The following is a 56,556-nucleotide window of genomic DNA, read 5'->3' on the forward strand; positions in this document are numbered from 1 at the left end:
GGCCCACACGAGGAGGGACAGCACGCCGAGGCGCAGCACGGTGCCGGCCCGGCCCTCGGGGAGCCGGGTGGTCGGGAGTCGCATCAGGGGTCCTGCCTCACGAGGTGTGCGGTCGCGAAGGCCGCGAAGGGGACGAAGCCAGCCCTGGCCCAGGCCCGCTGGACGTTGACGTTGCCGGCCTGGGTGGAGATCACGATCCGCGGGACGTCCAGGTCGGAGGCAAGCCGGGCCACCCCGGCGAGCAGGCGGGCGTAGTGGCCGCGGCCCTGGTGGGCGCTGGCGATGCCGGCCAGGAGGATGTCGAGATCGCCGTCGACCGCGCAGGTCGCGACGCCGATCGGCTCCCGGCCCTCGTGCAGCGACACGACCAGGTCGGGGCTCGAGGAACGGCTGTGCTCGGCCCACTCGCGGTAGCCGGCGAGGGCGAGGTCGGCCGGGAACAGCGGGTTCGCGGAGTAGTGGCTCGGGTAGTCGGCGAAGGTGTCGAGCACCAGCGCGTCGAGCTGTGCGGCGTCGAGCGCACCGGTCCGGCAGGCCTCGCCGGGGTCGGCGTACCGCTCGACGAGCGCGGCCGTCGGGACCTCCCAGTAGACGAGGTTGTCCGCGGGGATCACGCGCCGCCCCTGTGCCGCCAGCGTGGCCGCCACCGCCGCCTCGCGGGCCGGCCACCGGGTCACGACGACCTCGGCCCCGCAGCCGTCGAGGACGTCCGCGACCTGGTGCTGCCACCCGGGGGTGGCGTCGGTGCCGGCGACCGTAAGCCGCCCCACGGGCAGGCCGAAGCGGCGCGACTCCAGCGGGCTGTCCCGGTAGTGCACGCCCGGGGTCGAGAGCTCGGCGACGCTCATGCGGCGGGGAAGGACGTGGTCGCCTCGAGGACGCGGTCGATCTCGACCTCGCCCAGGCCCGGGTGCAGCGGCAGCCGCACCAGGCGTGCGGCCACGTCGGCCGAGACCCGGCAGGCCTCCGGCGTACGACCGAACCGGCGCCCGGCGGGCGAGCTGTCGAGCGGCTGGTAGTGGAAGGCCGCCACCACGTCGCGCTGGGCGAGGTGGTCGATCAGGCCGGCCTGGTGCTGCGGCGAGGGCATCAGGAGGTAGAACATGTGCGCCGGGTGGTCGGCCTCGTCGGGCACGTGCATGAGGCTCGCGCCCACCTCCTTGGCCCACGACTGCAGGCCGGAGTCGTAGGAGTCCCACACCTTCGTCCGGGCGCGCTGGATCTCCTCGAACCGGTCGAGCTGGGCCATCAGCAGCGCAGCGAGCAGGTCGCTCGGCAGGTACGACGAGCCCTGGTCGACCCAGGTGTACTTGTCGACCTGGCCCCGCAGGAACGCCGAGCGGTTCGTGCCCTTCTCCCGCAGGATCTCCGCGCGGGCCATGTGCTCGTCGGAGCCGACGAGCAGGGCGCCGCCCTCGCCGGAGGTGATGTTCTTCGTGTCGTGGAACGACTGGGTCCCGAAGTCGCCGAAGGTGCCGAGCATCCGGCCCTTCCACGACGCGCCGAGCCCGTGCGCGTTGTCCTCGATCAGCACGATCCCGCGCGGACCGAGGAGGGCGGCGAGCTCGTCGGGCTGCGCACCGACGCCCGCGTAGTGCACGACGCACACCGCCTTGGTGCGCTCGGTGATCGCGGCCTCGACGGCGGCGAGGTCGACGTTGAGGGTGTCGGGTCGCACGTCGACGAAGACCGGCACCGCCCCGCGGCTGACGATGGCGGTGGCGGCCGACGGGAAGGTGAACGACGGGCAGATGACCTCGTCGCCGGGCCCCACGTCCGAGAGGATCTGGGCCATCTCGAGCGCATGGGTGCACGACGTGGTGAGCAGCACGTGCTCGCACTCGTGGCGCTGCGCGATCCATGCGGTCGCACGCGAGGTGAAGTCGCCGTCGCCGTGCCAGACCGAGGAGTCGAGCGCCTGCGCGAGGTAGGAGTGCTCGAGGCCGGCGAGGTAGGGCTCGGAGAAGCGGATCGTCATGTTGTCCCCCAGGTGGATCGCGGTCGTGGTCCTGTGTCTCACCCGGAGGTGGACGAGCGTTCGGCGACGGCGCGCGCGATCGCGTCCGCCGCGGCGCCACCCGGGTCGTAGGTGCCACCGCGCTCGATCCGGACGAGGTAGTTCGGCTGGTGCATCGAACGGAAGTGCAGGCGGCCGAGATACTCCCCCACGATGCCGATCGACAGCATCGTCACCCCGCTGAAGATCGCCATCAGGCACACGAGGCTGGTGAAGCCCGGCACGGTGATCTGGCCGGTGAAGTACATCACCAGCACGACGAGCAGCGCACCCAGCCCCACCAGGGCGGTGAGGATGCCCATCCAGAACACCCCCCGCAGCGGTGCGGTGCCGTAGCCGGTCACCATGTTCCAGGTGTGGCGCGCCAGGCCGCGCAGGGTGTAGCCGGAGGTCCCCACCTCGCGCGCGTCCATGCGGACGGGCACCCCGACGACGCCGGTGGTCGTCCACGACAGCACCACGTCGATCGAGACGAACGGGTCGACGCTCGCGGCGAAGGCCTCGCGCAGCTCGGTGCGGAACGCGCGGAAGGCGCCCGTCGTCTGGGCGTTGGGCACACCCGACATCGAGAGGGCCGTCTTGACGCTGCGCGAGGCGAAGGAGCGCAGGACGCCGTGCTCCTCCACGTCGGCGACGCCGTAGACGAGGTCGACGAGCGGGTCGGCCAGCGGCGCCAGCAGCGCGGCCACCTGGTCGGGCCGGTGCTGGAGGTCGTCGTCCATGGTGACGGTGATCGGGTGCTGGGCGCGCGTGAGGCCGGCGAGCAGGGCGTTGTGCTGGCCGTAGTTGCGCCGCAGGAGCACCGCACGGGTCCGTCCGGGGTCCTCGGTCTCGAGGTGGTGCGCGACGGCGTACGTGTCGTCGGGTGGGCCGTCGACGACGAGGATGATCTCGTAGTCCTCGCAGCTGCGCGGCAGCTCCTCGCGGAGCCCGTGCACGAGCGCGGGAAGGGTCGCTCCGGAGCGGTAGCAGGGAATGACGACCGAGACCTTCACCGGACGAGTATCCCCGTTCTCGTCCGGTTCACCACATTCGACCGTCCGTCCCGGGCGAGCCCCGCCCCTGGCCGGACGGCGATCGGGCCGTCGTCAGACGGCGCAGTCGTCGGGGCCGCACACCTCGCCGGCGTCGCCGGTCGCGAGCACCTCGATCGTCGGGTGCGACTCCGACCAGGCGCGCTCCAGGACCTGGGTGAACACCTCGGTGGGCTGGGCGCCGGAGACGCCGTACTTCTGGTCGACCACGAAGAACGGCACGCCGGTGGCGCCGTAGGCCTGCGCCTGGTCGATGTCGGCCTGCACGTCGGCGGCGTACTCGCTGCTGCCGAGGACCTCGTCGACGCGGGCGGGGTCGAGACCGGCGGTGACCGCGACGTCACGCAGCACGGCGTGGTCGGCGACGTTGCGCGCCTGGGTGAAGTAGGCGGCCAGCAGGGCCTCCTTGACCCGGCCCTGCAGCTCGTCGCCGCCCTGCGCGTGGGCGAGGTGGATGAGCCGGTGGGCGTCGACGGTGTTGAGGTGGAGGGTCTCGGAGAGGCGGTAGAGCAGGCCCTCCTCGGCCGCGACGGCCTCGACCCGGTCCTGCATCTGCTGCACGCGGGCGGGCGACTGGCCGTACTTCTTCGCCAGCATCTCGGCGGTGCCGGTGGTGGGCTCGGTGGGCGCGCCCGGGTCGAGCTGGTAGGAGCGCCAGTGCACCTCCACCTCGTCGGCGTGCGGGAACGCGGCCAGCGCGGACTCGATGCGGCGCTTGCCGATGTAGCACCAGGGGCAGACGACGTCGGACCAGATCTCGATCAACACGTGCGCCCCAACGCCGGGCGGGGCCCCGGTGTTCCCGCGCGCCGCCGGCTCAGGACTCCTGGCGGCGCACGGTGGGGCGCCTCGCGACGTAGGTCACGACGAAGCCGAGGACGAGGGCGAGCAGGACGCCGAGGTTGGCGTAGGCCCACGGGCCGTCCCAGTACGCGCCCATCGGGTCGTCGACGTAGGTGCCGAGGCCGAGGGGCTCGATGAGGAAGCCCTGCCAGTTGTTCCACGACGCGTCGGCGGCGAAGTTGTTGACGACCAGCCCCCACCCGACGACGGAGGCGCCGACCATGGTGGCGATCGAGGTCCAGTCGACCGAGCCGTAGCGCCCGGCCGGGTCGAAGAGCGCCTCCTCGTCGTAGTCGCGCTTGCGCAGCGCGATGTCGGCGATCATGATCCCGGCCCACGCCGCGAGCGGGACGCCGAGGGTGATGAGGAAGCTCTGGAACGGGCCGAGGAAGTCCTGGGCGAAGAACACCACCCAGATCGTGCCGAGGGTGAGGATCGTGCCGTCCACGCCCGCCGCGGCCGGCCGCGGGATCCGGACGCCGAGCGAGAGCAGCGTGAGGCCCGAGGAGTAGATGCCGAGCACGGCTCCGCTGACCAGCGCCAGGATCGCGGCGAGCAGGAACGGCACCAGGAACCAGGTCGGCAGCAGCGTGCCCAGCATGCCGACCGGGTCGGCGACGATGCCGGCCGAGAGCGTCTGCGACGAGCCGGCGAGCAGCAGACCGAACACGACGAGCAGCACCGGGGCGATCGCCCCGCCGAACGTGTTCCACCCGACGATGGCCGAGCCGCTGGCGTCGCGGCGCTGGTAGCGCGACCAGTCGGCGGCGATGTTGATCCAGCCGAGGCCGAAGCCGGTCATCACCATGACGAGCGCGCCGACCATCTGCTGCACGCTGCCGTCGGGGACCGAGCCGACCGACGACCAGTCGATCTCGTCGAGCGTCAGCAGCACGTAGACCACCGTCGCGATGCCGGTGATCCAGGTCAGCCACGACTGCAGCCGCATGATGACGTGGTAGCCCGCGACGCTCGCCGAGACGATCAGCGCGGCGACGACGAGCGTCGCGACGACCTTGGTGCCGTTGCCCGAGGCCCAGCCGAGCTGGTCGAAGATCGTCGCGGTGGCCAGCACGGCCAGGATGGCCAGGAACGTCTCCCAGCCGATCGAGACCAGCCAGGAGACCACGCCCGGCACCTTCTGGCCGTTGACGCCGAAGGCCGCACGGCTGAGCACCATCGTCGGCGCCGAGCCGCGCTTGCCGGCGATCGCGATGATGCCGCACAGGGCGAACGACACGACGATGCCGACCACGGAGACGACCAGCGCCTGGCGGAACGAGATCCCGAAGCCGAGCACGAACGAGCCGTAGCTGATGCCGAAGACCGACACGTTGGCGGCGAACCACGGCCAGAACAGGTCGCGCGGTCGCGCGGTCCGGTCCGACTCCTCGATGATCTCGATGCCGGTGGTCTCCACGCCGAGGCGCCGGGTCTGCTCGAGCCCGGAGCCGGAGCCGGAGTCGTGGGTCTTCGTGTCGCTCATGACCGCATCGTCCCCCACACCCGTGCCCCACCGGAAGCGCCGCGCGGGTGGTGGACGTCGCATAGGTTGCGCGGGTGAAGATCGTGGTCGCCGGCGGTTCCGGCTCGCTCGGGCGCCGGTTGTGCGCCGACCTCGCGGAGCGGGGGCACGAGGTGGTCGTGCTGACCCGGCGCGCTCGCCCCGGTCCCCACCGCCAGGTGGTGTGGGACGGACGCACCGTCGGCCCGTGGCGCGAGGAGCTCGCCGGGAGCGCGGTGGTCAACCTCGCGGGCGAGCTGGTCGACCGTCGCCCGACGCCCGAGGGCGTCGCGCTGCTGACCCGCTCGCGCGTGGAGCCGACCCGCGCGCTCGTCGGGGCGAGCCGGTCGCTGGACGCTCCTGTGCCGGTCTGGGTGCAGGCGAGCACGCTGGCGATCTACGGCGACACCGGCGACACCGTGCTCGACGAGACGGCCCCGCCCGCCGACGGACCGCCCCAGATGGCGGGCGTGGCGCGCGCGTGGGAGGCGTCGCTCGACGGCGCCCACGCCGACAGAACGGTGGTCCTTCGCACCGGGATCGTCCTCGACACCGACTCCCCCGCGCTCGACCGGTTGCTCGGGCTGGCCCGCTGGGGGCTCGGTGGTCGGGTCGGTCCCGGCACGCAGTGGATCAGCTGGATCCACGTCGACGACTGGCTCGCGCTCGTCCGCGCCGCGATCGAGCCTGCTCCCTCGTCGTCCGCAGTGATCGACGGCGTCGTCCACGCGACCGGGCCCGAGCCGGTCCGCAACGCGGACATGATGGCGGCCCTGCGCCGCGTCGTACGCCGGCCCGCGGCGCCGCCGACGCCGGCGTTTCTGGTGCGGGCGGGCGCGGTCCTGCTGCGCACCGACCCGGCGCTCGCGCTCACGGGCCGGCGCGCGGTCCCCGGACGCCTGCTCGCGGCGGGCTTCACCTTCGACCACCCCGATCTCGACGAGGCGCTCGCCGACCTGGTGGCCCGGGGCTGACGACCGGCCGGTCAGGCGAAGAGTGCCTGGCCCAGGTGCTCGCCCGGCGCAGCGCCCGGGGGCACGGCGAAGAGCGCGGAGCCGGTGACCTGGAGGTACTCGGCCATGGCGTCGTGCTTCGACATCGCCAGCTGCACCGGGACGAAGTGGGTGCCGGGGTCGCGGACGTAGGCGAGGAAGAACAGGCCGGCGTCGAGGCCGCCGAGGGCGTTGGAGCCGTCGACGAAGTTGTAGCCGCGCCGCAGCATCCGGACCCCGCCGTGCTGGTCGGGGTGCACGACCCGCACGTGCGAGTCGACCGGGATGACCGGCTGGTCGTCGCTGCCGGGCATGTCGAAGTCGGGCGGCGTCTGCTCGTCGCCGCCCGAGAGCGGGGCCCCGGTGCCCTTCGTGCGGCCGACGAAGGACTCCTGGTCGCCGAGCGTCTGACGGTCCCAGGTCTCGACGTGCATGGTGATGCGGCGGGCGACGAGGTAGGACCCGCCGGTCAGCCAGCCGGCGGCCGGGTCGTCGTCGGCCCCGACCCAGACGTGCTCGTCGAGGGCCGCGGCCTCCTCGGCCTTGACGTTGGCGGTGCCGTCCTTGAAGCCGAAGAGGTTGCGCGGGGTGGACTGCGAGGTCGAGGTGGTCGACGTACGCCCGAAGCCGAGCTGCGACCACCGCACCGACACGGCGCCGAAGCCGAGCCGGGCCAGGTTGCGGATCGCGTGCACCGCGACCTGAGGGTCGTCGGCGCACGCCTGCACGCACAGGTCGCCACCGGAACGGGCGGGGTCGAGGGCGTCGCCGGGGAAGTGCGGCAGCTCGCGCAGCGCCGCAGGCAGGCGGTCGGCGAGGCCGAAGCGGTCGCGCCCGTCGGCGTCGCGGAAGAGCGACGGGCCGAAGCCCACGGTGATGGTCAGTCCGCTCGCGGGCAGGCCGAGGGCCTCGCCGGTGTCGTCGGGCGGCAGGTTCACGTCGCCGTCGACCGCGCCGGCGCCGGTCGGCTCGCCGCGCGTCATCTGCTCGGCCGCGTCGGTCCAGCGCTGCAGCAGGTCGACGAGGTCGTCGCGGGAGTCGGTGACGACGTCGAAGGCGGCGAAGTGGAGCCGGTCCTGCGCAGGGGTGGTGATGCCGGCCTGGTGCTCGCCGCGGAAGGCGTACGACGCCTGCCGTACGTCGCCGGCCGACGCGGGCCCGGAGCCGGCGTGGGACGACTCGCGACCGACCGCGAACGCCCCGGCCGCACCGGCCAGGGCGGCGCCGCCACCGAGGAGACCCCGGCGGCTGAGGCCGACGGGGGCGCGCCGGCTCAGGACAGCACCGCCGCGGTCAGCCGCGACAGCGGCTCGGACAGGGCGTTGACGGCGTCGGAGAGCTGCTTGACCTGGGCGGGGTCGAGCGCGTCGTAGGAGACGAAGCCGTCGCCGCGGCGCTGCTCGTCGAGCAGGTCCTGCAGGTCCGCGAAGCGGGTGCTGAGCTGGTCGGCCAGGTCGGGGTCCTTCTCGGCGACGATGGGCTCGACGCCCTCGAACCCGACGCGGGCGCCGTCGACGTTGGCCTGGAAGTCCCACAGGTCGGTGCGCGACCAGTACTCCTCCTCGCCGGTGACCTTGCCGGTGGCGACCTCCTCGAGCAGCCCGCGCGAGCCGTTGGCGATCGCGTCGACGGTGTAGGTGAGGTCCTGCACGCGGGCGTCGAGCTCCTTCGTGTCCGCGAGCAGCTTGTCGGCGTACGTCGTGCGCTGGCGGGCGGTGAGGGGCGTGTAGCCCTCCGCGCGCTCGGGCCAGAGGTCCTTCTCGATGCGGTGCCAGCCGGTCCACTCCTGGCCGGGCTCGAGGTCGGCCTCGCGCGCGTCCATCTGCGGGTCGAGGTCGCCGAAGGACTCCGCGACCGTCTCGATCCGCTCCCAGTGGGTGCGGGCGACCGGGTAGAGCGCGCGGGCGGCGTCGTCGTCGCCCGAGGAGTAGGCGTCGACGAACTGCCGGGTCTTCTCCAGCAGCTGCGACGACTGGTCACGCACGTACGCGGCGTAGTTGGCCTGCGCCTGCTCGACCAGCTGCTGCTCGTCGGCGCTGACCTCCGGCTCCTCGTCGGAGGCGGTGACGGTGAAGTCGGAGCGGATCCCCTCGCCCTTCATGCCCGGCTTGCACGCGGTGACGTAGCTCCCCGCGGGGGCGTCGACGGTGAGCGCGCGCGAGATGCCGGGGCCGACGTTCTCGACCTCCGCGACGATCCGCAGGCCGTCGTCGCCGAGCAGGTAGAACTCGGTGACCTGGTCGCCGGAGTTCGTGACGTCGAAGGTGAGGGTGCCGGCCGGCGCCTCGGCGGCCGAGAGCGTGCACGCGTCGGCGGAGGAGTCGACGCTCAGCGCGCGGGGGTCGCGGTCGGCGCCGCTGGGGGCCGGGTCGGCGTTCTGCGTGCAGCCGGCGAGGAACGGCAGGGTGACCAGGGCGGTCACCGCGAGGGTGGTGCGCATTGGGGTGGCTCTCTTCTCAGGCGGCGACGCGCGGGCGCGCGGCCGGGGTGGAGGTGCGGCGGCGGGCGCCGAGGAGGAACAGGGCCATCACCGGCACGACGTAGAGCAGCCACGCGGCCGCCTCGAGCGTGGTGGTGGCCGGGGAGAAGTTGAGGACGCCCTTGAGCAGCGCGCCCCACCAGGTGTTGAGGTCGACGGTGTCGGAGACGTCGAAGGCGAGGGTGTGCAGGCCGGGCAGCACGCCGGCCTCCTGCAGGTCGTGGACGCCGTAGGCCAGCACTCCCCCGGCGACGACGACCAGGAACGCGCCGGTCCAGGTGAAGAAGCGCGACAGGTTGATCGACACCGCACCGCGGTAGATCAGCCAGCCGAGGGCGGCGGCGGTGAGGATGCCGAGGGCGGCGCCGAGCAGCGGCTCCCAGGTCGGGGTGGCCGTGCCGGCCGCCTCGCGGGTGCCGGCCCGGGTCGCGGCCCACAGGAACAGCGCGGTCTCCAGGCCCTCGCGGCCGACCGCGAGGACCGCCACGAGCACCAGCGACCAGCGGCCGCCGTCGGCCGCGTCGTCGATGCGGCCGCGCAGCTCGCCACCGAGCCCGCGCGCGGCTGCGGCCATCCAGAAGACCATCCACGTCACGAAGCCGACCGCGACGATCGACAGCCCGCCGCCGATGGTCTCCTGCGCCTCGAAGGTGAGGCCGCGCGGACCGAAGGTGAGCAGCGCGCCGAAGGCCAGGCTCACGCCGACCGCGAGCCCGACGCCGGTCCAGATCCGCGGCAGCAGCCCGCGCCGGTCCGTCTTGACGAGGTACGCCACGAGGATGCTCACCACGAGCGCGGCCTCGAGGCCCTCGCGCAGCCCGATCAGGTAGTTCGCCAGCACAGCCCGGGAGCCTACACCTGAGGTTAGGCAATCCTAATTCGGGCCCGCTCCTCGGTCGGGAGCCGCGAGCATGGCGGTTTCTCGCGGCCAGGAACCCGCCTCACGCACCGCCCCGCGGTCGGGAGCGGTGGTCCACCTACATTCGGCGGCCCGGAAAGGTGGCTGGACCACCGCCCATACGCCAGCGGTGAGTGGCGCAGCTTTCCAGCGCCCAGAACCTGCCTGACTCACCGCTCGAGCCCGGGCCGTACGCCCAGCGGTGAGTAGCGCAGCTTTCCAGCGCCCAGAACCTGCCTGACTCACCGCTCCTCGGCCCGCAGCGGTGACCCACCCACCTTCGGCGGCCCGCAAAGGTGGCTGGACCACCGCCCGTACGCCAGCGGTGAGTGGCGCAGGTTTTCAGCGCCCAGAACCTGCCTCACGCACCGCTCCGGCCCGGGCGTACGCCGAGCGGTGCGTTGCGCAGGTTCCCGCAGCCCGGAACCTGCCTGGCTCACCGCTCAGGCGCGGACCAGGATCTCGCCGTGGAGGACGGAGAACCAGCCGTCGGGGTCGGCGGCCCAGGCGCGCCAGGCGTCGGCGACCTCGGCCAGCTCCGCCTCGCTCGCGCGGCCCTCGGCGAGGAGCTGGCTCGCGAGGGCGGTGGAGGTGATCCGGTCGGCCCAGAGGCCGGCCCACCAGGCGCGGTCCTCGGGGGTGGCGAAGCACCACGTCGACGATCCCGCCTCGACGTCGTCGGCGCCTGCGGCGTGGGCCCAGGCGAGCAGCCGCCGGCCCGCGTCGGGCTCGCCGCCGTTGGCGCGGGCGGCCGCGGTGTAGAGCTCGAGCCAGCGGTCGAGGCCGGCGGGCGCGGGGTGCCACGCGAAGCGGCCGTAGTCGCTGTCACGGGCCGCGACCAGGCCCCCGGGGCGGGTCACGCGCAGCATCTCGCGCAGCGCCCCGACGGGGTCCGCGACGTGCTGCAGCACCTGGTGGGCGTGCACCACGTCGAACGGCCCGCCCAGCGCGTCGAGGTCGAGGGCGTGGACGTCGCCGACCACGGCGCGCGCCCACCCGATGCCCTGCCGCTCGAGCTCGGCGCGGGTCAGCGCGGCCGCCTCCTCGGTGACCTCGAGGGCCACGACCTCGCCGCTCTCCCCGACCGCCCGGGTCAGGTCGGCGGTGATCGTGCCGGTCCCGGAGCCGACGTCGAGCAGCCGCTGGCCCTCCCGCAGGTGGGGCAGGAGGTGGCCGGCCGAGTTGGCCGCCGTGCGCCAGCGGTGCGAGCGCAGCACGGCCTCGGCGTGTCCGTGGGTGTACGTCGTCACGCCGAGGCCGTCCCTGCTCCGGTCCCGCGTCAGCGGGCGGAGGAGCCCTCGACGTAGTCGGTGTCGTGCGACTTGACCCACGCCATCAGCTTGCGCAGCTCGCGGCCGGTCTGCTCGATCGGGTGCGACTCGGCCTTCTCGCGGAACGCGGTGAACTCGGGCGAGCCGTTGTCCATGTCGGTGATGAAGCGCTCGGCGAACGCGCCGTTCTTGATGTCGGCGAGGACGTCCTCCATGTTCTTCTTCACCTCCGGCGTGATCACGCGGGGGCCGGAGACGTAGTCGCCGAACTCGGCCGTGTCGGAGACCGACCAGCGCTGCTTGGCGATGCCGCCCTCGTACATCAGGTCGACGATGAGCTTGAGCTCGTGGAGGCACTCGAAGTAGGCCACCTCGGGCTGGTAGCCGGCCTCGGTGAGGACCTCGAAGCCGTACTGGACGAGCTGGGAGGCGCCGCCGCACAGCACGGCCTGCTCGCCGAACAGGTCGGTCTCGGTCTCCTCGGTGAAGGTGGTCTTGATGCCGCCGGCCCGCAGGCCGCCGATGGCCTTGGCGTAGGAGAGCGCGAGGTCCCAGGCCTTGCCGGACTCGTCCTTCTCCACCGCGACCAGGACCGGCACGCCGCGGCCGTCGACGTACTCGCGACGCACGAGGTGGCCGGGGCCCTTGGGGGCGACCATGAAGACGTCGACGCCGTCGGGCGGGGTGATGTAGCCGAAGCGGATGTTGAAGCCGTGGCCGAAGACGAGGGTGTCGCCGGGGGTGAGCGCGGGCTCGATCTCCTCGGCGTAGAGCTTCCGCTGGTGCTGGTCGGGCGCGAGGATCACGATCAGGTCGGACTCCTCCGCGGCCTCGCGCGGGGTGAGGACGCGCAGGCCCTCGGCCTCGGCCTTGTCGCGGCTCTTGGAGCCGGGCTGCAGGCCGATGCGCACGTCGACGCCCGAGTCGCGCAGCGACAGCGCGTGGGCGTGGCCCTGGCTGCCGTAGCCGATCACCGCGACGTTCTTGCCCTGGATCAGGCTCAGGTCGGCGTCGTCGTCGTAGAACATCTCAGCCACGGGGGCTCTCCTTCATGGTTGGTGCTGCGGAAATCTGGGGGTGGGCGGGTCAGGCGATGGCCGACGGGGGCGCCGGCACGGTGGCCAGGCGCTGCGGCCGCTCGCTGATCGAGCGCGAGCCGCGACCGATGGCGACCATGCCGGACTGGACGAGCTCGCGGATCCCGAAGGGCTCGAGGACGCGGAGCAGGTCGCTGAGCTTGTCGGAGTTGCCGACCGCCTGCACGGTGATCGCGTCGGGCGCGACGTCGACGACCTTCGCGCGGAAGAGCTGGACGGCGTCGAGGACGGCGCCGCGGGTGGAGGCGTCGGCGCGGACCTTGACCAGCAGCAGCTCGCGGTTGACCGAGCCGGGACCGTCGAGCTCGACGATCTTGATCACCTCGACCAGCTTGTTGAGCTGCTTGGTGACCTGCTCGAGCGGGGACTCCTCGACGTTGACCACGATCGTCATCCGGGAGACCTCGGGGTGCTCGGTCGGCCCCACGGCGAGGCTGTCGATGTTGAACCCGCGCCGGGAGAACAGGCCGGCGATCCGGGCCAGCACGCCCGGCTTGTTCTCGACGAGGACGGACAGCGTGTGCTTGTCGGGCGTGGTGCTCATGCCTGGACCTCCCAGTCGTCCTGGACCTCGTCGAAGCGCGGCGCGAGGTCGCGCGCGTACTGGATCTCGTCGTTGCTCGACCCGGCGGCGACCATCGGCCACACCATCGCGTCGCGGTGGACCCTGAAGTCGACCACGACCGGGCGGTCGTCGATGCCCATCGCCTTCTCGATCGTGGCGTCGACGTCGTCGGGCGAGTCGCAGGCCAGGCCCACGCAGCCGTAGGCGTCGGCGAGCTTGACGAAGTCGGGGATCCGCTTGGAGTGCAGGTCGGTGTTGGAGTAGCGCTCGTTGTAGAACAGCGTCTGCCACTGGCGGACCATGCCGAGCGACTCGTTGTTGATGACGGCGACCTTGATCGGGATGTCGTTGATCGCGCAGGTGGCGAGCTCCTGGTTGGTCATCTGGAAGCAGCCGTCGCCGTCGATCGACCACACCGTCGCGTCGGGCCGGCCGACCTTGGCGCCCATCGCGGCCGGGACGGAGTAGCCCATCGTCCCGAGGCCGCCGGAGTTGATCCAGGTGTTGGGGTGCTCGTAGTCGACGAAGTGCGCGGCCCACATCTGGTGCTGGCCCACGCCGGAGCAGTAGACCGCCTCGGGGCCGGCGATCGCGCTGAGCCGCTCGATGACGTACTGGGGGGCGAGCGAGCCGTCGGAGGGCGTGTCGTAGCCGAGGGGGTACGTCTTCTTCAGCCCGGCCAGGAACGCCACCCACGCCTCGTAGTCGCCGTCGGCGCCCTCGGCCTGCAGCAGCGCGAGCAGCTGGGAGATGACCTCCTTGGCGTCGCCCACGATCGGGACGTCGGCGTGGCGGTTCTTGCCGATCTCGGCGGGGTCGATGTCGGCGTGGATGACGAGCGCGCCGGGGGCGAACGAGTCGAGGTTGCCGGTGACCCGGTCGTCGAACCGGGCGCCCAGGCTGATGATGAGGTCGCTCTTCTGCAGGCCCGCGACGGCCGCGACGGTGCCGTGCATGCCCGGCATGCCGAGGTGCTGGGGGTTGCTGTCGGGGAAGGCGCCGCGCGCCATCAGGGTGGTGACCACCGGGATGCCCGTCAGCGCCGCGAGCTGGGCCAGCTCGCGCGAGGCACGGGAGCGGATCACGCCGCCACCGACGTAGAGCACGGGCCGTCGCGCCTCGCGGATCAGGCGCACGGCCTCCTTGATCTGCTTGCTGTGGGGCGTGGTCACGGGGCGGTAGCCCGGCAGGTGCAGCTGGCTCGGCCACGCGTAGGTCGTCTGCGCCTGCAGCGCCGACTTCGCGATGTCGACCAGCACCGGGCCGGGGCGCCCGGTGGAGGCGATGTGGAAGGCCTCGGCGATGGTGCGCGGGATGTCGGCGGGGTCGGTCACGAGGAAGTTGTGCTTGGTGATCGGCATCGTGATGCCGCGGATGTCGGCCTCCTGGAAGGCGTCGGTGCCGATCATCGAGGCCCCGACCTGGCCGGTGACGGCCACCATCGGGACCGAGTCCATGTGGGCGTCGGCGATCGGTGTGACGAGGTTGGTCGCGCCCGGCCCGGAGGTGGCCATGCAGACCCCGACGCGGCCGGTGGCGGCGGCGTAGCCCTGGGCGGCGTGGCCCGCGGCCTGCTCGTGGCGCACCAGGATGTGCCGGATCCGCGTGGAGTCCATCAGCGGGTCGTAGGCCGGCAGGATCGCGCCGCCCGGGATCCCGAAGATGTCCGTGACGCCGGCCGCCTCGAGCGAGGTGACCAGGCTCTGGGCTCCGGTGACCGTGCCGGTGGCCTGTCCGCCCTTGTCCGTCATGTCCGTCTCTTCCTGCTGTGTTCCGTGCGGTGCCCAACAAAAAACCCCTCGGCCCGGAGGGCGACGAGGGGTGACGCGCGTGCGTTCGGCCGGGGTGGCCTCAGCTCACGCGTCGCGTGCGTACAAGAATCTCGGTGCGCATGCGACAACCGTCGTCGCCGGGCCGTCCCGGCGTCAAGCAAGTGTGACACTCGTCCCAACATGTGGAACGCAAGTCTCGCGATGTGGCCACACGGCCGGACGGGGTCGGGTCAGCGCGAGAGCCGCGTGCAGATGCACGAGCGGTTGCCGTCGGCGTCGGCGACGACCCAGAAGGCCGGCGCCTCGGCGTCGCTGACCAGCGTGCCACCGGCGTCGAGGACCGCCTGCAGGCGCCGCTCGCCCTCGTCGTGGGGCACCCAGACGTCGAGGTGCCAGCGCTGCTCGGGCTCCTGCGGCGGCAGCTCGGCACCGCGCTCCTCGTCGGGCCCGGGCGGCGTCTGGAACCACAGGCCCGGCACCTGGCCGCTGGGGTCGACGGGCTCGCCGTCCTGCACCTCCCCGCCCAGCAGCGCGGCGTAGAAGGCCGCGAGGTGCTCGGGCGCCGAGGAGTCGAGGCCGGGCTCGAGCTGGGTGAGGCCGGAGGTGTCGGCCTCGACGCCCGCCTCGGCGGCGAACCCGCTGATCCGGCGGGCGAGGTCGAGGTCGCGGCTGGTGATCCCGCCGACGTCGTGGCTGGCCAGGGTGACGATGACCTCGGGATAGGTCAGCGAGATGTCGGGGTGGTGGTCGGCCTCCTCGGCCGCCGCCCCGATCCGGTCGACGAGCGCGAGCCCGGTGGCGAAGTCGCCGGTGCGGAAGCGGGCCCGGATGCCGCGCAGCAGGTGGCGCCAGTCGTCGAGGCCGGGCGCCTCCCGCACCTCGTCGGCGGTGAGCTTCCTCTTCGGGTCCGCGGCGTCGTCGCTCATGCCCCGACCCTGCCACTCCCCACCGACAGCGGCCAGCCCCCGGACGCGACGAGCCGGGCGGGTCAGGCGAGCGTCTGGGTGATCTCGTGCCGGTCGCCGTCGACGACCACGCGCGCCAGCGCCCCGTTGACGAGCGGCAGGTGGGGCGGGACGTGGCCGATCTCGAGGTCCCACACCACCGGCAGGTCGAGCCGGCCGAGGGCGTCCTCGACGGCGCCGCGCTGGGTGAGGTCGGGGTGGTCGGGCGCGCGGGTGCTGCCCACCAGCACGGCCGCGGTGCGGTCGAACCAGCCGGCCAGCCGCATCGCGTGCAGGTGCCGGCAGATGTCGACCGCGTCGGACTCGCAGGCCTCCACGTAGACGATGGTGGGCTCGTCGAACCGCTCGGCCCACGTGCGCACGTCCCCGTAGGGCGTACCGGCGAGCGGTCCGACCGTCTCGACGCACCCGCCGACCAGTCGGCCGGTGACGTCGAGCGTCCCGCCGCCGCGCAGCTCCCAGCCGCCCGTCCCGACGTGCTTCCAAGTCGTGGCGCGGGTGTCCTCCTCGAAGCGCCACCAGTCGGCGACGAGCCCGGAGTCGCGCTGGACGAAGGGACCGGCACCGCCGACGAGGTCGAGCCAGTGGAGCAGGCCCTCGGGTGCGTCGTACGGGGTGTCGGCGAGGTTGTCGCCGTGCACCGTCGCCCACCCCAGGCGGGTCGTGACCGGGAGCAGGACGGTCGACAGGTCGGAGAAGCCGACGAGCCAGGTCGGCTCGCACCCGGCGAGGAGGTCGTAGTCGAGCAGGTCGACGAGGTCGATGGCCGTCTCGCCGCCCCACGGCGGGATGACGCAGGCGATGCCGGGGTCGGCCAGCATCCGGGTCAGCTCGGCCGCGCGCACGTCGGCCGGCGCGGAGGTCAGGCCGGAGCCGTCCATGCACGCGCCCACCACCACGTCGTACCCGCGACCGCGCAGCCACTCGACGCAGAACTCGATCCGCTCCGCACCGGCGCCCACGACCCCTGCCGACGGCGACGTGACGCCGATCCGGTCGCCGGGACGGAGCGGGCGCGGGTAGCGGATCGCAGGCGAGGTCATGCGAGCGAGTCTGTCAGGGTGTGTCCATGGGTTTCGCCGACCTCGCCCGCCAGGCCATCCACGCCGGCACCGGAGTGCCGCGGCTCTACGTCGCGGCCACCCGGGCCGGCCTCAGCGCGTCGCAGGCCGTGGAGGTGCTCCGCATCTCGCAGGCCGCCCTGGCCGCCGCGGCCACGCACGGCCGGGGCGTCCCGGGTCGCACCAACGCGGTGCGGCACTTCACCTGGCAGGCGGCGCTGACCGCGCGCTTCGGCGTCGAGACGGCGCGCGCGCTCGCGACCGCGCAGGAGACCGGGAGCCCGAACCGGCGCGACTCCGCGGTCGACCAGCACAACAACGCCGTGGGGCAGGCGTACGGCGCCGAGCACGCCGGCGAGCTGTCCGGGCTCTCCCCCGCCGACCTCGTGGCGCGGCTGGTGCCGATCGCCCTGGAGAAGTGGGACACCGACGAGCTGGTCTGGGTCCGGCCCCACTGAAGGTCGGTCACGACCAGGTGGTGAGGCCCTCACGGTCGTGCTCGCCCTCGGGCCACACCGCGCGCACCACGCCGGCGGCGGCCAGCGCCTTGCGGCAGCCGGGGCACGGCGGGTCAGTGATGTAGGCCGTGGCGCCCTTGGTGTCGCGGGTCGCGAACAGGAGCGCGTTGACCTCGGCGTGGATCGCGATGCAGAAACCCGGCGCACCCGGGCGGTCGTAGTCGCCGAGCCCGGGCACCTCGTCGTAGCCGAGCTGGCCGCGCGGGCAGGCACCCATCAGGCAGTCGTCCTCGCCGGGTGCGGCGCCGTTGTAGCCGGTGGCGATGATGCGGTGGTCGATGGTGAGCACGGCTCCCACCCGGCGGCGGGTGCACTTGGCGCGCGCGGCGACGGCCGTGGCGATGCCGAGGAAGTAGTCGTCCCAGGTCGGGACGGCGGGGACGGCCGGGAGGTCGGTGCTCACGGGAGCACAGACTGCCCGATCTCGCCGGGGTTGTAGGCCACTTCCCAGCGGAAGCCGTCGGGGTCGGCGAAGTAGCCGGAGTAGCCGCCCCAGTCGCGCTGCTCGGCGTCCTTGACCTCCGAGGCACCGGCGGCGCGCGCCTGCGCGAGCACGGTGTCGACGCCCTCGGTCGTGGCGAGGTTGTGGGCCAGGGTGATCGGGGGTACGCCGCCGCGCGTGGGCGCGTGCCCGACCTCGGCGACGAAGCCGGCCTCGGCCCACAGGCTCAGCACGACCTTGTCGGCGACCCAGAACATCATCACCTCCCCGGCGACGTCCAGCTCGGGCTCCCAGCCGAGCCCGTCGACGTAGAAGCGGCGGGTCGCCTCGAGGTCGGTGACCACGAGGGTGATGAAGCTGACGCGCTGGTCCATCTCACTGCTCCTGGGGTGGGCGGGCGGCCAGCCGGGCGAGCTGGCGCCCGGCGTGGTCGAAGTTGGCGTCGTCGAGCCAGTCGTCGAGCGCGCGGCGCACCCGCGGCCACTCGCGGTCGGTGATGGAGAACCAGTCGGTGTCGCGGTTGCGGCCCTTGTAGACGACCGCGTTGCGGAACCGGCCCTCCCAGATGAACCCGAGCCGGACGGCGGCGCGCCGGGACGGGGCGTTGAGGCTGTCGCACTTCCACTCGTAGCGGCGGTAGCCCAGGTCGTCGAACGCGTGCCGCAGGAGCAGCGCCATCGCCTCGGTCGCTGCGCGGCTGCGCTGGAGCTGGCGGCCGAGCAGGATGCCCCCGACCTCGATCGAGCCCATCGACGGGTCGATGCGCATGAAGGAGCAGAAGCCCGCCGCCCGCCCGGTCTCGACCGGGACGACGGCGAACATCACCTGCCCGGGGTCGGCCATCCCGTGCTCGACGATCGCGGCCATCTCCGCGCGCTCGCGCGGCCGCTCCCAGAACAGGTAGGTCCACAGCGCGTCGTCGGACTCGCGGCACACCGCGGCGAACAGGTCGTCGACGTGCTGCGGCCCGATCGGCTCGAGGCGCACGCCCCTGCCCTCGAGCAGCGTGTCCTTCGCCGGGGCCGCGACCGGCTGCCAGTCGACGGCGCGCCCGATGCGCTGGCCGTGCGGGGTCTGGCGCTGCGCGCTGGGGAAGGGGAGGTTCACCGTCACGTCGGCAACCCTACGAGCACCCGCTCCCTCAGCCGGCGAGCGCGTCCCGGATCGCCTCCATGCCGCGCCGCACCTCGTCGAAGGAGGTCGACAGCGGCGAGAGCCCGACGCGCAGGCCACCGGGGTCGCGGTAGTCGGGGATCACGTCGCGCTCCCACAGGGCGGCGACCACCTCCTTCATCCGCGGGTGGTGGAGGGTGACGTGGCCGCCGCGCCGCTCGGCGTCGCGGGGCGAGGCGACGGTGACGCCGAGGTCGGCGAGCAGCTCGTCGGCCAGCTCGACGGCGTAGGAGGTGAGCGCGACGGACTTCTCACGCACCGCGTCGATCCCGGCCTCGTCGATGAGCGCGACCATGTCGCTCATCGCGAGCATCGCGGTGATCGGCGGGGTGCCGGAGATGTAGCGGCGCACGCCCTCGGCGGGCGTGTAGCCCGGACCCATGAGGAACGGGTCGGCGTGGCCCATCCACCCCTGCACCGGCTGGCGCAGGTGCTGGTGGCGGGTGGCGACGTAGCCGAAGGCGGGCGATCCGGGGCCGCCGTTGAGGTACTTGTAGGTGCAGCCGACCGCGAGGTCGACCTCCCACGCGTCGAGCTCGGTGGGGACCGAGCCCGCGGAGTGGCACAGGTCCCACAGGACCAGGCCGCCGGCGTCGTGGACGACCCGCGTGATGGCGGGGACGTCGGCCAGGAAGCCCGAGCGGTACGCCACGTGGCACAGCACCACCACGGCGGTCCGCTCCCCCACCACGGCCGCGACGGACTCGGGCGAGGGCCCGCTGTCACGGTCGACCGGCAGCCAGCGGACGGTGAGCCCGCGCTCGGCCGCGATGCCCTCGACGAGGTAGCGGTCGGTGGGGAAGCTGTCGTCGTCGATGACGATCTCGTCGCGCCCCTCGGGCGCTCCGTCGACCGCGGCCCGGATCAGCTTGTAGAGCAGGACCGTCGTCGAGTCGCCGACGAACGTCTGTCCGGGCGCCGCGCCCAGGCAGACGCGGGCGATCTCGTCGCCGAGCACCAGCGGCTGCTCGTACCACCGCTCGTCCCAGCCGCGGATCAGCCGGCCGCCCCACTCCTCCTCGACGAACGCGCGCATCCGCTCCGCCGTCGCCGCCAGCGGACGACCGAGGGAGTTGCCGTCGAAGTAGACGAGGTCGGAGGCGGCGCCGACGAAGCGGTCGCGGAGGTGGGCCAGCGGGTCGGCGGCGTCGAGGTCGGCTGCAGTCGTCACGACCGCAACCTACCGGTCAGCCGCAGACCGCACCGTGCGCGGCGGACTGCACGACCTTGGCGTACTTGCCGAGCACGCCGCGGGTGTACTTCGGCGGCAGCGGCTCCCACCCGTCCTTGCGCGCCTCGAGCTCGGCCTCGTCGACGTCGATCGTGAGCGTCCGGTTCGCGACGTCGAGGGTGATCGCGTCGCCGTCGCGCACGAACGCGATCGGGCCGGCGTCGACGGCCTCCGGGGCGATGTGGCCCACGCAGAGGCCGGTCGTGCCGCCGGAGAAGCGGCCGTCGGTGATCAGCAGGACGTCCTTGCCGAGCCCGGCGCCCTTGATCGCGCCGGTGATGGCGAGCATCTCGCGCATCCCCGGGCCGCCCTTGGGGCCCTCGTAGCGGATGACCACGACGTCGCCGGCGGTGATCGTGCCCTCGGCCAGGGCGTCGAGCGCCTTGCGCTCGCCGTCGAAGACGCGGGCGGTGCCGGTGAAGGTGGAGTCGTCGAAGCCGGCGCTCTTGACCACCGCGCCCTCGGGGGCCAGCGAGCCCTTGAGGATGGTGAGCCCGCCGGTGGCGTGGATCGGCGCGTCGAGGCTGCGCAGCACGTCGCCGTCGACGTGCTGAGGGGCGAGGGCCTCGAGGTTCTCGGCCATCGTGCGGCCGGTGACGGTGAGGGTGTCGCCGTGCATCAGGCCGGCGTCGAGCAACGCCTTCATCACGACCGGGATGCCGCCGATCTTGTCGACGTCGTTCATCACGTAGCGGCCGAACGGCTTGAGGTCGCCGATGTGCGGCACCTTCTCGCCGATGCGGTTGAAGTCGTCGAGGGTCAGGTCGACCTCGGCCTCCCGCGCGATGGCGAGCAGGTGCAGCACGGCGTTGGTGGAGCCGCCGAGGGCCATGACGACGGCGATCGCGTTCTCGAAGGCCGGCTTGGTCATGACCTGGCGGGCGGTGATGCCCTGGCGCAGCATCCCGACGACGGCCTCGCCCGAGCGGTGGGCGAACCCGTCGCGGCGACGGTCGACCGCCGGCGGCGCGGCGGAGCCGGGCAGGCTCATGCCGAGCGCCTCGGCGACGCTGGCCATGGTGTTGGCGGTGTACATGCCGCCGCAGGCGCCCTCGCCCGGACAGATCGCCTTCTCGATGCGGGTGACCTCGTCCTCGCTGATCTTGCCCGCCAGGCAGGCTCCGACGGCCTCGAAGGCGTCGATGATCGTCACGTCCTGGCCGTCGACCTGGCCGGGCATGGTCGACCCGGCGTAGAGGAAGACGCTGGCCAGGTCGAGGCGGGCCGCGGCCATCAGCATGCCGGGCAGCGACTTGTCGCAACCGGCCAGCAGCACCGAGCCGTCGAGCCGCTCGGCCATCATCACCGTCTCGACCGAGTCCGCGATGACCTCGCGGCTGACGAGGGAGAAGTGCATGCCCTCGTGGCCCATCGAGATGCCGTCGGAGACCGAGATCGTGCCGAACTCCAGCGGGTACCCGCCGGCCGCGTGCACGCCGTTCTTGACCGCCTTGGCCAGCCGGTCGAGCGAGAGGTTGCAGGGGGTGATCTCGTTCCAGCTCGACGCCACGCCGATCTGCGGCTTCACCCAGTCGTCGTCGCCCATGCCGACCGCGCGGAGCATGCCGCGGGCGGCGGCCTTCTCGAGGCCGTCGGTGACGTCGCGGCTGCGGGGCTTGATGTCGGGGCCGTCGGCTGCAGAGGTCATGGCTGCAGGCTAGTCGCGCCCGCGCCGGGCGTCGTAGGACGTCTCACCCGCGACGAGCCGCGGCCGGTGGTCAGTCGAGCCGGGCCGCGCGGACCACCAGCACGTCGGGCAGGTCCTTGTGGATCTCCGACCAGGTCGCCCCTTCGTCGGGAGAGGCCCACACGCCACCGTTGCGACCGCCGAAGTAGAGCCCGGGCACCTCGTGGTCGTCCGCGCACATCGCGTCGCGCATGACGGCGGTGAAGTAGCCGTCGGGCAGCGCGCCCTCGCCGAGCGGCTCCCACGAGGAGCCGGCGTCGGTGGTGCGGTAGACGCGGGCCTTGCCGTCGACGGGCCAGCGGGCCTCGGCGCCGGTGATCGGGAAGGTGTACGCCGTGTCGCCGCGGTGCGGGTGGGCGACCATCGCGAAGCCGAACTCCGTCGGCAGGCCGGGGGCGATGTCCTGCCACGAGGCGCCGCCGTCGTCGGAGCGGTAGACCCCGCCGTGGTTCTGGAGGTAGAGCCGGTCGGGGTCGGCGGCGTCGCGGGCGACCTTGTGCACGCACTGGCCGAACTCGGGGTAGTTCCGCTCGCCGGGGAAGAACTCCGCCTTGACCCCGGTGTTGGACGGCGCCCAGCTGTCCCCGCCGTCGGTGCTGGCGTAGACGCCGCCGGTCGACAGCGCGGCGAGCACGCGGGAGGGGTCGGTGGGGTGGGGCAGGATCGTGTGGAAGGCCTGGCCGCCGAAGCCGGCGTTCCACTCGGGGCGGTGGGGGTGGTCCCACAGCCCGCGGACCAGCGAGAACGTCTCGCCGCGGTCGGTGGAGCGGAAGACCGCGCCGGGCTCGGTGCCGGCCCACACGAGGTCGCTGCCGTCGTGGGACGGCCCGGGCTGCAGCTGCCAGACGCGGGCCACGGCGGCCCCGGTGTCCTCGGGGAAGCGGGCGGCGCCGTTGGGCGTCTCGTCCCAGGTCGCGCCGAGGTCGTCGGAGCGCCAGACCTGCGGGCCCAGCCAGCTGGAGGAGGCACCCGCCAGGAGCCGCGGGGTCGCACCCCGGCCGTCGACCATGACGGAGTAGACCTCCTCCATCGGGAAGTGGGGCCCGGTCCACTCCCACTCCGTGCGCCCCTCGTCGGAGGTGCCCAGCCAGAGCCCCTTGCGGGTGCCGACCATCAGCAGCGTGCGTGTCATGGGTGCCCTCCCCGTGCGCCGTGAGGCGTGTGTCACTATTCCGATTAGGAACACTACTCACGGAGGGGCATGCGTCAAGGGATCCCGGTGACGGCGCACGCGATCCTCGGGCTGCTCACGTTCGGCGACGAGCTGACCGGCTACGAGATCAAGCGGCGTGCCGACATGACGCTGCGCTTCTACTGGGTCTCCCCCGCGAGGAGCCAGGTCTACACCGAGCTCCGCCGCCTCACCGAGCACGGCCTCGTCCGCGCCGACACCCGCAGCGACGGCGGCCGCGACGTGACGACGTACGCCATCACCGACGCGGGGCAGGACGCCCTGCGCGCGTGGATGGACGGCACCCCGGCCGGCTTCCCGGTGCTCAAGCACACGGTGCTCCTGCGGCTGCTTGTCGGCCACGCCACCGCGCCCGAGCAGACCCGCCGGATGCTCGCCGACTACCTCGACGACCTCGACGGTGCGATCGCCGACCTCGCCGGGGTGCGCGAGTCGCTGCGGGGTGCCGACGGCGTCGGCGAGCCGTTCCGCTTCCCCTCCATCGTCGCCGACTGGGGGCTGGACTACTTCGCCGCCGAGCAGCGGCACACCCGTCGTGCGCTGGAGAGCCTCCGCGAGCACGAGCCGACGGAGCACGAGCAGGAGCCGCCTGCCTAGGCTGTCCCGGTGACCGACCGAGCCAGCCGTGCCGCGCTCGGGCCCGTCGGGCTGGTGCTGGTCGGGATCCTCTCAGTGCAGCTCGGGGCCGCGATCGCCAAGGGCCTGTTCGACGTCGTCGCGCCGACCGCGATGGTCTGGCTGCGCCTGGCCACGAGCGCGCTCGTGCTCGCCGCGGTCGCCCGCCCCCGCCTCGTCGGTCGCAGCCGCGACGACTGGCTGGTGGTGCTGGGCTTCGGAGCCAGCCTGGCGACGATGAACTGGGCGATCTACCAGTCGTTCTCGCGCATCCCGCTCGGCATCGCGGTGACGATCGAGTTCATCGGCCCGCTGGTGCTGGCGGTGCTCGGGTCACGCCGCGTGCGCGACGTGGTCTGGGTGCTGCTGGCCGCCGCCGGGGTCGTCCTGCTGGGCTTCGAGCGCACCGACCTCGACCTGGTCGGCGTGCTGTGCGCGCTCCTGGCGGGGGCCGCCTGGGCGTGCTACATCCTGCTCAGCGCCAGCACCGGCCGGCGCTGGGAGGGCTTCGACGGGCTCGCGGTGGCGAGCGTCCTGGCCGCGGTCGGGATGACCCTTCCTGCGCTCCTCACCGCGGGCAGCGACCTGAGGGACGGCCGCGTGCTGCTGCTCGGCGCGCTGGTCGGCCTGCTCAGCTCGGTGATCCCCTACAGCTGCGAGCTGGTGGCGCTGCGCACCCTGCGCCCCGCCGTCTTCGGCATCCTGATGAGCCTGGAGCCCGCAGCTGCGGCGCTGGCCGCGATCGTCGTGCTCCACGAGGCCCTCTCCCCCGTCCAGTGGCTGGCGATCGCCTGCGTCGTGGCGGCCTCCGTCGGGGCCACCCGCAGCGGCGCCGGCGCCGCGGCCCGTTCGGACGCACCGGGCACAATCGCGGCATGAGGTCGCGACTGGTCCCGCTCTCCCTGGCCCTCACACTGGGCGTCGCGACCGGGTGCGGGGGCGGGGAGGAGTCCCCGTCGATCCCCAGCATCACCCAGCCCACCGACCTGCCGGAGCAGCCGACCGCGGGCACGGGGGACGCGACCGGCGACGGGCCCGGGGCCGACGGGCAGGCCGGTCGGGCGCCCCGCGTGGTCCGCACGCTCGTCGACCGCCTGGAGGTGCCGTGGGGGCTCGACTTCCTGCCCGACGGGGCCGCCGTGGTCACCGAGCGGATGAGCGGGCGGGTGCTGCGCGTCGACGACGACGGCACGCGCACGGTGCTGGGCACCGTCGGGTCCACTGCGCCGGAGGGCGAGGCCGGGCTGCTCGGGGTCGCGGTCTCACCCGACTTCGCGCAGGACCGCACGCTCTTCCTCTACGTCACGACCGCCGCCGACAACCGCGTCGTCCGCGCCCGCCTCGACGGCACCCGCCTCGGCGAGCCGGAGGTCGTGCTCGACGGCATCCCGCGCGGGTTCATCCACGACGGCGGTCGGCTGGCGTTCGGGCCCGACGGCGACCTCTACGTCACGACCGGTGAGACAGGCGACCCCTCCCTCGCCCAGGACCCCGACAGCCTGGCCGGGAAGATCCTGCGGATCACCCCCGACGGCGACCCGGCCCCCGGCAACCCCGTCGCCGGGTCGCCGGTCTACTCGCTCGGGCACCGCAACGTGCAGGGCCTCGCGTGGGACGACCAGGGCCGGCTGTGGGCCTCGGAGTTCGGCGACTCGGAGTGGGACGAGCTCAACCTCGTCGAGAAGGGCGGCAACTACGGCTGGCCGGAGGTCGAGGGTGCCGGCGGCGGGCCGCGTTTCACCGACCCGGCCCTCGTCTGGCCGGTCGAGCAGGCCTCGCCCAGCGGGCTGGCGTACGCCGACGGCCACCTCTGGATGGCCGCGCTGCGGGGCCAGCGGCTGTGGCGCGTCGACGTCGGTGCGTCGGGTCGCGCGTCGCGACCGAAGGCGTTCCTCGACGGCGACTACGGCCGGCTGCGCACCGTGGTGACCGCGCCGAACGGCGACCTGTGGCTGACCACGTCGAACCGCGACGGTCGTGGCGAGCCCACCGCGACCGACGACCGGGTCATCGTCCTGCGCCCGTGACCACCGCGCGCCGGGCCGCCCGGCGCAGCGTGGTGAGGATGGCCGGTCCGAGGACCACGATCGCGACCGCCGTGGTGACCGCGCGGCCGGTGTCCCAGCCGCCGGTCGAGGTCAGGAGCGTGTAGACGCCGAAGCGGTGCAGGTTGTCGAGCAGCGGCGCACCGGCGACGTAGGACAGCGAGCCCTCGTGGCCGGGCACCGCGATGCCGAGCGAGAACGGCCACGACGACAGGTTCATCAGCATGCCGTAGAGGTAGGACGCCACCACCGCGTAGCCGACGAGCAGGGCGATCTCGGCCCGGCCGGTGACCCGGCGCGGCAGCAGTCCCGCGCCCATCCCGACCCAGGCCGCGCAGATCATCTGGAAGGGCAGCCACGGACCCACGCCGGCGGTCAGCAGCGCCGAGGCGAACAGCGACGTGCAGCCCAGGACGAAGCCGAAGCCCGCGCCGAAGACCCGCCCGCCGAGCACGAGCAGGAAGAAGACCAGCTCGATGCCGGCCGTGCCGGCGCCCAGCCCCCGCATCACGGCGTTGATCGCCGACAGCACGCCGAGCACCGCGAGGACCCGCGAGTCCATGCCTCCCTCGCCCATCTCGGCGAGGACGACCACCATGACGAGCGGCAGCAGGACGAGGAAGACGAACGGCGGCTCGACGCGCTGGCCCGGCTCGGCCTGCAGCAGGAGCGGCCAGCAGAGCATCATCAGCCCGGCCAGCGAGGCGAGCGCCAGGACGGCCGCGGTGCGCGGACCGATGGGCAGCGCCACCCCGGGAGGAGCCGGACGCGTCCGCGCTGCGGTGCCTGCGGGGGCGCTCATCGGCCGACCCCGGCGAGCGCCTCAGCCACTTCCTCCACGACGAGCCACGGCGCGCCGAGGACCTTGGTGACCTGCGGTGCGAAGGAGGGCGACTCCGCCAGCACCCGGCGGGTCGGACCGCTCGAGACCACCTCGCCCTCGGCCATCACCACCACCAGGTCGGCGACGTGGGCGGCGAACTCGACGTCGTGCGTGGCCACCAGGACGGCGTGGTCGTCGGCCGCGAGGTCGGCGACGATGCGGGCGAGCTCGGCCTTGCCCGTGTAGTCGAGGCCGCGGGTGGGCTCGTCGAGCAGCACGACCGGCGGGCGGGCGGTGAGCACGATGGCGAGGGCGAGCGCGAGGCGCTGGCCCTCGGAGAGGTCGCGCGGGTGGGTCGTCGCGCCGATGCCGGGCGCGAGCCGGTCGAGCAGGCCGCGGCAGGTGCCGACGACGGCGCCCGCCCCGGAGTCGGCGGCGGCGCACTCGTCGGCGACCGTCTCGAGGTAGAGCAGGTCGGCCGCGGTCTGTGGCACCAGGCCCACGTGCGCACGCCGCTGGGCCGCGGACAGCGCGGCGGGGTCGTCGCCGGCGACCGACAGCGCGCCCGACCTGCGGCGTCCGGAGCCCTGGAGCGCCCAGATCAGGCTCGACTTGCCCGAGCCGTTGCGGCCCATCAGCACCGTCACCCGGCCGGCGGCGAGGGTGAGGTCGACCTCGCGCACCGCGGCGGTGTGGCCGTGCACGACCGTGACGCCCCGAGCCTCGACCAGGGGTCGCGCGTCGCGGGCGTCGGGGGGCGTCGACGGCTCGGGCAGCGCGGGCAGCGCGCGGGCGTGGCGTCGTGCGTCGCGCACCGTGAGCGGCAGCGGGTCCCAGCCCGCGAGCCGGCCGAGCTCGACGAGGGGCGGCGCGACCGGCGAGTCGGCCAGCAGCTGCCCGGGCAGCCCGGTGCGGATCGAGCCGTCGCCGGTGACCAGGCAGATCCGGTCGGCGAACGGCACCACCCGCTCGAGGCGGTGCTCGGCCAGCAGGACCGTGAGGCCGAGGTCGTGCACGAGCCGGGTGAGCGTGGCGAGCACGTCCTCGGCGGCGGTGGGGTCGAGCGCGGAGGTCGGCTCGTCGAGGACGAGCACGCGGGGGTGGGTGGTCAGCACGGCGCCGATCGCCACGCGCTGCTGCTGCCCGCCCGAGAGCGTGCGCAGGTCGCGGGCGCGCAGGTCGGCGATGCCGAGGAGGTCGAGCGTCTCCTCCACGCGTCGACGCATCGTCCCCGGCGCCACGCCGAGCTGCTCCATGCCGTAGGCCAGCTCCTCCTCGACCGTGTCGGTGACGAAGCCGGCGAGCGGGTCCTGTCCGACGTAGCCGACGAGGTGGGCGCGCTCGCGCGGCGGCTGGTGCAGGATGCTCCGGCCGTCGAGGAGCACGTCGCCGGTGAGGACCCCGCCGGTGAAGCGGGGCACCAGCCCGGTGACGACGCCGAGCAGCGACGACTTGCCCACGCCCGTGCGTCCGGACACGAGGACGAGCTCGCCCTCCTCGAGCGTGAGGTCGACGTCGCGCAGCACCTGCTGGTCGTCGTAGCGCAGGCCGACGCCGCGCAGCTCCAGGACGGTCCGCCCGATCACGCCGCCACCTCGTGGGCCACGGGCGCCGTGGGCGCGGCGGCAGGCGCCGGTGCGGTCGCCGGCACCGGCGTCGCCACGGCGGGCACGAGGCCGAGGAGCCCCACGACCAGCGCGAGCGGGGAGAGGTAGGGCACGACGTCCACGGTGGGGTAGGCCACCACGACCTGGCTGCGGCCGAGGTGCCAGGCGAGGGCGGCGACGGCGACGCCGACCGCCACGGTGAGCAGCTCAGGCGGGTTCCACGGGTCGGGGCGGTAGCGGGTACGGCCCACCCGGCGGCCGGCGCTGACCATCCCGGCGACGGCGACCAGCACGCCGGCGGCGAGGGCCGGCAGCGCCAGCACCCGCGGCGCCGTCGGGTCGAGCCAGGCGTAGGTCCCGACGCAGATGCCGGTGAGGGCGACCATCAGCAGGGCGCCGGTCGTCCACCGCTCGCGCCGCGACGCCCCGCCGGAGCGGCCGTAGCCGCGGGTGTCCATGCCGGCGGCCAGCGCGAGCGAGCGCTCCAGCGCGTCCTCCAGCACCGGCACCAGGAACCGGCGCAGCCGCCCCACCCCCGAGGTGGCGCCGCCCCGCAGCGCCTGGGCGGCCCGCACCCGACGGGCGCTGTCGGCGAGCTGCGGGAAGATCGTCACCGCCACGACGAGCGCCGTGCCGACCTCGTAGAGCGCCGGCGGCACCGAGGCGAGCAGACGCTTGGGGTTGGCCAGCGAGTTGGCCGCGCCCACGCACACGATGATCGCCGCCAGCCGCATGCCGTCGTAGAGGCCGGCGAGCAGCGCCTCGCTGGTGATCGGGCCGAGCAGCCGGACCCCGGCCGCCCAGTCGGGCAGCGGCACCTCGGGCAGGTGGAGCAGCACGTGCCCGATCTCCTGGCCGCCGAACAGGATGCGGAACACCACCCGCAGGACGACGGTGAGCCCGGCCAGCCACAGGTAGAGCCGGAACGAGCGGCCGAACGGGTGCCCGGATCGCCGTGCGACCACCACGACCGACGCCGTGCCCATCACGAGCAGGAGCAGCAGCGGGTTGGTGGTCATCGAGGCAGCCGTCGCCAGCCCGACCGCCCAGGCCCACCAGGCGATCGGGTGCAGGTCACGCGCGAGCGACGGCCGGGTCACTGCGTGCCGGTCCCCCGTCGGCGGCGCGCCACCACGGCACTGCCCGCGAGGGCGAGCGCCAGCAGGGCGACGATGCCCCAGGTGACCGCGGCGGGCACGCGGGCGGGCTCGTCGGCGGACGCACCGGCACCGGTCGGCACGCCCTGCGAGGCGTCGCCGGACGGGCCGTCGCCGGCCTCGTCGGTGGGCGCTCCGGTCGGGTCGGCGCTCGCGCTCGGGTCCTCGGTGCCGGCCTTCCCGGCCTTCCCGGGCTTCGCCTTCGTGCGTGCCTTGGGGCGCGGGGAGGCACTGGCGGACGGGTCCTGCTCCGGGGTGGCGGACGGCGAGGCCGAGGTCGTGGCGCTCGGCGACGCCGACGGGCTCGCGCCGGCGGTCGTGCCACCGGTCTGTCCCCCGCCGTTGCCGCCGCCGGCACCGCTGCCCCCGCCGGAACCGCCGTTCCCACCCGTCGAGGGCGTCGCGCTCGGCGACTGGCTGGGAGTGGGAGTGGCGCTCGGCGACGCGAGGCCCACGGGAGGTGCGACCGCCGGGGCAGCCGGGCTCCCGCCCCGGTCCTGCTGCCAGGACCATGCCACCGAGCCGCCGGCCGGCACGGTCAGCGAACCGACGCCGGACGAGGAGTAGGTCCAGGAGCCGGAGGAACCGTCGGACCACCACAGCCCCCAGTACGCGTTGGTCGGCGAGGTGTTGACGCACGGGTCGCTGGTCGGCACGCCCTCCACCCGGCACACGAAGCCCGGCTGGCGGGCGGCGTAGGTGAGGTCGACCCCGACGGAGGCGAAGACCGCAGCCGCGCTCTCCCCACCGCCGTCGGTGGCGCAGGCGGTCGCGGTGCTGCCGCCGAGCTCGCGGTAGTCGACGACCACGCTGACCCCGCCCGCCGAGGTGCAGGTGGCCGCCTCAGCCGGTCGACCACCGTCCAGGCTTCCCGCGACCCCTCCGGCCAGGACGAGCGCGACGAGCGACGCACGTGCCGCGACCCGGGCGGGGCGACCGCCCGGGGCGCCTGGGCGCACGACCTGGATCAGTCGCACTCGTTGACCACGGCGTGGTGCAGCGCAGGCGCCGCCTGGGCAGTGGACCGCACGAACTGGTCGCGCTCCTCCACGCTGATCCCGTCGCGGGCGCCGGCCAGCGCGGCCCGGTCGTAGGCGACGGCGCCCTTCTCGCCCGGGACACCCGACACGACGAGCGTGCGCAGCCACGACGCGGCCTTGGTCGCGCGCGCACACGACCCGGCGGAGCCCAGGGCCCAGGCCGCGAGTCCGGTGCTGTTGGCGTTGGCGCGCGCAGTCGACCGTCCGCCCCCGAAGCTGCCGTTGCGCGCCTGGGTCCTCTCCAGCCAGGACACCGCCCGCTCGACGGCCTCGTCGACCGCCCGGGAGGGCTTGGGGTTCTCGAGGAGCGCGAGGACCGCGAGAGCGGTCGCGTCGGTGTCCGGCGCGCTGTCGCCCGCTCGCTTGCCGCCGTCGCAGGTCTGGTCGCCCGCCGACGTGTCCGCGGTGAAGTCGAGCCGGAAGTAGCCGGCCCTGCACTGCTGGCTGAGGAGGAAGCGGGTCGCCTTGGTCGCCTTCGGGGAGCGCGCAGCCGTCAGGGCGTCGACCGCGTAGGACTGGCCGATGACGTTGGCGTAGTCCTCCGCGCCCTTGTCCTGGAGGCGACCCGCGATGGGGGCCTTGGTCGCGATCCGGCGGCTCAGCTGGGCCACGAGGTCGACACCGCCGAAGTCGGCCGGGTCGGCACCGGCTGCCCGGGCGAACACCGCTGCCTTGGCCGTCGCCCCTGCAAAGACGTCGCTGGCGCCGTAGTCGACCCCGGTCGTGTAGCTCGCGACGTTGGCCGCGAGTGCCTTGCGGACGGTCCTGACCTCAGCGGTGCGACCGAGCTCGTCGAGGGCCAGGCCGACGTCGATGCTGAGGCCGTAGTCGTCGAAGTCGTACTGGTCGTTGTGCACCAGCCCGCCCACGAGCTGCTTGCCGAGCCAGCGAGAGGTGGCCGGGGGCTGCGCGCCGTCGGCCTGGACGGGTGCTGCGGTGAAGAGCGCAGCGGTGACGGCGGCGATCACGAGCGCGCCGGAGACGACCTTCTTCATGGTTCCTTCCCTCACTGCGACAGCAAGGGCGGCGGTGCAACCGTCAACCCGCTGCATTCCTCGACAGCGATGGTGGTCAAAGACGCGTCGAGGCGGGTGTTCCGGCTCGCACGGGACGTCGTCCCGTGCCCACGGTTGCGGGTCAGCGCCGGTTTCGGACCGGCTTTCCCCAGCTCGGGCGTGTGTGGTGCCGAGCCCGGACGGGCGCAGCCTGCTCAGGGTATCTCCCGCGCGGCCCCGGACGCACCTCGGCCCGGCGTCGCGGGACGCCGGGCCGAGGGGTGTGACTGGTGGTGCGGATGTGCTCAGTTGAAGACGCGCAGCGAGGTCCGGGCCTCGTCGTCGGAGGTCTTCACCAGGCCGACGCGACGCTGGTTGCCGGCCGGCAGCTGGAGCTTGCGGACGATCTTGTCGCCGGTCTTCTTGCCCTTGACGCGGACGAAGTCGCCCTTGACCTGCATGCAGGCGCTCTCGCTGGGGGCGAGGCCGAAGACCTGGAACTGCACGTTCTCACCCGACCGCGCCTGCTTGCGGACCGAGACGATGCGGAGCTGGTCCTTGCTGGCCGGCGCGAACTGGAGGCCGAGGACGGCCTGCGTGGTGGCGCGGCGCCACTCGTCGCGCGCGGTCGCCGGGATGCCGGTCGTCGTGGACGCCTTGACCCGGTCCTTGCGGTACGCGACGGCACCGGTGTCCTTGGTCAGCGCGGTGCGGCACTTGTACTTGTCGACCGGCTGGTTCTTGCGGATCCAGAGCGCGGCCTTCATCGCGGCGTCCCGGTTCTTCAGCAGGCCGAGGGCGTACCCAGCGACGGCGGTGGTGTTGGTGTTGATCTGGCTCACCGGGGCCGAGGCGCGGAAGGCCCCGCTGCCGCGCTGCTTGCTCGCTAGCCAGGTGCCGGCCTTGGCCAGGGCGCCGACGACGGCCGGGCTCTTGTCACCCGACTCGACCAGGTTGGTGACCACGAGCGCGGTGGCGTCCACGTCGGCCTCGCTGCCGGCGACACCCTCGGTGCACGACTGGCTGGGCGCGTCGGCCTTGTCGAAGGAGCCGCGGAAGTAGCCGGAGGCGCACTGCTGCTTGAGCAGGAAGTCACGGGCGGCACCGGCCTCGGTCGACTGCGCGAGCGTCAGGGCACGCACGGCGTAGGACTGGCCGATGACGTTGGCGTAGTTGCCGAACTCAGACTTGTCGAAGATCCTCCCCGCGATGGCGGCCTTCTGCGGCTCGGTGGCGGGGTCCGCCGGGACGTCGGCGGTGCGCTCCTCGAGCCGGGTGATGAGGTTGACGCCGTTGTAGCTGGTCGGGTTCTGCTTCGCCACTCGCGCGAACGTCGCCGCCTTGGCGAGCGCGCCGGCGTACGACTCCTTCGTGCCGTCACCGACGTAGTCGGCGATGCGCGGCTCGAGCGAGTTGTTGATCGCGGTCACCGTGCCGCCCTGGTCGGCCACGGTCGACAGCGCCATGCCGGCGTCGATGGTGAGGCCGAAGTCGGGCTGGCCGCCGGTGGTGAGGAGGCCGTTGCTGAGCTCGCCGGCGATCCAGGTCGCCGCGATCGTCGACGGGGTGCTGTCGGTGCTGGCTGCCGCGCGAGCGGCGCGCAGCGCAGGTGACGGCTCGGCCGAGGCCGGTGCCGCTGCGAACGCGCCGGCTCCGAGAGCGGCGGTCGCGAGGACGGCGGTGGCCGTCCGGAGGGGTCGGTTGAGATGGTGCATGACTTCCTTCCCGCCCGCCAGGAGGCACGGCCCGTCGGCGGGCCGTGCCGTCCCCCACGTGGTGCAGGCGTTGGTTGGTGATGTGACCAATGGGACTCGCCTGCACCGTAACAAGTTGTCTAGACCGTCAGCTTCTCCAGGATCAGCTCCCGGACCCGGCCCGCGTCGGCCTGGCCGCGCATCTCCTTCATCACCGCGCCGATGAGGGCGCCGGCGGCGGCGACCTTGCCCTCGCGGATCTTGTCGGCGACGTCGGGGTTGGCCGCGATGGCGTTGTCGACGGCCGCGCCGAGCGCGCCGTCGTCGGAGACGACCGCGAGCCCCCGCTTCTCCACGACCTCGTCAGGGGTGCCCTCGCCGGCGAGGACCCCCTCGAAGACCTGGCGGGCGAGCTTGTCGTTGACGACCTTCTCGTCGACGAGGGCCTGGATGCGGGCCACGTCGGCGGGGGTGATCGGCAGGTCGACCAGGTCGACGCCGTCCTCGTTGCTGCGCCGGGCCAGCTCACCGAGCCACCACTTGCGGGCGGCCTGCGGAGCGGCACCCTCGGCGATCGTCTCGATCACCAGGCCGAGCGCGCCGGCGCCGATGGTGTCGCGCATCTCGAGGTCGCTGAAGCCCCACTCGGCCTGCAGGCGGGCGCGCTGCACGGTCGGGTTCTCCGGGAGCGTGCCGCGCAGCTCCTCGACCCACTCGCGGCTCGGCGCGACCGGGACCAGGTCGGGCTCGGGGAAGTAGCGGTAGTCCTCGGCGTCGGACTTCTCGCGGCCGCTGGTGGTGATGCCGGTGTCCTCGTGCCAGTGGCGGGTCTCCTGCAGGATCGTGCCGCCGCTGCTCAGGATCGCGGCGTGGCGCTGCATCTCGTAGCGCACCGCACGCTCGACGGAGCGGAACGAGTTGACGTTCTTGGTCTCCGTGCGGGTGCCGAGCACGCCGCTGCCCTTCGGCGAGAGCGAGAGGTTCACGTCGGCGCGCAGGTTCCCCTGGTCCATCCGCGCCTCCGAGACGCCGAGGGCGACGATCAGCTCGCGCAGCTGCGAGACGTACGCCTTGGCGACCTCGGGCGCCCTCTCCCCTGCGCCGAGGATGGGGCGGGTGACGATCTCGATGAGCGGGATGCCGGCGCGGTTGTAGTCGACGAGCGAGTGGTCAGCGCCGTGGATGCGACCGGTGGCGCCACCGACGTGCAGCGACTTGCCGGTGTCCTCCTCCATGTGGGCGCGCTCGATCTCGACCCGGAACGTCTCGCCGTCGACCTCGACGTCCATGTAGCCGTCGAAGCAGATCGGCTCGTCGTACTGCGAGGTCTGGAAGTTCTTCGGCATGTCCGGGTAGAAGTAGTTCTTCCGGGCGAACCGGCACCACTCGGCGATGTCGCAGTTGAGCGCGAGACCGATGCGGATGGCCGACTCGACGGCCTTGCCGTTGACGACGGGCATCGCGCCCGGCAGGCCCAGGCACGTCGGGCACACGCCCGCGTTGGGCTCGCCGCCGAAGGTGGCCGGGCAGCCGCAGAACATCTTCGAGGCGGTGTTGAGCTCGACGTGCACCTCGAGGCCGAGGGCGGGGTCGTAGGCCGCGAGGACGTCGTCGAACGGCATCAGGTCCGTGCTGGTGGAGGTCATCGGACCGACTCCTTCTCGGTGGAGGTGGCGAGGTCGGGCGCCTGCTGGATCAGCGGGCCGCCCCACGCCTTCTCGTGCAGCGCCTCGAGGGCCGCGCCGACGCGGTAGACCCGGTCGTCGGCCAGGGCCGGGGCGAGGACCTGCAGGCCCACGGGCAGCCCGTCCTCCTCGGCAAGGCCGTTCGGCACCGAGATGCCGGGCACGCCCGCGAGGTTGGCCGGGATGGTGGCGAGGTCGTTGAGGTACATCGCCATCGGGTCGTCGAGCTTCTCCCCCAGCCGGAACGCCGTGGTGGGCGCGGTCGGGGAGACGAGGACGTCGACGCGTCCGAATGCGGCGTCGAAGTCGCGGCTGATGAGCGTGCGGATCTTCTGGGCCTGGCCGTAGTAGGCGTCGTAGTAGCCGCTGGAGAGGGCGTAGGTGCCCAGGATGATGCGCCGCTTGACCTCGTCGCCGAAGCCGGCGTCGCGGGTCGCGCGCATGACCTCCTCGGCGCTCGGGTCGCCGTCGGGCGTCACGCGCAGGCCGTAGCGCATCGCGTCGAACTTCGCGAGGTTGCTCGACGCCTCCGCCGGCAGGATCAGGTAGTACGCCGCGAGGGCGTGGACGAACGACGGGCAGGAGACCTCGACGACCTCCGCGCCCGCGTCGACGAGCAGCTGGACCGACTCGTCGAAGCGGCCCATCACGCCGGCCTGCCAGCCCTCGCCGGCCAGCTCGGTGATGACGCCGACCTTGACGCCGCTCATGTCGCCGGTCGCGCCGGTGCGCGCGGCCTCGGTGAAGGAGGGCCACTCCTGCGCGATCGAGGTGGAGTCGCGCGGGTCGTGGCCGCCGATCACGTCGTGCAGCATCGCCGCGTCGAGGACGGTCCGGGTCACCGGGCCGGCCTGGTCGAGGCTGTTGGCGAGCGCCACGAGGCCGTAGCGCGAGACGCCGCCGTAGGTGGGCTTGACGCCCACGGTGCCGGTGACGGCGCCGGGCTGGCGGATCGAGCCGCCGGTGTCGGTGCCGATGGCCAGCGGCGCCTCGAAGGCGGCGACGGCCGCTGCCGAGCCGCCGCCGGAGCCGCCGGGGATCCGGTCGAGGTCCCACGGGTTGCGCGTCGGGCCGTAGGCCGAGTGCTCGGTGGAGGAGCCCATGGCGAACTCGTCCATGTTGGTCTTGCCCAGGATCGGCAGGCCCGCCTCGCGCAGGCGCGTGACGACCGTGGCGTCGTAGGGCGGGACCCAGCCCTCGAGGATCTTCGAGCCGCAGGTCGTGGGCAGGCCGCGCGTGGCCAGGACGTCCTTGACCGCGATCGGCACGCCGTCGAGCACGCCGCGCGTCTCGCCGCTCGCGCGGCGGGCGTCGGAGGCGGCGGCGTCGGCGAGGGCGCCGTCGGCGTCGACGTGGAGGAACGCGTGCACGTCGGTGTCGACGGCCGCGATGCGCGCCAGGTGGGCCTCGGTCAGCTCGACGGAGGTGACGTCGCCGGCGGCGAGCGCGTCGGCGAGCTCGGCCGCGGTGCGGCGGGTGTGGTCGCTCATCAGGCCTCCTCGCCCAGGATCCGCGGCACGGAGAAGCGCTGCTCCTCCACGGCCGGGGCGCCGGACAGCGCCTCCTCGGCCGTCAGGCCGGGCACCACGACGTCCTCGCGGAAGACGTTGGTCAGCGGGATCGCGTGCGAGGTGGGCGGCACGTCGTCCCCGGCGACCCCGTTGATCGAGGCGACGGACTCGAGGATCACGCTCAGCTGGGGGGCGAGGTGGTCGAGCTCGGCGTCGGAGAGGTCGATGCGGGCGAGGGTGGCGAGGTGGGCCACTTCCTCCCGGGAGATCTCAGGCATGGGGGCAATCCTAGGAGAGTGGCGCGCCGTCGCCGACAGCGCTCCGCCCGGGCGCACCGAGCGACCCGGGTGGAGCGGCGGTTGAGCACGTCGCGCGCGGGGCGGGCGACGGAGGCGCTCAGCAGCTCGAGCGCTTCTCCGCTGCCTTGCAGGTGTCGTTGCCGCCCCGGCCCCGGACGATGTCGAAGCCCTTGCCGCCGTCGAGGCGGTCGGCCTCGTCGGAGCCGGTGATGACGTCGGCCCCTCCGCGGCCGTAGACCATCACGCGGTAGTCGGGGTTGGCGGTGATGACCTCGGACTCGTTGCTGCCCTTGAACACCGACAGCGTCCGGGCCGGGAGCTGGACGTCGCTGAAGCCGGTGATCTTGCCCTCCAGGGTGTAGGGCTGGAGGCCGCGGATGGTCGTCCTCCTCTGCTGGTCGAGGCGCAGCGTGGGCTTGAGCGCGGGGTTCGAGCTGGGCAGCAGCCGCAGCCTGTCCTGGCCGCCGTAGCCCTTGGCGACGAAGCCCGACTCCAGGGGGAGCGGGAACGTGACGGTGTCGACCCCGCTGCCCCCGCGCAGCACCTGGTGCAGCTCGGAGGTCGTGGCGAGGACGTCGCTGCCGCTGCCGCCGACGAAGGTGTCCACACCCACGGCGCCGGAGATGCGGTCGTCGCCGGCCTCGCCGTAGATCCGGTCGTTGCCCACCTGCCCGGCGGTGTCGGCGGCGATCGTGTCGTCCCCGCCGCGACCGAAGACGGTGTCGTCGCCGCCGCGGGTCAGGATCACGTCGTCCTTGTTGGTGCCCTTGATCGTGTCGGCCAGGTCGGTGGCGACCAGGCGGATGCCGCCGTCGTAGCCGGTCAGGGTGTCGTTGCCCTCGGCGGCGATCGGCACGGTGGTGGCGGCCCTGAGGTCCACCACGACCGCTGCGGTCGCGTTGGCGTAGGACACCCCGTCGAGCACCGGCTCGGTGCCCTCGGTGGACGGGCGCGGGTCGTAGCCGAGGTCGATCGCGTCGTCGCCCTCGCCGCCGGTGATCGTGTCGCCCTTCTTGACCACCCGGCCGTACTGGTCGAGCCGGACGAGGTCGGTCTCGCCCCACAGCCGGTCGTTGCCGGGGCCGCCGACGATCGTGTCGGCGCCGTCGCCTCCGCAGATCAGGTCGTTGCCCCCGAGCCCGCGGATGGTGTCGTTGCCGCCGCGCGCGACGATGACATCCCGCTTGTCGGTGCCGGTGATCGAGTTGGCCCGGTCGTTGCCGACGATCGTGGCCCGGACGCCGCCGCAGGTGGGAGCGGCCGCCTGGGCGGGCGCGCCGAGCGCGGCGAGCGGCGTGAGCGCGAGCGCCACGACGGCGGCGCGCAGAAGGGTGCGGTGGAGCGTGGGGGGAGGCAGGGACATCGGTCGACCTTTCGATGCGTGAGTGCCCGAGACGGCACCTCAGGAGTCAGACCTCGCGCGCAGCCCGTTGGTTGTCGCGGGATCCTCCCCACCCGCGTACCCCGCCGGACAGCCGCCCACACCCGAGGCGCGCCCGGCCCTGCCCGTCCTGCGGCGACCAGCCGGGGTGGCTCGTCAGGCGAGCCCCTCGGGGCCTGCCTCGAGGAGCCGCACGAACTGCTCCTCGTCGAGCACGGGCACGCCGAGCTGCTCGGCCTTCTCCGCCTTCGAGCCGGCGTTCTCCCCGACGACGACGTAGTCGGTCTTCTTCGACACCGAGCCGGAGGCCTTGCCGCCGCGGGCGATGATCGCCTCCTTGACCGAGTCGCGGGTGAAGCCCTGGAGCGAGCCGGTGGCCACCACCGTGAGCCCCTCGAGCGTGCGCGGGACGGAGTCGTCGCGCTCGTCGGCCATGGCGACGCCGGCCGCCTCCCACTTCTCGACGATCGCGGTGTGCCAGGCGGCGTTGTCGCCGATCTCCTCGGACTCCGCGTCGCCCTCGCTGGCGCCGTGGAACCACTCGCGCACCGACGCAGCGATCGTGGGCCCGACGCCCTCGGTCGCGGCCAGCGTCTCCTCGTCGGCGTCGCGGACCGCGCGCATCGACCCCAGCTCGGTGGCGAGGGCGCGGGCGGCGGTCGGCCCGACGTGGCGGATCGACAGCGCGACCAGCACCCGCCACAGCGGCACCCTGGTCTTGCGCTCGTGGAGGTTGGCCAGCAGGCGTGCGCCGTTGGCGCTGAGCTGCGGGCCTTCCTCCCCCTTCTTGGGCGCGCGGGTGAACAGCGGCACCCGGAGCAGCGCTGCCTCGTCGAGGTCGAACAGGTCACCCTCGTTGGTGATCACTCCGGCCTCGAGCAGCGCGACGGCCGCCTCGTAGCCCAGCCCCTCGATGTCGAAGGCGCCGCGCCCGGCGACGTGGAAGACCCGCTCGCGCACCTGGGCGGGGCACTTCTCGTGGTTGGGGCAGCGCAGGTCCTTGTCGCCCTCCTTCTGCTGCGCCAGCGGCGTGCCGCACGCGGGGCACTCGGTGGGCATCACCCACTCCGCCAGGCCCTCGGGTCGCAGTGCGAGCACCGGTCCGAGGATCTCGGGGATCACGTCACCGGCCTTGCGCAGGATCACGGTGTCGCCCGGACGGACGTCCTTGCGCCGCACCTCGTGGGCGTTGTGGAGCGTCGCGTTCTCCACCGTGGAGCCGGCGACCTTGGTGGGCTCCATGACGCCGTAGGGCGTCACGCGGCCGGTGCGGCCGACGTTGACCTCGATCGACCTGAGGAGCGTGTTGACCTCCTCCGGCGGGTACTTGTAGGCGATCGCCCAGCGCGGCGCCCGGCTGGTGGACCCGAGCCGGCGCTGGAGCGACACGTCGTCGACCTTGACCACGAGGCCGTCGATCTCGTGGCCGACGATGGTGTGGCGGTGCTCGCCGACGTGCTCGATGCGCGCCTCGACCTCGGCCAGGGTCGCCACCACCCGGACCTCCTCGGAGGTGGGCAGGCCCCACGCGCGCAGGGCGTCGTAGGCCGCGCTCTGCGTCGGCGGGTCGAAGCCCTCGCGGGCCCCGATGCCGTGGCAGACCATGCCGAGGTCGCGCGTCGCGGTGACCCGCGGGTCCTTCTGGCGCAGTGAGCCCGCCGCTGCGTTGCGCGGGTTGGCGAACATCGGCTTGCCGGCGTCGGCCATCGAGGCGTTGAGGCGGTCGAACGCCTCCGTGGTGAGGAAGACCTCGCCGCGCACCTCGAGCAGGGCCGGAACCGGGTGGTCGTCGGTGCCGGCGAGCCGGTGCGGGACGGTGGCGATGGTCTTGACGTTGGGGGTCACGTCCTCCCCCGTGCGGCCGTCGCCGCGGGTGAGGGCCCGGACCAGGCGCCCGTCCTCGTAGAGCAGGTTGATCGCCAGGCCGTCGACCTTGAGCTCGCACAGCAGCGCCGGGGGCTCGATGCCCTCACGCAGGATCCGGGCGTGCCAGGCGCCGAGCTCCTCGAAGCTGAAGGCGTTGTCGAGCGACTCCATGCGCTGGAGGTGGTCGACGGCCGTGAACTCGGTGGAGACCGCGCCGCCGACCTTCTGGGTGGGCGAGTCGGGGGTGCGCAGCTCGGGGAACCGCTCCTCGAGGCCCTCAAGCTCGCGCAGCCGCACGTCGAAGTCGGCGTCCGACAGCGTGGGGTCGTCGAGGACGTAGTAGCGCCAGCGGGCGTCCTCGACCTGCTCGCTCAGCTCGCGGTGGCGCTCGCGGGCCTCGGGCGGTGCGCTCGCGACGGCAGCGGCGGGCGTGGAGTCGTCGGGCGTGCTCATGGGCACAGTCTGCCGGTCCGCACCGACACCCGGGTGGGCCGGCGACGCCCGGCGCGCCACGCTCCGGTCCAGACCGGGATGGAACTCATTTGTTCCATCGGAATAAGCACGCCTACGCTCCTGTTCGGTGAAACGAAACCGTTCCGTTTCATCGTGACCACCGTCACGCACCGCGCAGGAGAGGACGCATGACCCCGACCGAGACCGGCACCCGCCCCCGCGTGGTCGGCGAGCGCGAGATGGAGATCCTCGACGCCACGCTCGACGTGCTCGCCGAGGTGGGCTACGACCTGCTCACGATGGACGCGGTCGCGACCCGGGCGAAGGCGTCGAAGGCGACCCTCTACCGGCGCTGGCGCGGCAAGCCCGAGCTCGTCGTCGCTGCGATCACCGCGCGCAAGGGCGAGGCCGCCGTCCCCGACACCGGCACCCTGCGGGGCGACCTCCTGGCCGCCTACTGCGGTGCCGGCGGCATCGACGACCCGCTCGCCCAGTCGGTGCTCGCGGCCGTCGTGACCGCGATGGGTCGTGACCCGGAGTTCGCGGAGGTCTACCGCCGCGAGTTCATCGGCCCCAAGGTCGCCGCCTCGAAGGTCATCTACGAGCGCGCCCGCGAGCGCGGGGAGGTCCACCCCGGCGTCGACCTCGACGTGCTCGCCCCCTCGCTCGCAGGGATCGTGCTCCACCGCGTCTTCCTCCTCGGCGAGCAGGTGACCCCCGCCCTCGTCGGGCGGGTGCTCGACGAGGTCGTCCTGCCCGCCGCCCTCCACGGTCCCGCGACCCCGTTGTCGGACCCCTCTGCTCCACTCGACCCAGACCCCGTCACACGAAGGAACCACCCATGACCGACCTCGCTCCGACCACCGACGAGGTGACCCCCGAGCAGCACAAGCGCCTGCGCTGGGCGCTCGTGCTCATCTCGCTCGCCCAGCTGATGGTGGTGCTCGACTCCACCATCGCCAACATCGCGCTGCCCTACATCGGCAACGACCTGTCCATCGACCAGGCCAACCTCCAGTGGATCGTCACCGGCTACGCCCTGACCTTCGGAGGCTTCCTGCTGCTCGGTGGCCGGCTGGCCGACCTGATGGGCCGTCGCCGCATCTTCATGGTGGGCGTGCTGCTCTTCGCCGTCGCCTCCCTCGTCGGCGGTGCCGCGCAGAACGAGGCGATGCTGCTCGGGGCCCGTGCGTTCCAGGGCCTCGGCGCCGCGCTCGCCTCCCCTGCGGCCCTCGCGCTGATCGCCACCACGTTCCCGGCCGGAAAGGAGCGCAACCGCGCCTTCGCCGTCTACGCCGCCATGGCGGGCGTCGGCGCGGCCGTGGGCCTCATCCTCGGTGGCTGGCTGACCGGCCTCGACTCCCCGCTCGGCATCGAGGGCTGGCGCTACACGTTCCTCATCGTCGTCCCGATCGGTCTCGCCGCGGCGTTCTTCGCGCCCCGCTTCTTCGACGAGTCCGAGCGCCACGAGGGCGAGCTCGACATCCCCGGCGCCATCACCGGCACCGCCGGCCTGCTCGCCATCGTCTTCGGCCTGAGCCGCGCCGGCCAGGAGGAGTACGGCTGGGACGCCACCAGCACCATCGTGAGCCTCGTCGTCGGCGTCGCGCTGCTCGGCATCTTCGTGCTGGTCGAGTCGCGCGTGGCGCACCCGCTGCTGCCGTTCCGCATCTTCGCCAGCAAGAACCGCGCCACCGCCTTCGCCGTCATGATGATCGTCCCGGCGGCGATGTTCGCGATGTTCTTCTTCCTCTCGCTGTTCATCCAGCTCGTGGTCGGCTACAGCCCGCTCCACACCGGCTTCGCGTTCCTGCCGTTCTCGATCGCGATGATCATCTCGGCCACCACGGCCTCCAAGCTGGTCAGCACGGTCGACCCGCGGTTCCTGTCCGGGGTCGGCACCCTGCTCTCGGCCGCCGCGCTGTTCGGCTTCAGCCGGCTCGACGTCCCGCAGAGCGGGTCGGGGATCATCGACACGATCACCACGACCGGGCACCTCGGTGACGGGGTCAACTACTGGACCCACATCCTGCCGTTCATCGTGCTGATGGCCTTCGGCATGGGGCTCAACTTCGTCCCGCTGACCCTCGTCGCGGTCCACCGGCTGCGTGCCCAGGACTCCGGCATCGGCTCGGGCGTGCTCAACACGATGCAGCAGGTCGGTGGCGCGCTCGGCCTCGCGACCCTGAGCACGGTGGCGCTGCACTACACGAACTCCCGCGTCGAGGAGATCGCCCCGAAGATCGGTGAGGCCGCGCAGGGCTCGCTGAGCCAGGAGCAGGTCGGTCAGTTCGCCTACCTCGCGGGCTTCTCCGAGGGCGCGACCCACGCCTTCCTCGTCGGCTTCGGCATGATGATCGTGGCCTCCGCGATCGTGTGGCTGTTCCTCGACGTCAAGCACGAGGAGCTCGCCACGGAGGACGCGCCCGAGGGCGTCGGCGTCCACTGAGCCACCGGCGGTCCCCGGGCCGCCCTGACCAGCAGCGAGGGAGGACCCCCGGTGAGCCCGGGGGTCCTCCCTCGCACCGTTCCCGCCGCAGGTCCCCCCTCGGCCGGCCTCCCCATCCAGTGCGGCCCCGGCTCCGAAGGAGCGATGTGCCCGACCTCCACGTGACGACCTACGACGGACCGGCGCGCCCGAGCGCCATGGTGCTCGTCCTGCACGGTGGCAAGCCGCGCTCGCGCCAGGCCGTCGGCGGGCGCAGCGCGTCGTGGCGCCGCGCGGGGTGGCTGGCCCGCTCGGTGGCACCGCGCCTGGCGGACGCGGGAGCCGGGGTGCGGCTCGTCCGGTACGTCGAGCGCGGCTGGAACGGCGGGGCCGACCGCGCCGCCGACGCACGACGGGCGCTCGACGAGCTGCGGGACGTCCACGGCGAGGTGCCGGTCGTCCTGCTCGGGCACTCGATGGGCGCGCGTATCGCGGTCCACGTCGCCGACGACCCGTCGGTCGTCGGTGTGGTCGGCCTGGCGCCGTGGTGGTCGGCCGAGGACCCCGTCGAGCCCCTGCGCGGCCGTGCCCTGCGGGCCGCTCACGGCCGCCGTGACCGGATCACGTCGTTCCGGGAGACCACGCGCTACGTCGAGCGGGCCCGCACCGTCGCCGACAGCGTCGAGCTGCGCGACATGGGCGCCCTCGGTCACTACATGCTCAGCGGCTCGGAGCGCTGGCACGACACCGCGGTCGGGCTGACCCTCGACGTGCTCGGGGCCGAGGTCCCCCGCAGCGAGCGCTGATCAGACCGCGATCCCCCCGGTGTCAGCGCCCGGAGAGGCCGTCGGCGCTGCGCCGCAGCACCTGCAGCGACTCGCGGGCCCACGAGCCCGAGGCGCCGGCCAGCCCGCAGGTGGGGGTGAGCACGAGCGCGTCGCCGACCTCCTCGGCGTCGAGGCCGAGCATGTCGAGCCACCGCTGCACGCGCTCCACGACCCGAGCGTCCGACACCGCCGACCCCGGGTCGGTGGAGGCCACGACGCCGAGCGCCGCGGTGCGGCCCTGCTCGAGCGCCTCGGCGAAGGTGTCGAGGTCGGCGGGTCCGAGCATCGCGAGGTCGGCCGACAGGCCCGTCGCGCCGGTGCCGGCCAGGAGCGACCACGGAGTCTGCGGGGCGCAGGAGTGCACCCACGCCTCGGCGCCCGCCTCGGTCAGCGCCGCCGCGACCCACTCGAGGTGGGCCGACGCCTCGGGCAGGTCGACCCTCCGGTGGCGGCCGAAGCCGCTCGCGGTCGGCACCCGGCCGGCGACCACGGCGGCCAGCGCGGGCTCGTCGACCTGCACGACGAGGCGGTCGACGCCCGGGAGCCGGCGCCGCAGGTCGGCGACGTGCGTGCGCAGTCCCTCCGCCAGCGCCTGGGCCAGGTCGCGGCGCGCGCCGTGGTCGCTGAGCACCTTGTCGCCGCGCGGCTTCTCCACGGTGGCGGCCAGGGTCCACGGGCCCGCGACCTGCGCCTTGAAGGCGCCCGCGTAGCCCTGGGCGAGCTCCTCGACGGTGTCGAGGTCCTGCGCCAGCAGCGAGCGCGCGCGCCGGTGGTCGACGCCGCTGGTGTCGGTGAGCCGCCAGCCCGCGGGCTGGAGGTCGGCGGAGATCCCCTCCACGACGGCGAGCGCGCGGCCGGTCATGTCCGCACCGACGCCCCGGCCCGGCAGCTCGGGCACGAACGGCAGGTCAGGCAGCTCGCCCAGCACCAGGCGTACGGCCTCGGCGTGCTCCGCGTCGGTGGTGCCGGGCATCGACCCGACACCGGTCGCGAGGCTCATGCGTGCGCCACCGGTCGGGTGGAGGCGATGGTGGCCGAGCCGACGACGCGGGTGCCGTCGTAGATCACCGCGGCCTGCCCCGGCGCGATGCCCTCCGCCGGGTCGAGCAGGTCGATGTCGACCTGCTCGCCCTCCACCCGCACGACGGCGCGGTGCTCGGCGCCGTGGGCGCGCAGCTGGACGGTGCCCTCGACCCGTTCGGGGACGGTCCCGCACCATCGGGGGCGGATGCCGACGACGTGGTCGACCGCCAGCCGCTCGCGCGGCCCGACGGTGACGGTGCCGCTGACCGGCTCGATGTCGAGGACGAAGCGCGGCTTGCCGTCGGCGGCCGGCACGCCGAGGCGCAGGCCACGCCGCTGGCCGATGGTGAAGCCGTAGGTGCCAGTGTGGGTGCCCACCGTGTCGCCGGTGGTCACGTCGACGATCTCGCCGCCGTGGTTGGGCGCGCGGTCACCGAGCTTCTCGCGCAGCCAGCCGGCGTTGTCGCCGTCGGCGACGAAGCAGATGTCGTGGGAGTCGGGCTTGTCGGCGACCAGCAGCCCACGCGCCTCGGCCTCGCGGCGCACGGCCGGCTTGTCGGTGTCGCCGAGCGGGAACAGCGAGTGGCGGAGCTGCTGCTGGTCGAGGACGCCGAGCACGTAGGACTGGTCCTTGCCGTGGTCGGCGGCGCGGTGCATCTCGACCAGCCCGTCGGCGCCGGTGCGCAGCTGGGCGTAGTGACCGGTCGCGACGGCGTCGAACCCGAGAGCGAGGGCCCGGTCGAGCACCGCGGCGAACTTGATCTTCTCGTTGCACCGCAGGCACGGGTTGGGCGTGCGGCCGGCGGCGTACTCGTCCATGAAGTCCTCGACGACGTCGGAGTGGAAGCGGTCCGACAGGTCCCAGACGTAGAAGGGGATGCCGATGACGTCGGCGGCGCGACGGGCGTCGTTGCTGTCCTCGATCGTGCAGCAACCGCGCGCGCCGGTGCGGTACGACGCGGGGTTGCGGCTGAGCGCGAGGTGCACCCCCGTCACCTCGTGCCCCGCCTCCACCGCGCGTGCGGCAGCCACGGCCGAGTCCACGCCGCCCGACATGGCGGCGACCACCCTCATCGCGGGCCCTCAGCGCGCCCGTGCGGCGCGGGCGCGCTCGACGACGGGGCCGATGGCGCCGACGAGGGCGTCCACGTCGGCGGGGGTGGAGGTGTGGCCGAGGGAGAAGCGGAGCGAGTGGCGCGCCTGGTCGGGGTCGCAGCCCATCGCGAGCAGGACGTGGGAGGGCTGGGGCACCCCGGCCGAGCACGCCGAGCCGGTGGAGCACTCGATCCCGCGGGCGTCGAGCAGCATCAGCAGCGAGTCGCCCTCGCAGCCGGGGAAGCCGAGGTGGGCGTTGCCGGGCAGCCGCCCGGGGCCGGCCGGGGCGCCGTGCAGGTGGGCGTCGGGGACCACCTCGCGCACCCGCCGCACCAGGTCGTCGCGCAGCGCGGCGACCCGGATCGCGTGGTCGTGCTGGCCCTTGACCGACGCCTCGACGGCCGCGGCGAGCCCGGCGATGGCGGGGACGTCGAGCGTCCCGCTGCGGATGTCGCGCTCCTGCCCACCGCCGTGGACCAGCGCGCTCACCGGGAGGTCACGGCGCACGACGAGGGCACCCACGCCGTAGGGGCCGCCGACCTTGTGGCCGGTGAAGGTCAGGGCGTCGACGCCCGACTCGGCGAAGTCGACCGGCACCTGGCCGACCGCCTGGACGGCGTCGGTGTGCACCGGGATGCGGTGCTCGGCGGCGATCGCGACCACCTCGTCGACCGGCTGGAGGGAGCCGACCTCGTTGTTGGCCCACATCACCGACACCAGCGCGACCGACGCGGGGTCGCGCTCGATCGAGGCGCGCAGCGCGTCGACGTCGAGGACGCCCTCGCCCGACACGGGCAGCAGCTCGACCTCGGCGTCGTCGTTGTCGGCCAGCCAGTGCAGCGGGTCGAGGACGGCGTGGTGCTCCACGGCCGTGGAGAGGATGCGCGTGCGGCGCGGGTCCTCGGCGCGGCGGGCCCAGAAGATGCCCTTGAGCGCGAGGTTGTCCGACTCGGTGCCGCCGGAGGTGAAGACGATGTCGCCGGGGCGGGCGCCGATGACGCCGGCGATGGCCTCGCGCGACTCCTCCACCACGCGGCGCGCGCCACGGCCCGAGGCGTGCAGCGAGCTGGCGTTGCCGACCCCCGACAGGTGTCGCGTCATCGCCTCGACCGCGACCGGCAGCATCGGCGTGGTCGCGGCGTGGTCGAGGTAGACGATGCGCTCGCTCATGACCTGCCAAGCCTACGCGGGCCACCTCGGCGTTCCCGCCACGCGGGGCTGCCCGGCCGCCTAGGCTCCGGCGCATGCGTGCGTCCCGGGCCTGGCTCGCCTGCCTCCTGCTCCTGCCCGCGACGGCGTGCCGCGCCGACGGCGGGCGGGAGGCGATGCCTGACGAGAGGTCGGCCCCTGCCGGGATGGACCAGTCACTGCGGCCCCGGGCGCTCGCCCTGGTCCAGGCGCGTGAGGACGCCCTCGAGGCCGGCGACCGGGAGGCCTTCCTGGCCACGGTGGACCCGGGCGACGAGCAGTTCGCGGCGTCGCAGGCGCGCTGGTGGGACAACCTCGCGCAGCTCCCCGTGACCGACGTCGCGCTCGACCTCGGCGACGAGGACGTCATGACGCGCGTGCACGGCGAGGGCGACCTCCAGCTGCCGGTCGACTTCACGATGCGCCTCGACGGCTACGACGATCACCCGGTGACCCAGCCGATGATCTACACGTTCGTCGCCGACGGCGACGACGTCCTTCTCACCAGCGACCGCAACACCCAGAGCGACGCTCTCACGGGTTGGGTCCCCGCGCCGTGGGACGTCACGGCGATCACCGTCGAGGAGTCCGACGGCGTGCTGGCCGTCCTGGACGACACCACGCGGGTCGACGCGGCGTCGCTGCAGGACGACGTCGTCGCCGCGCGGGACGCCGTCGAGCCCCTGCTGCCGCCGTGGTCGGGCCGGGTGGTCGCCTACGACATCGCCGATGTGGACGCCATCGACCGGATGTCGGCGATGACGGTCGACCAGACCGCGGGGGTCGCCTTCCCGATCGTGCGACGGCCGGGCGCCCGCACCGTCTCGGCCTACCGGTTCGCGGTCAACCCCGGCGCCTACGGCAGCGGGTTCGAGCGCGACCTGGTCTTCCGGCACGAGCTGGTGCACGTCGCACTCGCCGAGCGCGACGACTGGTCCCCCGCCTGGCTCGTGGAGGGCACGGCGCAGTACGTCGCCCGCGCCGCGACCTACACGACGGAGCAGCGTCGCCGTGACTGGTCGCTCAACCTGGCGGGGCGCCCCGGCCTCCGGCTGCGGACGGGCAACGACTTCTACGCGCGCGGCGACACGTGGCTCAACTACGAGCTGGCCGGCCTGGTGTGCGACTACCTCTCCGCCACCCGGGGTCCGGACCGCCTCTGGGAGCTCATGGACACCTTCCGGAGCAGGCGACCCGCGACCGCCGCTGCCGCGGACGACCTCGTCCGACGACAGGTGGGCATGTCCCCCGCGCAGCTCCGGGACGCGGCGCTCGCCTGGGCGGGCGCCTGACTCAGCCCATCTGCTCCAGCCACGGGTGGTCGGCGCGCTCGCGGCGCACGGCCTCGCGCAGCCAGTCCTGCTCGGCCGGGCCGAGGAGCGGCCACGCGACGGCCAGGTCGGCGGCGTCCTTGGTGCGGCTCAGGCGCGCCTTGTGCTGGAGCACGACCTCGGCGCGCATGTAGCGGATGCCGTCGTCGGCGACCCAGGTGACGTCCTCCAGCGGGGCGACGTGGTCGGGGTCGCGCCGCGAGACCCACAGCCCGTCACGGTCCTCGGACAGGAGGCAGTCGAGGAACCACGGCGCCGTCGCGTGGTCGCGCAGCCACACCTGCCCGGCCTCGGGGTGCGGCTCGGGCCACTGGTCGGTGACCGGGCGGATCATGCCGCTGCCGGCCGACCAGACGTGGTGCCGGTCCCCCACCATCTCCCGCAGCCGCGGCAGGTCGCGGCGCCAGATCACGACGTCGATGTCGTCGTGCGGCCGGTGCTGCCCGGTGAAGGCGTCGATCGCCCAGCCGCCGACGACCCACCACTCCCGGCCGTAGTCGGCCATGAACGCCGCCAGCCCAGCGGGGTCCAGCGCCTGCCACGCGCCCCACAGCCGCTCGAAGGCGGCCTCCGCTGCGACCTCGGCCTCACCCGGTGTCCAGTGCATCCGGGCAGGCTAGCCGGGGCCAGGGCCGGCCGCGCCGTACGTCAGCGGCCCGGCGGGGTCCACCCACGTCGCTCCGCGATGCCGACGACCACCACGAGGACCGCGGCCACGCCGCCGAGCGCTCCGGCCCAGCGGTCGCCCTGCGTCCACAGGTAGGCACCGCCGGCCCCGAGCAGCAGCGGCAGCACGGCGGTGAGCGCCAGCTCCGTCGAGGACGTGAGACGCCGCGAGGTGCGCCAGGACACCGCCCACATCAGGGCGCCCCAGCCCACAGCGAAGAGCACGCCCGCGACCGCGGCGGGGCCGGCTGCCTGTCCCACCGACTCATCTCGGTCCAGCACCGCGAGCAGGGCCTGGAGGACGCCGAACACCACTCCGGCCGACAGCACCGCGATGACCCGTCGACGCAGGCTGACCCTCTGGACGTCCCCCACCCGGCCCCCTCTCGTGTCGGAGCGCCAGCCTCGCAGCCTCCGCGTCGCGAGAGCCGCCCCGGCGCCGACGTACCCGAGATGGGTGCCGGCCGGCCCACGCGTGGGTAGTCCAGTGACGAAACGTCCTCCACGGGGTCGCCGGACGACGCTTTGCCACTGGACTACCGGTGAGCGGGGGAACGTGGAGGGGGAAAGACGTCCAGGGGCTGGCCGGTCAAAGCAGGACGAGGTCGTCGCGGTGGACGACCTCGCGCTCGTACGCCGCCCCGAGGTCGGCCTTCAGCTCGCTCGTGGAGCGGCCGAGGAGCGCGGGCAGCTCGTCGGCGTCGAAGTTCACCAGCCCGCGACCGACCAGCGCCCCGTCGGGGCCGAGGAGGTCGACGGCGTCGCCGGCGACGAACGAGCCGTCCACCCCGGTGATGCCGGCGGGCAGCAGCGAGGCGCCGCGCTCGACCAGGGCGCGCACCGCGCCGGCGTCGAGGCGCAGGCTCCCCTGGCCGTTGGTGGCGTGGGCCAGCCACAGGAGGCGGGTGGGCCGTCGCCTGCCGGTGGCCTCGAAGAGCGTGCCGACCTCGACGCCCGACAGCGCGGCGGCGGCCTGGTCGGCGGAGGTCAGCACCACGTCGATGCCGGCCCCGGTCGCGATGCGGGCCGCGTCGACCTTGGTCGCCATGCCGCCCGTGCCGACGCCGGCCGAGCCGGCCGCACCGACGGTCACGGCGGCGAGGTCGTCCTCCGAGCGCACGACCGGCACGAGCCGGGCGCCGGGCCGGCTCGGCGGGCCGTCGTAGAGGCCGTCGACGTCGGAGAGCAGCACCAGCAGGTCGGCGTGCACGAGGTGCGCCACCAGCGCGGCCAGCCGGTCGTTGTCGCCGAAGCGGATCTCGGAGGTGGCGACCGTGTCGTTCTCGTTGACGATCGGCACCACGCCGAGCTCGAGCAGCTTGGCGAACGTCTGGTGGGCGTTGCGGTAGCTCGCGCGCCGCATCACGTCGTCGACGGTGAGCAGCACCTGGCCGGTGATGATGCCGTGCCGGGCGAACTCCTCCTGGTAGCGGTGCGCGAGCAGCCCCTGGCCGACCGAGGCGGCGGCCTGCTGCGTCGCCAGGGCGCTGGGCCTGCGGCCGAGCCCGAGTGGGGCGAGCCCGGCGGCGATCGCCCCGGAGGACACCAGCACGACCTCGGCGCCGGCGCCGCGGGCGGCGGCCAGCACCTCGACGAGGCGGCGTACGCGCGCCGGGTCGATCCCACCCGCTGCCGTGGTCAGCGACGACGAGCCGACCTTGACCACCACGCGGCGCGCGGCCGCCACCAGGTCGGAGCGGGAGGTCGAGCCCTCAGTCGTCACTGCCGTCCCAGTCGGGGTCGTCCTTCGTGCCGATCTCGTAGGCCATCGGACCGACGCCCGAGCTGCCGGAGCTGCGGTTGGGGCCCTTCTTCTGCCGCTCGGCGTCGAGGCGGCGGGCCACGTCGGCGCGGGCCTCCTCCTCGGCCTTGGACTCCATGCCCTCGGCGATGTCGCGGCGCCTACCGCGGGCCGGTCGCTCCTCGCGCAGGCGCTCGTCCTCGCCGCGTCGGCCGAGCATCTCGGCGCCGGCCTCGATGCTGGGCTTGAAGTCGAAGACCACGGCGTTGGACTCGGGGCCGATGATGACGGTGTCGCCCTCCTGGGCGCCCATCTTGGCCAGCTTGAGCTCGACGCCGAGGCGGTTGAGCCGGTCGGCGAGGAAGCCCACGGCCTCCTCGTTGCTGAAGTCGGTCTGGCGCACCCACCGCTCGGGCTTGGTGCCGCGCACCCGCCAGCCCTCGTCGGTCGCGACGACCTCGAAGTCGTCACCGCCGTCGACGGCCCTGGGGCGGATCACGATCCGCTCGGGCTCCACGACCGGTGCGAGGCGGCGGGCCTCGGTGACGATCTCGGCCATCGCGAAGGTGAGCTCGCGCAGGCCGGCACCGGAGGCGGCGCTGACCTCGAAGACGCGCAGGTCGCGGCCCCGCAGCTCCTCCACCACCATGTCGGCGATGTCCTGGCCGTCGGGCACGTCGACCTTGTTGAGCGCCACCAGCCGGGGCCTGTCGTCGAGCCCGCCGTAGCGCGCGAGCTCGCGCTCGATGACCTCGAGGTCGTCGAGCGGGTTGCGGCCCGGCTCGATGGAGGCGGTGTCGACCACGTGGACGATCGCCGAGCACCGCTCGACGTGGCGCAGGAAGTCGTGGCCCAGGCCGCGGCCGTCGGCCGCCCCCTCGATCAGGCCGGGCACGTCGGCGACCACGAAGGTGGTCTCGCCGGCGGTGACGACACCGAGGTTGGGGATCAGCGTGGTGAAGGGGTAGTCGGCGATCTTCGGCCGTGCACGCGAGATGGCGGCGATGAGCGAGGACTTGCCGGCGCTCGGGAAGCCGACCAGGCCGATGTCGGCGACGACCTTGAGCTCGAGGCGTACGACGAGCTCGTCGCCGGGCTCGCCGAGCAGCGCGAAGCCGGGGGCCTTGCGCTTGGAGGAGGCGAGGGCGGCGTTGCCGAGGCCGCCGCGACCCCCCTGCGCCACGACGAGGGTGGTGCCGTGCCCGACGAGGTCGGCGAGCACCTCGCCCTGCTCGTCCTTGACCAGCGTGCCGTCGGGGACGGTCAGGACGAGGTCCTTGCCGTTGCCGCCGTTCTTGTGGTCGCCCGCGCCCTGGCCGCCGTTCTCGGCGCGGCGCTTGGGGCTGTGGTGGTAGTCGACGAGGGTGGTCACGCTCGTGTCGACCTGCAGGATGATCGAGCCACCCTGGCCGCCGTTGCCGCCGTCGGGCCCCCCGAGCGGCTTGAACTTCTCCCGCTTGACGGAGGCGACGCCGTTGCCGCCACGTCCTGCCGCGAGGTGCAGCGTGGCCTGGTCGACGAACGTGGGGATGGCCATGGTGTTCCTTCGTTGTGCTTCGGTGGTCGAGGAGCGAGCCTCGAAACCACGAAGGGCGCCCCCAGACAGGGGCGCCCTTCGAGATGAGCTGGTGGAGCAGTGCTCAGTGGCGCGTGGTCACTCGCCGGGGACGATGTTGATCACGCGACGACCACGGCGGGTGCCGAACTCGACGGCGCCGGCCTGGAGGGCGAACAGGGTGTCGTCGCCGCCACGGCCCACGCCGGTGCCCGGGTGGAAGTGCGTGCCGCGCTGGCGGACGATGATCTCGCCGGCGCCGACGACCTGGCCGCCGAAGCGCTTCACGCCGAGGCGCTGGGCGTTGGAGTCACGGCCGTTCTTGGTGCTCGCAGCACCCTTCTTGTGAGCCATTGTTCAGTCCTTCGAAGATGTGGTGGACGACCTCGAGCGCGGGCTCAGAGGGAGATGTCGGTGACCTTGACCTGGGTGTACTTCTGGCGGTGACCCTGGCGCTTCTTGTAGCCGGTCTTGTTCTTGTACTTCTGGATGATGATCTTCGGGCCCTTGGTGCGGCCGGTGACCTCGACGGTCACGCTGGCCTTGTCGAGGCCGGTCGCGGTGACCTTGTCACCGTCGACGACCATGACCACGGGAAGGGTCATGGTGTCACCGGTGGCAGCCATCGCGTCGATCTCGATGACGTCGCCGACGGCAACCTTCTGCTGCTTGCTGCCACTGCGCACGACTGCGTACACGGCGAGTCACTCTCCTCAGAACTACAGGTGATGAAAAACGGGGACTGCGCACGACACCGCCTGGTGTGGGCGAGGTACGCCGCGGGGCGGGCGCGCAGAATCGGTGCGTCGAACACCGAGGGACAAGACTACGGGATCGGGTGGCGAGCGGGCAAAACGAGGTCGTCGGGGGCCGGCGTCGCCGCTCCCCCACGGTCCGCGGAGGCACCGTCGCGGCGGAGGTCGGACATCGAGACCACCAGCGCTCCGAGCGCCAGGGCGCTGAGGAAGCCGAGCGCGGCGACCAGCTCGCTGTAGTAGTAGAGCATCGGCATCACCAGCACCGGCGGCGCGAGGCCGAGCACGACCGTGGGCACCGTCGACAGCGCGGCCCGCACCGCACCCGCCTGCGGCAGGCGCCGGCGCCAGGCCAGCAGCGCACCGAGGGCGATGACCACGAGCATGCCCGCGAAGTGCTGCGCGGTGTAGCCGAGCTTGGCGGCGTAGAGCTCCACCGCGGCCCACGGGTGGGCGCGTACGGCGTCGCGGTAGACCCCGCCGATGATCTCGTCGTACTCGGTGCTCGCGGGGACCACGTCGGGGTCGGTCTCGCGCGCCTTGTTCCAGCCGAACTCGTCGGACCACTGCACGCCGAACTCTGACGGCTGCCCGGTGATCGGCTGGGGGTAGGACAGGCCGAGGTAGAGGGGGTGCCAGGTGCCGTGCGCGTCCGGCAGCCGGGCGGTCTCGGGGCTGATCACCTCGGCGCGGCGGGCGTCGATGCGGTCGACGACCAGACCGGGCAGCAGGTGGGCGCCGAGGACGGCCACCACGAGCCCGGCGGCAGCGCCGCCGAGCGCGAGCGCCCGACCCCGGCCGCGCAGCGCCGTCCACCAGACCACGGCCACCAGCGCGGCGATGCCGAAGCCCGACATCGAGCGGAGCAGGTTGCCCGCCGTGGCCAGGGCGAGGAGCAGCACCGTCATGGTCAGCGCCACGCGCCACCCGGTGCGGTGGGTCAGCACGAACGCGACCAGCACGAGCGACAGCAGGATGACCGCGGACGGGAGCCCGTAGAGCGCGTAGACCCGCACCGGCGAGACCAGGTCGGCCTGGCCGTACTCGCTGCCGAGCAGCAGGCTGCCGTTGACCAGCCAGGTCAGCAGGGGCAGGCCGAGCATGGCGAAGCCCGCGCGGGCGCGCCCGAAGATGCGTGCCACGGTGAGGGGCAGGAGCAGCCACGGGAGCGCGCAGAGCACCGCCATGACCGCGATCAGGCCCGGGTACGGCGACGCCGACCCGGTGACGTGCGACATCCAGGAGGCGATGAGGTAGCTGCCCGGGTCGTCGTCGCCGGCGGCCTTGGTGAGCCCGCCGCCCGGCAGCTGGCCGTACCACGACCCGGTGCCGTTCTGCTTCACCAGCGGGACCCCGGTGTCGCGGTAGGCGTCGTAGGTCGCCCGCAGCTCGAGGTCGCGCGCCGGGTGGTAGGGCAGGTCCGGCATCGTCAGGACCGTCACGAACGCGACGAGGGCCAGCAGGACGCCTGCGGCGAGCAGGAGCAGCTGGGTGGTCCTCGTCCACGGCCGGACGCCGCGGCCCGCCGACGCGGCCGGAGCCGGGCCGGGTGTGGCGTCCGGTGCCGCGGACGGCTCCGGGGTCATCGCTTCCGGGTGCCCTTCTTCTTCACCGGGACGTGCTCGACGTGGGCCGAGTCCGACCCGCCGGGCTCCACCTCGGCGGTCCCCGGCTCGACGGCCCCGGACTCGGGCAGCGTGCCGGTCACCCCGGACGTCACCCCTGAGGTCGTCCCGGTCTCGGCCAGCGCCGAGGGCGGGCCCGCGGGACGGCTGGCAGCACGGCGACGCGTCCGGGTCACGACCCGGGGCTTCTCGGGCGCGACCGGCTCGGCGACCGGCTCCGCGACCGGCTCCGCGACGGGCTCCGCGACCGCCGCCACCTCGGGCTCGTCGGCCACCTCGGCCACCGGCTCGGCCACCGGCTCGGCCACCGGGGCGGGCGACGACTCCTCGGCCGGCGCCTGTGCGTCGGTCGCGGTGGCGTCTACCGTCTCGGGGGCGTCGGTGACCGGCGCGTCCGGGGCGGGGCTGTCGGTCACGCCGCCGGACGTCTCCTCGGAGGCCTTCTCGTGACGCGCCATGGCGGCGACGTCGCGCGGCGACGGGGCGGCGCTGGCCTGCTCGGCGCCACGCTGCTCGCCGCTGTCACCGTTGCCGTCCTCGCCGTTGGCGCCACGACGGCCACGGCGACGGCTGCTGCGGCGGCCTTCGCCCTCCTCGACCTTGTGGTTCGGGTCGACCGGCTGGTCCTTGATGACGACGCCGCGGCCGTGGCAGTGCTCGCAGTTCTCGCTGAACGCCTCGAGGAGGCCGGTGCCGATGCGCTTGCGCGTCATCTGCACCAGGCCGAGCGAGGTCACCTCGGCGACCTGGTGGCGGGTGCGGTCGCGGCCCAGGCACTCCACGAGCCGCCGCACGACGAGGTCGCGGTTGGACTCGAGCACCATGTCGATGAAGTCGACGACGATGATGCCGCCGATGTCGCGCAGCCGGAGCTGGCGCACGATCTCCTCGGCCGCCTCCAGGTTGTTCTTGGTGACGGTCTCCTCGAGGTTGCCGCCCGAGCCGGTGAACTTGCCGGTGTTGACGTCGACGACCGTCATCGCCTCGGTGCGGTCGATGATCAGCGAGCCGCCCGAGGGCAGCCACACCTTGCGGTCGAGGCCCTTGTGGATCTGCTCGTCGATCCGGTAGGTCGAGAACACGTCGCCGGCGCCGTTGCGCTGGTAGCGCTCCACCCGGTCGACGAGGTCGGGCGCGACCGCCTCCACGTACCCGCGGACGGTGTCCCAGGCGTCGTCACCCTCGATGACGAGCTTGGAGAAGTCCTCGGTGAACAGGTCGCGGACGACCTTGAGGGTGAGGTCGGGCTCGCCGTAGAGGAGCTGGGGGCCGGAGCCCTTGTGGGCGGCCTTCTTCTCGATGTCCTCCCAGCGCGCCTTGAGCCGCTCGACGTCGCGGGTCAGCTCCTCCTCGCTGGCACCCTCGGCCGCGGTGCGCACGATGACGCCGGCGGTGTCGGGGACGATCTCCTTGAGGAGCGTCTTGAGCCGGTTGCGCTCGGTGTCGGGCAGCTTGCGGGAGATGCCGGAGGTGGTGCCGTCCGGGACGTAGACCAGGAAGCGGCCGGCCAGGCTGACCTGGCTGGTGAGGCGGGCGCCCTTGTGGCCGACCGGGTCCTTGGTGACCTGCACCAGGACCATCTGGCCGCTGGAGAGCACCGACTCGATCTTGCGGGGCTGGCCGTCCTTGTGGCCGAGCGCGGACCAGTTGACCTCACCGGCGTAGAGGACCGCGTTGCGGCCCTTGCCGATGTCGACGAACGCCGCCTCCATGGAGGGGAGCACGTTCTGCACGCGGCCGAGGTAGACGTTGCCGATCAGCGAGGTCTGCGACTCGCGGGCGACGTAGTGCTCGACCAGGACGCGGTCCTCGAGGACCCCGATCTGGGTGAGGTCGTGGCGCTGCCGGATGACCATGACGCGGTCGACCGACTCGCGGCGGGCCAGGAACTCGGCCTCGCTGACGATGGGGGCGCGGCGGCGGCCGGCCTCGCGACCCTCGCGACGACGCTGCTTCTTGGCCTCGAGGCGGGTCGAGCCCTGGACCGAGGTGATCTGGTCCTCGGCCGAGCGGACCTTGCGGACGCGAGTGACGGTGTGGGCGTCGTCGTCGTCGCCCGAGCCCTCCTCGCCGGCGCGCCGGCGACGGCGACGGCGGCGAGAGGAGCCCTCGCAGGAGCCGTCGGTGGTCTCGGACTGGTCGGGACCGGAGCCGCCGGCCTCGGTGTCACCGGCCGCGGCGTCGGTCGCCGCGGCGTCGTCGGAGTCGTCGGCACCGGCGTCGGAGTCGGAGCCCGACTCGGGCGAGCCGTCGGAGGACTTGCGGCGGCGGCGACCCCCTCGCCGACGGCGGCGACGGGCCGGGCCCTCGCCGTCGGCGGAGTCCTCGGACTGCTCGCCCTGCTCGTCGTCGTCGGCGTCGGCGTCCTCTGACCCGTCCTCGGTGGCCGTCTCGGGCGCGTCCTCGGTCG

Annotated in this window: 51 protein-coding genes (1 of these 51 running past the window's edge); 9 read left to right on the forward strand and 42 right to left on the reverse strand. The window is 73.5% G+C overall.

Translation table 11 applies throughout. The features are described from left to right. Positions 1–83 precede the first annotated feature (83 nt). The 5 genes from ACFFJG_RS03635 to ACFFJG_RS03655 form a co-directional block, all read right to left on the reverse strand. Positions 84–848, reverse strand: a complete 765-nt coding sequence (locus tag ACFFJG_RS03635) for a GNAT family N-acetyltransferase (protein ID WP_378517244.1) — start codon at positions 846–848, stop codon at positions 84–86. Then, entirely contained in the window at positions 845–2,020 is a 1,176-nt protein-coding gene (gene rffA, locus ACFFJG_RS03640; RefSeq protein WP_378517245.1) for a dTDP-4-amino-4,6-dideoxygalactose transaminase, read from the reverse strand. Before rffA ends, ACFFJG_RS03635 begins: the two co-directional genes overlap by 4 nt. Next, the gene (locus ACFFJG_RS03645; RefSeq protein ID WP_378517246.1) at positions 2,017–3,012 is read right to left on the reverse strand and encodes a glycosyltransferase; all 996 of its coding nucleotides are present in this window, start codon (positions 3,010–3,012) and stop codon (positions 2,017–2,019) included. The genes rffA and ACFFJG_RS03645 overlap by 4 nt, the downstream gene beginning before the upstream one ends. A gap of 93 nt (positions 3,013–3,105) precedes the next feature. Continuing rightward, complete coding sequence (locus ACFFJG_RS03650; protein ID WP_378517247.1) at positions 3,106–3,819, reverse strand: DsbA family oxidoreductase; 714 nt, start codon at positions 3,817–3,819, stop codon at positions 3,106–3,108. A gap of 49 nt (positions 3,820–3,868) precedes the next feature. Then, entirely contained in the window at positions 3,869–5,380 is a 1,512-nt protein-coding gene (locus ACFFJG_RS03655; protein WP_378517248.1) for a purine-cytosine permease family protein, read from the reverse strand. A 74-nt stretch (positions 5,381–5,454) separates the two neighbouring features. Here ACFFJG_RS03655 and ACFFJG_RS03660 point away from each other — a divergent pair, with 74 nt between their 5' ends. Further along, the gene (locus ACFFJG_RS03660) at positions 5,455–6,372 is read left to right on the forward strand and encodes a TIGR01777 family oxidoreductase (RefSeq protein ID WP_378517249.1); all 918 of its coding nucleotides are present in this window, start codon (positions 5,455–5,457) and stop codon (positions 6,370–6,372) included. Positions 6,373–6,383: 11 nt separating this feature from the next. On the opposite strand, the gene efeB is transcribed toward ACFFJG_RS03660, so the two are convergent. From efeB to ACFFJG_RS03705, 9 genes are all read right to left on the reverse strand, one after another. Continuing rightward, positions 6,384–7,667 carry an iron uptake transporter deferrochelatase/peroxidase subunit gene (efeB, locus tag ACFFJG_RS03665; protein ID WP_378519447.1) on the reverse strand — a complete coding sequence of 428 codons (1,284 nt, stop codon included), beginning with the start codon at positions 7,665–7,667 and terminating at the stop codon, positions 6,384–6,386. Further along, the gene (gene efeO / locus ACFFJG_RS03670) at positions 7,664–8,830 is read right to left on the reverse strand and encodes an iron uptake system protein EfeO (RefSeq protein WP_378517250.1); all 1,167 of its coding nucleotides are present in this window, start codon (positions 8,828–8,830) and stop codon (positions 7,664–7,666) included. Before efeO ends, efeB begins: the two co-directional genes overlap by 4 nt. Before the next feature lie 16 nt (positions 8,831–8,846). Further along, positions 8,847–9,710, reverse strand: coding sequence for an iron uptake transporter permease EfeU (efeU, locus tag ACFFJG_RS03675; RefSeq protein ID WP_378517251.1), 864 nt, complete (start codon positions 9,708–9,710; stop codon positions 8,847–8,849). A gap of 500 nt (positions 9,711–10,210) precedes the next feature. Continuing rightward, positions 10,211–11,017, reverse strand: coding sequence for a methyltransferase domain-containing protein (locus tag ACFFJG_RS03680; protein WP_378517252.1), 807 nt, complete (start codon positions 11,015–11,017; stop codon positions 10,211–10,213). A gap of 29 nt (positions 11,018–11,046) precedes the next feature. Then, on the reverse strand, positions 11,047–12,075 hold the full coding sequence (ilvC, locus tag ACFFJG_RS03685; protein ID WP_378517253.1) for a ketol-acid reductoisomerase: 1,029 nt from the start codon (positions 12,073–12,075) through the stop codon (positions 11,047–11,049). Between the two features lie 49 nt (positions 12,076–12,124). After that, positions 12,125–12,679, reverse strand: coding sequence for an acetolactate synthase small subunit (gene ilvN / locus ACFFJG_RS03690; RefSeq protein ID WP_378517254.1), 555 nt, complete (start codon positions 12,677–12,679; stop codon positions 12,125–12,127). After that, on the reverse strand, positions 12,676–14,451 hold the full coding sequence (locus ACFFJG_RS03695; RefSeq protein ID WP_378517255.1) for an acetolactate synthase large subunit: 1,776 nt from the start codon (positions 14,449–14,451) through the stop codon (positions 12,676–12,678). Before ACFFJG_RS03695 ends, ilvN begins: the two co-directional genes overlap by 4 nt. Before the next feature lie 251 nt (positions 14,452–14,702). Then, positions 14,703–15,398 (reverse strand): 4a-hydroxytetrahydrobiopterin dehydratase, encoded by a 696-nt coding sequence (locus ACFFJG_RS03700; RefSeq protein ID WP_378517256.1) that lies wholly within the window; start codon positions 15,396–15,398, stop codon positions 14,703–14,705. A 62-nt stretch (positions 15,399–15,460) separates the two neighbouring features. Further along, the gene (locus tag ACFFJG_RS03705; protein WP_378517257.1) at positions 15,461–16,480 is read right to left on the reverse strand and encodes a S66 family peptidase; all 1,020 of its coding nucleotides are present in this window, start codon (positions 16,478–16,480) and stop codon (positions 15,461–15,463) included. Between the two features lie 26 nt (positions 16,481–16,506). Here ACFFJG_RS03705 and ACFFJG_RS03710 point away from each other — a divergent pair, with 26 nt between their 5' ends. Beyond that, positions 16,507–16,956: a DUF6973 domain-containing protein gene (locus tag ACFFJG_RS03710; protein WP_378517258.1), complete on the forward strand. Its 450-nt coding sequence runs from the start codon at positions 16,507–16,509 to the stop codon at positions 16,954–16,956. 7 nt (positions 16,957–16,963) lie between these two features. Here ACFFJG_RS03710 and ACFFJG_RS03715 read toward each other — a convergent pair whose 3' ends face one another. The 6 genes from ACFFJG_RS03715 to ACFFJG_RS03740 all read right to left on the reverse strand — a co-directional run bounded on the left by ACFFJG_RS03715 (position 16,964) and on the right by ACFFJG_RS03740 (position 22,681). Beyond that, positions 16,964–17,419, reverse strand: coding sequence for a deoxycytidylate deaminase (locus tag ACFFJG_RS03715; protein ID WP_378517259.1), 456 nt, complete (start codon positions 17,417–17,419; stop codon positions 16,964–16,966). Then, positions 17,416–17,832, reverse strand: coding sequence for a VOC family protein (locus ACFFJG_RS03720; RefSeq protein ID WP_378517260.1), 417 nt, complete (start codon positions 17,830–17,832; stop codon positions 17,416–17,418). The genes ACFFJG_RS03715 and ACFFJG_RS03720 overlap by 4 nt, the downstream gene beginning before the upstream one ends. A gap of 1 nt (position 17,833) precedes the next feature. Beyond that, on the reverse strand, positions 17,834–18,571 hold the full coding sequence (locus ACFFJG_RS03725) for a GNAT family N-acetyltransferase (RefSeq protein ID WP_378517261.1): 738 nt from the start codon (positions 18,569–18,571) through the stop codon (positions 17,834–17,836). 28 nt (positions 18,572–18,599) lie between these two features. Next, a complete protein-coding gene (locus tag ACFFJG_RS03730) occupies positions 18,600–19,802 on the reverse strand; it encodes a kynureninase (protein WP_378517262.1) in 1,203 nt (400 codons plus the stop codon). A 16-nt stretch (positions 19,803–19,818) separates the two neighbouring features. Beyond that, positions 19,819–21,510, reverse strand: a complete 1,692-nt coding sequence (gene ilvD, locus ACFFJG_RS03735; protein WP_378517263.1) for a dihydroxy-acid dehydratase — start codon at positions 21,508–21,510, stop codon at positions 19,819–19,821. A 70-nt stretch (positions 21,511–21,580) separates the two neighbouring features. Then, on the reverse strand, positions 21,581–22,681 hold the full coding sequence (locus ACFFJG_RS03740) for a WD40/YVTN/BNR-like repeat-containing protein (protein ID WP_378517264.1): 1,101 nt from the start codon (positions 22,679–22,681) through the stop codon (positions 21,581–21,583). 87 nt (positions 22,682–22,768) lie between these two features. Here ACFFJG_RS03740 and ACFFJG_RS03745 point away from each other — a divergent pair, with 87 nt between their 5' ends. From ACFFJG_RS03745 to ACFFJG_RS03755, 3 genes are read left to right on the forward strand one after another with little or no spacing between them, the layout of a single operon-like run. Next, the gene (locus tag ACFFJG_RS03745; RefSeq protein WP_378517265.1) at positions 22,769–23,338 is read left to right on the forward strand and encodes a PadR family transcriptional regulator; all 570 of its coding nucleotides are present in this window, start codon (positions 22,769–22,771) and stop codon (positions 23,336–23,338) included. A 9-nt stretch (positions 23,339–23,347) separates the two neighbouring features. After that, entirely contained in the window at positions 23,348–24,235 is an 888-nt protein-coding gene (locus ACFFJG_RS03750) for an EamA family transporter (RefSeq protein WP_378517266.1), read from the forward strand. Then, positions 24,232–25,383 (forward strand): PQQ-dependent sugar dehydrogenase, encoded by a 1,152-nt coding sequence (locus tag ACFFJG_RS03755; RefSeq protein ID WP_378517267.1) that lies wholly within the window; start codon positions 24,232–24,234, stop codon positions 25,381–25,383. Before ACFFJG_RS03750 ends, ACFFJG_RS03755 begins: the two co-directional genes overlap by 4 nt. Here ACFFJG_RS03755 and ACFFJG_RS03760 read toward each other — a convergent pair. The 11 genes from ACFFJG_RS03760 to ligA all read right to left on the reverse strand — a co-directional run bounded on the left by ACFFJG_RS03760 (position 25,364) and on the right by ligA (position 39,912). Then, entirely contained in the window at positions 25,364–26,203 is an 840-nt protein-coding gene (locus tag ACFFJG_RS03760) for an ECF transporter S component (RefSeq protein ID WP_378517268.1), read from the reverse strand. The two genes, ACFFJG_RS03755 and ACFFJG_RS03760, sit on opposite strands and share 20 nt — an antisense overlap. Then, complete coding sequence (locus ACFFJG_RS03765) at positions 26,200–27,810, reverse strand: ABC transporter ATP-binding protein (protein WP_378517269.1); 1,611 nt, start codon at positions 27,808–27,810, stop codon at positions 26,200–26,202. The genes ACFFJG_RS03760 and ACFFJG_RS03765 overlap by 4 nt, the downstream gene beginning before the upstream one ends. After that, positions 27,807–28,931: an energy-coupling factor transporter transmembrane component T family protein gene (locus ACFFJG_RS03770; RefSeq protein WP_378517270.1), complete on the reverse strand. Its 1,125-nt coding sequence runs from the start codon at positions 28,929–28,931 to the stop codon at positions 27,807–27,809. Before ACFFJG_RS03770 ends, ACFFJG_RS03765 begins: the two co-directional genes overlap by 4 nt. After that, positions 28,928–29,947 (reverse strand): hypothetical protein, encoded by a 1,020-nt coding sequence (locus ACFFJG_RS03775; protein WP_378517271.1) that lies wholly within the window; start codon positions 29,945–29,947, stop codon positions 28,928–28,930. Before ACFFJG_RS03775 ends, ACFFJG_RS03770 begins: the two co-directional genes overlap by 4 nt. Before the next feature lie 8 nt (positions 29,948–29,955). Next, the gene (locus tag ACFFJG_RS03780) at positions 29,956–31,023 is read right to left on the reverse strand and encodes a prenyltransferase/squalene oxidase repeat-containing protein (protein WP_378517272.1); all 1,068 of its coding nucleotides are present in this window, start codon (positions 31,021–31,023) and stop codon (positions 29,956–29,958) included. A 305-nt stretch (positions 31,024–31,328) separates the two neighbouring features. After that, entirely contained in the window at positions 31,329–32,738 is a 1,410-nt protein-coding gene (locus tag ACFFJG_RS03785; protein WP_378517273.1) for a prenyltransferase/squalene oxidase repeat-containing protein, read from the reverse strand. Positions 32,739–32,857: 119 nt separating this feature from the next. Then, on the reverse strand, positions 32,858–34,363 hold the full coding sequence (gene gatB, locus ACFFJG_RS03790; RefSeq protein ID WP_378517274.1) for an Asp-tRNA(Asn)/Glu-tRNA(Gln) amidotransferase subunit GatB: 1,506 nt from the start codon (positions 34,361–34,363) through the stop codon (positions 32,858–32,860). Then, a complete protein-coding gene (gene gatA, locus ACFFJG_RS03795) occupies positions 34,360–35,892 on the reverse strand; it encodes an Asp-tRNA(Asn)/Glu-tRNA(Gln) amidotransferase subunit GatA (RefSeq protein ID WP_378517275.1) in 1,533 nt (510 codons plus the stop codon). The genes gatB and gatA overlap by 4 nt, the downstream gene beginning before the upstream one ends. Beyond that, positions 35,892–36,191: an Asp-tRNA(Asn)/Glu-tRNA(Gln) amidotransferase subunit GatC gene (gene gatC, locus ACFFJG_RS03800; RefSeq protein ID WP_129400616.1), complete on the reverse strand. Its 300-nt coding sequence runs from the start codon at positions 36,189–36,191 to the stop codon at positions 35,892–35,894. Before gatC ends, gatA begins: the two co-directional genes overlap by 1 nt. 118 nt (positions 36,192–36,309) lie before the next feature. Beyond that, positions 36,310–37,575, reverse strand: a complete 1,266-nt coding sequence (locus ACFFJG_RS03805) for a calcium-binding protein (protein WP_378517276.1) — start codon at positions 37,573–37,575, stop codon at positions 36,310–36,312. Between the two features lie 174 nt (positions 37,576–37,749). After that, positions 37,750–39,912 (reverse strand): NAD-dependent DNA ligase LigA, encoded by a 2,163-nt coding sequence (ligA, locus tag ACFFJG_RS03810; protein ID WP_378517277.1) that lies wholly within the window; start codon positions 39,910–39,912, stop codon positions 37,750–37,752. Positions 39,913–40,100: 188 nt separating this feature from the next. On the opposite strand from ligA, the gene ACFFJG_RS03815 reads away from it, so the two are divergent. The 3 genes from ACFFJG_RS03815 to ACFFJG_RS03825 all read left to right on the forward strand — a co-directional run bounded on the left by ACFFJG_RS03815 (position 40,101) and on the right by ACFFJG_RS03825 (position 43,146). Then, a complete protein-coding gene (locus ACFFJG_RS03815) occupies positions 40,101–40,757 on the forward strand; it encodes a TetR/AcrR family transcriptional regulator (RefSeq protein ID WP_378517278.1) in 657 nt (218 codons plus the stop codon). Beyond that, positions 40,754–42,361, forward strand: a complete 1,608-nt coding sequence (locus tag ACFFJG_RS03820; protein WP_378517279.1) for a DHA2 family efflux MFS transporter permease subunit — start codon at positions 40,754–40,756, stop codon at positions 42,359–42,361. Before ACFFJG_RS03815 ends, ACFFJG_RS03820 begins: the two co-directional genes overlap by 4 nt. Positions 42,362–42,507: 146 nt before the next feature. Beyond that, entirely contained in the window at positions 42,508–43,146 is a 639-nt protein-coding gene (locus tag ACFFJG_RS03825) for an alpha/beta hydrolase (protein WP_378517280.1), read from the forward strand. A 22-nt stretch (positions 43,147–43,168) separates the two neighbouring features. On the opposite strand, the gene ACFFJG_RS03830 is transcribed toward ACFFJG_RS03825, so the two are convergent. From ACFFJG_RS03830 to ACFFJG_RS03840, 3 genes are read right to left on the reverse strand one after another with little or no spacing between them, the layout of a single operon-like run. Next, on the reverse strand, positions 43,169–44,167 hold the full coding sequence (locus ACFFJG_RS03830) for a uroporphyrinogen decarboxylase/cobalamine-independent methonine synthase family protein (RefSeq protein WP_378517281.1): 999 nt from the start codon (positions 44,165–44,167) through the stop codon (positions 43,169–43,171). Then, the gene (gene mnmA / locus ACFFJG_RS03835; protein WP_378517282.1) at positions 44,164–45,264 is read right to left on the reverse strand and encodes a tRNA 2-thiouridine(34) synthase MnmA; all 1,101 of its coding nucleotides are present in this window, start codon (positions 45,262–45,264) and stop codon (positions 44,164–44,166) included. Before mnmA ends, ACFFJG_RS03830 begins: the two co-directional genes overlap by 4 nt. 9 nt (positions 45,265–45,273) lie before the next feature. Next, positions 45,274–46,455: a cysteine desulfurase family protein gene (locus ACFFJG_RS03840; RefSeq protein WP_378517283.1), complete on the reverse strand. Its 1,182-nt coding sequence runs from the start codon at positions 46,453–46,455 to the stop codon at positions 45,274–45,276. Between the two features lie 74 nt (positions 46,456–46,529). Here ACFFJG_RS03840 and ACFFJG_RS03845 point away from each other — a divergent pair, with 74 nt between their 5' ends. Beyond that, a complete protein-coding gene (locus ACFFJG_RS03845; RefSeq protein ID WP_378517284.1) occupies positions 46,530–47,765 on the forward strand; it encodes a hypothetical protein in 1,236 nt (411 codons plus the stop codon). 1 nt (position 47,766) lies between these two features. Here ACFFJG_RS03845 and ACFFJG_RS03850 read toward each other — a convergent pair whose 3' ends face one another. The 8 genes from ACFFJG_RS03850 to ACFFJG_RS03885 all read right to left on the reverse strand — a co-directional run. Beyond that, positions 47,767–48,411, reverse strand: a complete 645-nt coding sequence (locus tag ACFFJG_RS03850; RefSeq protein ID WP_378517285.1) for a nucleotidyltransferase domain-containing protein — start codon at positions 48,409–48,411, stop codon at positions 47,767–47,769. Positions 48,412–48,452: 41 nt separating this feature from the next. After that, positions 48,453–48,845, reverse strand: coding sequence for a hypothetical protein (locus ACFFJG_RS03855; RefSeq protein ID WP_378517286.1), 393 nt, complete (start codon positions 48,843–48,845; stop codon positions 48,453–48,455). Between the two features lie 214 nt (positions 48,846–49,059). After that, positions 49,060–50,193, reverse strand: a complete 1,134-nt coding sequence (gene proB / locus ACFFJG_RS03860) for a glutamate 5-kinase (RefSeq protein ID WP_378517287.1) — start codon at positions 50,191–50,193, stop codon at positions 49,060–49,062. After that, on the reverse strand, positions 50,183–51,748 hold the full coding sequence (obgE, locus tag ACFFJG_RS03865; protein ID WP_378517288.1) for a GTPase ObgE: 1,566 nt from the start codon (positions 51,746–51,748) through the stop codon (positions 50,183–50,185). The genes proB and obgE overlap by 11 nt, the downstream gene beginning before the upstream one ends. Before the next feature lie 117 nt (positions 51,749–51,865). Further along, positions 51,866–52,120 carry a 50S ribosomal protein L27 gene (gene rpmA, locus ACFFJG_RS03870; RefSeq protein WP_121138737.1) on the reverse strand — a complete coding sequence of 85 codons (255 nt, stop codon included), beginning with the start codon at positions 52,118–52,120 and terminating at the stop codon, positions 51,866–51,868. Between the two features lie 44 nt (positions 52,121–52,164). After that, positions 52,165–52,464, reverse strand: coding sequence for a 50S ribosomal protein L21 (rplU, locus tag ACFFJG_RS03875; protein ID WP_121138735.1), 300 nt, complete (start codon positions 52,462–52,464; stop codon positions 52,165–52,167). 128 nt (positions 52,465–52,592) lie between these two features. Then, the gene (locus tag ACFFJG_RS03880; RefSeq protein ID WP_378517289.1) at positions 52,593–54,107 is read right to left on the reverse strand and encodes a hypothetical protein; all 1,515 of its coding nucleotides are present in this window, start codon (positions 54,105–54,107) and stop codon (positions 52,593–52,595) included. Further along, positions 54,104–56,556, reverse strand: the 3' portion of a protein-coding gene (locus ACFFJG_RS03885) for an Rne/Rng family ribonuclease (RefSeq protein ID WP_378517290.1). It continues 1,054 nt past the right edge of the window; only the last 2,453 of its 3,507 coding nucleotides appear in the window; the start codon falls outside the window, past its right edge — the gene reads right to left on this strand; it ends in the stop codon at positions 54,104–54,106. The genes ACFFJG_RS03880 and ACFFJG_RS03885 overlap by 4 nt, the downstream gene beginning before the upstream one ends.

It is taken from the genome of Nocardioides zeicaulis (genome assembly GCF_042432345.1).
Classification (GTDB): domain Bacteria; phylum Actinomycetota; class Actinomycetes; order Propionibacteriales; family Nocardioidaceae; genus Nocardioides; species Nocardioides zeicaulis.

What these genes read in the sequence shown, in the direction of transcription:
- ACFFJG_RS03820 (WP_378517279.1), top strand. Translation starts at nt 40,754, where the DNA reads ATGACCGACCTCGCTCCGACCACCGACGAGGTGACCCCCGAGCAGCAC.
- ACFFJG_RS03705 (WP_378517257.1), bottom strand. Translation starts at nt 16,480, where the DNA reads ATGACCTCGCCTGCGATCCGCTACCCGCGCCCGCTCCGTCCCGGCGAC.
- ligA (WP_378517277.1), bottom strand. Translation starts at nt 39,912, where the DNA reads ATGAGCACGCCCGACGACTCCACGCCCGCCGCTGCCGTCGCGAGCGCA.
- ACFFJG_RS03720 (WP_378517260.1), bottom strand. Translation starts at nt 17,832, where the DNA reads ATGGACCAGCGCGTCAGCTTCATCACCCTCGTGGTCACCGACCTCGAG.
- gatB (WP_378517274.1), bottom strand. Translation starts at nt 34,363, where the DNA reads ATGACCTCCACCAGCACGGACCTGATGCCGTTCGACGACGTCCTCGCG.
- rpmA (WP_121138737.1), bottom strand. Translation starts at nt 52,120, where the DNA reads ATGGCTCACAAGAAGGGTGCTGCGAGCACCAAGAACGGCCGTGACTCC.
- ACFFJG_RS03830 (WP_378517281.1), bottom strand. Translation starts at nt 44,167, where the DNA reads ATGAGCCTCGCGACCGGTGTCGGGTCGATGCCCGGCACCACCGACGCG.
- ACFFJG_RS03700 (WP_378517256.1), bottom strand. Translation starts at nt 15,398, where the DNA reads ATGAGCGACGACGCCGCGGACCCGAAGAGGAAGCTCACCGCCGACGAG.
- obgE (WP_378517288.1), bottom strand. Translation starts at nt 51,748, where the DNA reads ATGGCCATCCCCACGTTCGTCGACCAGGCCACGCTGCACCTCGCGGCA.
- gatA (WP_378517275.1), bottom strand. Translation starts at nt 35,892, where the DNA reads ATGAGCGACCACACCCGCCGCACCGCGGCCGAGCTCGCCGACGCGCTC.
- ACFFJG_RS03805 (WP_378517276.1), bottom strand. Translation starts at nt 37,575, where the DNA reads ATGTCCCTGCCTCCCCCCACGCTCCACCGCACCCTTCTGCGCGCCGCC.
- efeO (WP_378517250.1), bottom strand. Translation starts at nt 8,830, where the DNA reads ATGCGCACCACCCTCGCGGTGACCGCCCTGGTCACCCTGCCGTTCCTC.
- ACFFJG_RS03635 (WP_378517244.1), bottom strand. Translation starts at nt 848, where the DNA reads ATGAGCGTCGCCGAGCTCTCGACCCCGGGCGTGCACTACCGGGACAGC.
- ACFFJG_RS03785 (WP_378517273.1), bottom strand. Translation starts at nt 32,738, where the DNA reads ATGCACCATCTCAACCGACCCCTCCGGACGGCCACCGCCGTCCTCGCG.
- ACFFJG_RS03760 (WP_378517268.1), bottom strand. Translation starts at nt 26,203, where the DNA reads ATGAGCGCCCCCGCAGGCACCGCAGCGCGGACGCGTCCGGCTCCTCCC.
- ACFFJG_RS03695 (WP_378517255.1), bottom strand. Translation starts at nt 14,451, where the DNA reads ATGACGGACAAGGGCGGACAGGCCACCGGCACGGTCACCGGAGCCCAG.
- ACFFJG_RS03780 (WP_378517272.1), bottom strand. Translation starts at nt 31,023, where the DNA reads ATGAAGAAGGTCGTCTCCGGCGCGCTCGTGATCGCCGCCGTCACCGCT.
- ilvD (WP_378517263.1), bottom strand. Translation starts at nt 21,510, where the DNA reads ATGACCTCTGCAGCCGACGGCCCCGACATCAAGCCCCGCAGCCGCGAC.
- ACFFJG_RS03655 (WP_378517248.1), bottom strand. Translation starts at nt 5,380, where the DNA reads ATGAGCGACACGAAGACCCACGACTCCGGCTCCGGCTCCGGGCTCGAG.
- ACFFJG_RS03840 (WP_378517283.1), bottom strand. Translation starts at nt 46,455, where the DNA reads ATGAGCGAGCGCATCGTCTACCTCGACCACGCCGCGACCACGCCGATG.
- ACFFJG_RS03740 (WP_378517264.1), bottom strand. Translation starts at nt 22,681, where the DNA reads ATGACACGCACGCTGCTGATGGTCGGCACCCGCAAGGGGCTCTGGCTG.
- ACFFJG_RS03710 (WP_378517258.1), top strand. Translation starts at nt 16,507, where the DNA reads ATGGGTTTCGCCGACCTCGCCCGCCAGGCCATCCACGCCGGCACCGGA.
- mnmA (WP_378517282.1), bottom strand. Translation starts at nt 45,264, where the DNA reads ATGAGGGTGGTCGCCGCCATGTCGGGCGGCGTGGACTCGGCCGTGGCT.
- ACFFJG_RS03845 (WP_378517284.1), top strand. Translation starts at nt 46,530, where the DNA reads ATGCGTGCGTCCCGGGCCTGGCTCGCCTGCCTCCTGCTCCTGCCCGCG.
- ACFFJG_RS03815 (WP_378517278.1), top strand. Translation starts at nt 40,101, where the DNA reads ATGACCCCGACCGAGACCGGCACCCGCCCCCGCGTGGTCGGCGAGCGC.
- ACFFJG_RS03755 (WP_378517267.1), top strand. Translation starts at nt 24,232, where the DNA reads ATGAGGTCGCGACTGGTCCCGCTCTCCCTGGCCCTCACACTGGGCGTC.
- gatC (WP_129400616.1), bottom strand. Translation starts at nt 36,191, where the DNA reads ATGCCTGAGATCTCCCGGGAGGAAGTGGCCCACCTCGCCACCCTCGCC.
- ilvN (WP_378517254.1), bottom strand. Translation starts at nt 12,679, where the DNA reads ATGAGCACCACGCCCGACAAGCACACGCTGTCCGTCCTCGTCGAGAAC.
- ACFFJG_RS03880 (WP_378517289.1), bottom strand. Translation starts at nt 54,107, where the DNA reads ATGACCCCGGAGCCGTCCGCGGCACCGGACGCCACACCCGGCCCGGCT.
- ACFFJG_RS03850 (WP_378517285.1), bottom strand. Translation starts at nt 48,411, where the DNA reads ATGCACTGGACACCGGGTGAGGCCGAGGTCGCAGCGGAGGCCGCCTTC.